The sequence below is a fragment of the Myxococcus sp. AB056 genome (genome assembly GCF_006547365.1).
GTDB classification, from domain to species: domain Bacteria; phylum Myxococcota; class Myxococcia; order Myxococcales; family Myxococcaceae; genus Myxococcus; species Myxococcus virescens.
The window spans coordinates 57,136-113,247 of sequence record NZ_VHLB01000015.1 but is presented as its reverse complement, the minus strand read 5'-3'; the positions used below and the strand labels follow the sequence as shown (position 1 = coordinate 113,247).

The 56,112-nt window shown below is 70.3% G+C and carries 49 protein-coding genes (2 of these 49 cut by a window edge); 26 read left to right on the top strand and 23 right to left on the bottom strand.

Features of this window, described 5'->3' with window-relative positions; genetic code table 11:
- The 5 genes from FMP39_RS09960 to FMP39_RS09940 form a co-directional block, all read right to left on the bottom strand.
- Positions 1–691 carry the start of a putative Ig domain-containing protein gene (locus tag FMP39_RS09960; protein ID WP_141589709.1) on the bottom strand. The gene continues 2,300 nt to the left of window position 1, outside the view, so the window shows 691 of its 2,991 coding nt (coding positions 1–691); the start codon lies at positions 689–691; the stop codon falls past the left edge of the window.
- Positions 692–854: 163 nt separating this feature from the next.
- On the bottom strand, positions 855–2,822 hold the full coding sequence (locus FMP39_RS09955) for an Ig-like domain-containing protein (protein WP_141589708.1): 1,968 nt from the start codon (positions 2,820–2,822) through the stop codon (positions 855–857).
- Between the two features lie 119 nt (positions 2,823–2,941).
- A complete protein-coding gene (locus FMP39_RS09950; RefSeq protein WP_194858327.1) occupies positions 2,942–4,360 on the bottom strand; it encodes an IgA Peptidase M64 in 1,419 nt (472 codons plus the stop codon).
- 156 nt (positions 4,361–4,516) lie between these two features.
- Positions 4,517–6,103: a PEGA domain-containing protein gene (locus FMP39_RS09945; protein WP_141589707.1), complete on the bottom strand. Its 1,587-nt coding sequence runs from the start codon at positions 6,101–6,103 to the stop codon at positions 4,517–4,519.
- Positions 6,078–7,883: an Ig-like domain-containing protein gene (locus FMP39_RS09940; protein WP_228557845.1), complete on the bottom strand. Its 1,806-nt coding sequence runs from the start codon at positions 7,881–7,883 to the stop codon at positions 6,078–6,080. The genes FMP39_RS09945 and FMP39_RS09940 overlap by 26 nt, the downstream gene beginning before the upstream one ends.
- Before the next feature lie 366 nt (positions 7,884–8,249).
- On the opposite strand from FMP39_RS09940, the gene FMP39_RS09935 reads away from it, so the two are divergent.
- From FMP39_RS09935 to FMP39_RS09900, 8 genes are all read left to right on the top strand, one after another.
- Complete coding sequence (locus tag FMP39_RS09935) at positions 8,250–9,254, top strand: SDR family oxidoreductase (RefSeq protein ID WP_141589705.1); 1,005 nt, start codon at positions 8,250–8,252, stop codon at positions 9,252–9,254.
- An 83-nt stretch (positions 9,255–9,337) separates the two neighbouring features.
- Positions 9,338–10,345 (top strand): diacylglycerol kinase family protein, encoded by a 1,008-nt coding sequence (locus FMP39_RS09930; RefSeq protein ID WP_141589704.1) that lies wholly within the window; start codon positions 9,338–9,340, stop codon positions 10,343–10,345.
- Between the two features lie 71 nt (positions 10,346–10,416).
- Positions 10,417–11,106: an NUDIX domain-containing protein gene (locus tag FMP39_RS09925; protein ID WP_011557111.1), complete on the top strand. Its 690-nt coding sequence runs from the start codon at positions 10,417–10,419 to the stop codon at positions 11,104–11,106.
- A 207-nt stretch (positions 11,107–11,313) separates the two neighbouring features.
- A complete protein-coding gene (locus FMP39_RS09920; protein ID WP_090493846.1) occupies positions 11,314–12,117 on the top strand; it encodes a protein phosphatase 2C domain-containing protein in 804 nt (267 codons plus the stop codon).
- 4 nt (positions 12,118–12,121) lie between these two features.
- On the top strand, positions 12,122–13,999 hold the full coding sequence (locus FMP39_RS09915; protein ID WP_194858326.1) for a hypothetical protein: 1,878 nt from the start codon (positions 12,122–12,124) through the stop codon (positions 13,997–13,999).
- Between the two features lie 58 nt (positions 14,000–14,057).
- On the top strand, positions 14,058–15,122 hold the full coding sequence (locus tag FMP39_RS09910; RefSeq protein WP_141589702.1) for a nicotinamidase: 1,065 nt from the start codon (positions 14,058–14,060) through the stop codon (positions 15,120–15,122).
- 107 nt (positions 15,123–15,229) lie between these two features.
- Positions 15,230–16,027 (top strand): hypothetical protein, encoded by a 798-nt coding sequence (locus FMP39_RS09905; protein WP_171410186.1) that lies wholly within the window; start codon positions 15,230–15,232, stop codon positions 16,025–16,027.
- Between the two features lie 113 nt (positions 16,028–16,140).
- Positions 16,141–17,334 (top strand): glycosyltransferase, encoded by a 1,194-nt coding sequence (locus FMP39_RS09900; RefSeq protein ID WP_141589700.1) that lies wholly within the window; start codon positions 16,141–16,143, stop codon positions 17,332–17,334.
- On the opposite strand, the gene FMP39_RS09895 is transcribed toward FMP39_RS09900, so the two are convergent.
- Positions 17,265–18,506 carry a glycosyltransferase family 4 protein gene (locus tag FMP39_RS09895; protein WP_141589699.1) on the bottom strand — a complete coding sequence of 414 codons (1,242 nt, stop codon included), beginning with the start codon at positions 18,504–18,506 and terminating at the stop codon, positions 17,265–17,267. The two genes, FMP39_RS09900 and FMP39_RS09895, sit on opposite strands and share 70 nt — an antisense overlap.
- A 114-nt stretch (positions 18,507–18,620) precedes the next feature.
- On the opposite strand from FMP39_RS09895, the gene FMP39_RS09890 reads away from it, so the two are divergent.
- From FMP39_RS09890 to FMP39_RS09875, 4 genes are read left to right on the top strand one after another with little or no spacing between them, the layout of a single operon-like run.
- Complete coding sequence (locus FMP39_RS09890) at positions 18,621–19,535, top strand: hypothetical protein (protein WP_228557844.1); 915 nt, start codon at positions 18,621–18,623, stop codon at positions 19,533–19,535.
- Positions 19,532–20,230, top strand: coding sequence for a hypothetical protein (locus tag FMP39_RS09885; RefSeq protein WP_141589697.1), 699 nt, complete (start codon positions 19,532–19,534; stop codon positions 20,228–20,230). Before FMP39_RS09890 ends, FMP39_RS09885 begins: the two co-directional genes overlap by 4 nt.
- Positions 20,227–20,586, top strand: coding sequence for a hypothetical protein (locus tag FMP39_RS09880; protein ID WP_141589696.1), 360 nt, complete (start codon positions 20,227–20,229; stop codon positions 20,584–20,586). The genes FMP39_RS09885 and FMP39_RS09880 overlap by 4 nt, the downstream gene beginning before the upstream one ends.
- Positions 20,586–21,644, top strand: a complete 1,059-nt coding sequence (locus FMP39_RS09875) for a hypothetical protein (RefSeq protein WP_141589695.1) — start codon at positions 20,586–20,588, stop codon at positions 21,642–21,644. The genes FMP39_RS09880 and FMP39_RS09875 overlap by 1 nt, the downstream gene beginning before the upstream one ends.
- Here the strand turns inward: FMP39_RS09875 and FMP39_RS09870 are convergent.
- A complete protein-coding gene (locus FMP39_RS09870) occupies positions 21,634–22,017 on the bottom strand; it encodes a serine/threonine protein kinase (RefSeq protein WP_194858325.1) in 384 nt (127 codons plus the stop codon). The genes FMP39_RS09875 and FMP39_RS09870 overlap by 11 nt on opposite strands.
- Before the next feature lie 274 nt (positions 22,018–22,291).
- Between FMP39_RS09870 and FMP39_RS09865 the strand changes: the two genes are divergently transcribed.
- Both FMP39_RS09865 and FMP39_RS09860 read left to right on the top strand, forming a co-directional pair.
- The gene (locus FMP39_RS09865; RefSeq protein ID WP_141589693.1) at positions 22,292–23,752 is read left to right on the top strand and encodes a HAMP domain-containing sensor histidine kinase; all 1,461 of its coding nucleotides are present in this window, start codon (positions 22,292–22,294) and stop codon (positions 23,750–23,752) included.
- A 121-nt stretch (positions 23,753–23,873) separates the two neighbouring features.
- Positions 23,874–24,479 carry a hypothetical protein gene (locus FMP39_RS09860; RefSeq protein ID WP_090493824.1) on the top strand — a complete coding sequence of 202 codons (606 nt, stop codon included), beginning with the start codon at positions 23,874–23,876 and terminating at the stop codon, positions 24,477–24,479.
- A 12-nt stretch (positions 24,480–24,491) separates the two neighbouring features.
- Here the strand turns inward: FMP39_RS09860 and FMP39_RS09855 are convergent, their stop codons facing one another.
- The 4 genes from FMP39_RS09855 to FMP39_RS09840 all read right to left on the bottom strand — a co-directional run bounded on the left by FMP39_RS09855 (position 24,492) and on the right by FMP39_RS09840 (position 27,554).
- Positions 24,492–24,857 carry a response regulator gene (locus FMP39_RS09855; protein ID WP_141589692.1) on the bottom strand — a complete coding sequence of 122 codons (366 nt, stop codon included), beginning with the start codon at positions 24,855–24,857 and terminating at the stop codon, positions 24,492–24,494.
- The gene (locus FMP39_RS09850; protein ID WP_141589691.1) at positions 24,854–25,516 is read right to left on the bottom strand and encodes a PEGA domain-containing protein; all 663 of its coding nucleotides are present in this window, start codon (positions 25,514–25,516) and stop codon (positions 24,854–24,856) included. Before FMP39_RS09850 ends, FMP39_RS09855 begins: the two co-directional genes overlap by 4 nt.
- 26 nt (positions 25,517–25,542) lie before the next feature.
- On the bottom strand, positions 25,543–27,078 hold the full coding sequence (locus tag FMP39_RS09845; protein WP_194858324.1) for a GspE/PulE family protein: 1,536 nt from the start codon (positions 27,076–27,078) through the stop codon (positions 25,543–25,545).
- Positions 27,079–27,200: 122 nt separating this feature from the next.
- Positions 27,201–27,554 carry a helix-turn-helix domain-containing protein gene (locus tag FMP39_RS09840; RefSeq protein ID WP_141589689.1) on the bottom strand — a complete coding sequence of 118 codons (354 nt, stop codon included), beginning with the start codon at positions 27,552–27,554 and terminating at the stop codon, positions 27,201–27,203.
- A gap of 235 nt (positions 27,555–27,789) precedes the next feature.
- On the opposite strand from FMP39_RS09840, the gene FMP39_RS09835 reads away from it, so the two are divergent.
- Both FMP39_RS09835 and FMP39_RS09830 read left to right on the top strand, forming a co-directional pair.
- A complete protein-coding gene (locus FMP39_RS09835; RefSeq protein WP_141589688.1) occupies positions 27,790–29,283 on the top strand; it encodes an SGNH/GDSL hydrolase family protein in 1,494 nt (497 codons plus the stop codon).
- Complete coding sequence (locus FMP39_RS09830) at positions 29,280–31,505, top strand: serine hydrolase (protein ID WP_141589687.1); 2,226 nt, start codon at positions 29,280–29,282, stop codon at positions 31,503–31,505. The genes FMP39_RS09835 and FMP39_RS09830 overlap by 4 nt, the downstream gene beginning before the upstream one ends.
- A gap of 38 nt (positions 31,506–31,543) precedes the next feature.
- On the opposite strand, the gene FMP39_RS09825 is transcribed toward FMP39_RS09830, so the two are convergent.
- Complete coding sequence (locus FMP39_RS09825; RefSeq protein ID WP_228557841.1) at positions 31,544–31,975, bottom strand: energy transducer TonB; 432 nt, start codon at positions 31,973–31,975, stop codon at positions 31,544–31,546.
- A gap of 99 nt (positions 31,976–32,074) precedes the next feature.
- Between FMP39_RS09825 and FMP39_RS09820 the strand changes: the two genes are divergently transcribed.
- Entirely contained in the window at positions 32,075–32,950 is an 876-nt protein-coding gene (locus FMP39_RS09820; RefSeq protein ID WP_141589685.1) for a YIP1 family protein, read from the top strand.
- 15 nt (positions 32,951–32,965) lie between these two features.
- Here FMP39_RS09820 and FMP39_RS09815 read toward each other — a convergent pair whose 3' ends face one another.
- The 3 genes from FMP39_RS09815 to FMP39_RS09805 all read right to left on the bottom strand — a co-directional run bounded on the left by FMP39_RS09815 (position 32,966) and on the right by FMP39_RS09805 (position 36,757).
- Positions 32,966–34,222: a hypothetical protein gene (locus FMP39_RS09815; protein ID WP_141589684.1), complete on the bottom strand. Its 1,257-nt coding sequence runs from the start codon at positions 34,220–34,222 to the stop codon at positions 32,966–32,968.
- A complete protein-coding gene (locus FMP39_RS37885; protein WP_228557839.1) occupies positions 34,198–35,346 on the bottom strand; it encodes a leucine-rich repeat domain-containing protein in 1,149 nt (382 codons plus the stop codon). The genes FMP39_RS09815 and FMP39_RS37885 overlap by 25 nt, the downstream gene beginning before the upstream one ends.
- A 64-nt stretch (positions 35,347–35,410) precedes the next feature.
- A complete protein-coding gene (locus FMP39_RS09805; protein ID WP_141589683.1) occupies positions 35,411–36,757 on the bottom strand; it encodes a nicotinate phosphoribosyltransferase in 1,347 nt (448 codons plus the stop codon).
- Positions 36,758–37,009: 252 nt separating this feature from the next.
- Here FMP39_RS09805 and FMP39_RS09800 point away from each other — a divergent pair, with 252 nt between their 5' ends.
- Both FMP39_RS09800 and FMP39_RS09795 read left to right on the top strand, forming a co-directional pair.
- Positions 37,010–38,026, top strand: a complete 1,017-nt coding sequence (locus FMP39_RS09800; protein WP_141589682.1) for a 2-hydroxyacid dehydrogenase — start codon at positions 37,010–37,012, stop codon at positions 38,024–38,026.
- Positions 38,027–38,061: 35 nt separating this feature from the next.
- Positions 38,062–39,354, top strand: coding sequence for a universal stress protein (locus FMP39_RS09795; RefSeq protein ID WP_194858323.1), 1,293 nt, complete (start codon positions 38,062–38,064; stop codon positions 39,352–39,354).
- Between the two features lie 25 nt (positions 39,355–39,379).
- Here the strand turns inward: FMP39_RS09795 and FMP39_RS09790 are convergent, their stop codons facing one another.
- The 3 genes from FMP39_RS09790 to FMP39_RS09780 are packed head-to-tail and all read right to left on the bottom strand — an operon-like array spanning position 39,380 to position 43,996.
- Positions 39,380–40,045, bottom strand: a complete 666-nt coding sequence (locus FMP39_RS09790) for a metallophosphoesterase (RefSeq protein ID WP_141589680.1) — start codon at positions 40,043–40,045, stop codon at positions 39,380–39,382.
- A gap of 60 nt (positions 40,046–40,105) precedes the next feature.
- Entirely contained in the window at positions 40,106–43,084 is a 2,979-nt protein-coding gene (locus FMP39_RS09785; protein WP_141589679.1) for a tetratricopeptide repeat protein, read from the bottom strand.
- A gap of 12 nt (positions 43,085–43,096) precedes the next feature.
- Positions 43,097–43,996: a sigma-70 family RNA polymerase sigma factor gene (locus FMP39_RS09780; protein ID WP_141589678.1), complete on the bottom strand. Its 900-nt coding sequence runs from the start codon at positions 43,994–43,996 to the stop codon at positions 43,097–43,099.
- A gap of 205 nt (positions 43,997–44,201) precedes the next feature.
- On the opposite strand from FMP39_RS09780, the gene alr reads away from it, so the two are divergent.
- Positions 44,202–45,431 carry an alanine racemase gene (gene alr, locus FMP39_RS09775; RefSeq protein ID WP_141589677.1) on the top strand — a complete coding sequence of 410 codons (1,230 nt, stop codon included), beginning with the start codon at positions 44,202–44,204 and terminating at the stop codon, positions 45,429–45,431.
- Here the strand turns inward: alr and FMP39_RS09770 are convergent.
- Positions 45,388–46,509: a lysophospholipid acyltransferase family protein gene (locus FMP39_RS09770; RefSeq protein WP_141589676.1), complete on the bottom strand. Its 1,122-nt coding sequence runs from the start codon at positions 46,507–46,509 to the stop codon at positions 45,388–45,390. The genes alr and FMP39_RS09770 overlap by 44 nt on opposite strands.
- 17 nt (positions 46,510–46,526) lie before the next feature.
- Between FMP39_RS09770 and FMP39_RS09765 the strand changes: the two genes are divergently transcribed.
- A complete protein-coding gene (locus FMP39_RS09765) occupies positions 46,527–49,280 on the top strand; it encodes a M1 family metallopeptidase (RefSeq protein WP_141589675.1) in 2,754 nt (917 codons plus the stop codon).
- Between the two features lie 63 nt (positions 49,281–49,343).
- Here FMP39_RS09765 and FMP39_RS09760 read toward each other — a convergent pair whose 3' ends face one another.
- On the bottom strand, positions 49,344–50,096 hold the full coding sequence (locus FMP39_RS09760; RefSeq protein ID WP_011557076.1) for an enoyl-CoA hydratase: 753 nt from the start codon (positions 50,094–50,096) through the stop codon (positions 49,344–49,346).
- A gap of 135 nt (positions 50,097–50,231) precedes the next feature.
- Positions 50,232–51,137, bottom strand: coding sequence for a ribose-phosphate pyrophosphokinase (locus FMP39_RS09755; RefSeq protein WP_141589674.1), 906 nt, complete (start codon positions 51,135–51,137; stop codon positions 50,232–50,234).
- Positions 51,138–51,272: 135 nt separating this feature from the next.
- Here FMP39_RS09755 and FMP39_RS37880 point away from each other — a divergent pair, with 135 nt between their 5' ends.
- From FMP39_RS37880 to orn, 5 genes are read left to right on the top strand one after another with little or no spacing between them, the layout of a single operon-like run.
- A complete protein-coding gene (locus FMP39_RS37880; RefSeq protein WP_011557074.1) occupies positions 51,273–51,956 on the top strand; it encodes a phosphoribosyltransferase in 684 nt (227 codons plus the stop codon).
- A 25-nt stretch (positions 51,957–51,981) separates the two neighbouring features.
- Positions 51,982–52,674 carry a dienelactone hydrolase family protein gene (locus FMP39_RS37875; protein WP_141589673.1) on the top strand — a complete coding sequence of 231 codons (693 nt, stop codon included), beginning with the start codon at positions 51,982–51,984 and terminating at the stop codon, positions 52,672–52,674.
- A gap of 35 nt (positions 52,675–52,709) precedes the next feature.
- Positions 52,710–53,162 carry an archease gene (locus tag FMP39_RS09740; RefSeq protein ID WP_228557838.1) on the top strand — a complete coding sequence of 151 codons (453 nt, stop codon included), beginning with the start codon at positions 52,710–52,712 and terminating at the stop codon, positions 53,160–53,162.
- Between the two features lie 3 nt (positions 53,163–53,165).
- A complete protein-coding gene (locus FMP39_RS09735) occupies positions 53,166–54,362 on the top strand; it encodes a bifunctional alpha/beta hydrolase/OsmC family protein (RefSeq protein WP_141589671.1) in 1,197 nt (398 codons plus the stop codon).
- 39 nt (positions 54,363–54,401) lie between these two features.
- The gene (gene orn, locus FMP39_RS09730; RefSeq protein ID WP_141589670.1) at positions 54,402–54,953 is read left to right on the top strand and encodes an oligoribonuclease; all 552 of its coding nucleotides are present in this window, start codon (positions 54,402–54,404) and stop codon (positions 54,951–54,953) included.
- Here orn and FMP39_RS09725 read toward each other — a convergent pair.
- Positions 54,950–55,318: a response regulator gene (locus FMP39_RS09725; RefSeq protein ID WP_140869452.1), complete on the bottom strand. Its 369-nt coding sequence runs from the start codon at positions 55,316–55,318 to the stop codon at positions 54,950–54,952. The two genes, orn and FMP39_RS09725, sit on opposite strands and share 4 nt — an antisense overlap.
- Positions 55,315–56,112, bottom strand: partial view of an ATPase domain-containing protein gene (locus FMP39_RS09720; protein WP_141589669.1) — the 3' portion only. The gene runs 747 nt beyond the window's last position; the window shows 798 of its 1,545 coding nt (coding positions 748–1,545); the start codon falls outside the window, past its right edge — the gene reads right to left on this strand; it ends in the stop codon at positions 55,315–55,317. The genes FMP39_RS09725 and FMP39_RS09720 overlap by 4 nt, the downstream gene beginning before the upstream one ends.

The following is a 56,112-nucleotide window of genomic DNA, read 5'->3' as shown; positions in this document are numbered from 1 at the left end:
CGCCAACGGCGTGAAGCTCCGTGGAGTAGGCCGCTCCGAGCGAGGCGGAGGGGAGCGTGCCGCTCGCGAGATAGGGCGCGGTGAAAGCGGAGAGCGAGAGGACACGTTGGCTCGAATGCCCGGTGGCGTCCTGCACGTGGACGGTGACGGAGAAGGTGCCGGAGCTGGCGGGAACGCCGGAGATGTGCCCCTGTGCGTCGAGGCGCACGCCCGACGGGAGGGTGCCCTCCGCGAGCGTCCAGGTGTACGGCTCCGTGCCGCCCGAAGCGTCGAGTTGCGCGGCGTAGTTGTCGCCGACGTATGCATCGGGGAGCGTGGATGACGCGACCTGGAGGCCGGCGTTGAGCACCTCGAGCTCGAACGTGGCGCGAACAGTCCGTCCGCGCGAATCACGGACCTCCGCGCCGAAGGAAGCGGTGCCCGCTGATTGGGGCGTCCCGGTGATTTCGCCCAGGGTGGAGAGGCTGAGTCCGGTGGGCAGTGCGCCCTGCGCGACGCGCCACGAATAGGCAGGCGTGCCACCCGAAGCGGTGAGGGAGCTGCGATAGGCCTGCGCGACGGATGCGGCGGGGAGCGCCTCCGTGGTGATGGCCAGGCCCGGTCCGGTGTCGTCAGTGTGGGGAGGCGCGGAGTCAGAACATGCGGTCAGCAGCAGCGCGAGGATGGGGAGCAGGGCGTGATGGGCGCGCATGAAGACTCCGGCCCGCGAAGGAGTCGGGCCCACGGATGAAGTGTCGGCACTGTAGAGGCAGCCGTGACGACGGCGCACAGGGTCCTACCGAACCCGGGGCAAAGAAAAGGGCCGCGGCTCACAAGGAGCCGCGGCCCGGAGGCTTCAGGTGGAAGCCGTCAGACTAGAAGTTGGGCAGGCCCCACGAAGGAGCGCCCACCGCCCAGTCTTCCTTCGTGTTGGTGTCCGTCGCGCTTAGGCGGCGGACGCTGTTGCTGGTGGGATCAGCGTTGTTCGGAATACCTGCCCAGGATGCGGACACGTCACCGGCGGAAGGCGTGGACGTGTTGGTGCAGGGGGCACCTTCGCAATCGGCCGGTAGCCACTGGCCGGCAGCCTGAATGGCCTGCAGGTGGCCCGGGAAGGCACCGGGAGGGGTCCCCGTCGTCCGGAACGGCACCGCGTCCTGAATGGTTCCAGCCGCGTCCTGCACGAGAATGATCCGGCTCGAGTAGGTGATGGCATTGGTACCAATGCCCCTGAAATCCCATGCAGTGTCGTAGTGCGTGGGATTGGCACTCCGCGGGGCTTCATCCTTCGTCAGGGTCTCGGCCCTGAAAGGATTCGCCTGGGTGTCGACCGGGTTGAGGTGCACCACGATGATGTCGCCGACCGCGACGTCCACGTCGGGGAAGCTGGCGAGTGTACCGGGGTTGGCGGTGACGCTGTCCTGGACCAAGATGAGGCCTGCCGTGGTTCCCGCAGTGAGGACCTGCAGTTCAACCAGGTCCTTGGCGCTGCCGGACCCAGTCGCGTTCGGCTGCACCTCGGTCAGCTGGAGAACGGCCGGCGTGCGGTAGCCACGGAACGTCTGCGTGCTGGCCTCCGATGCCACAGAGCCTCCCGCCACGTCCGTCACGGTGTTCGCGACGGTGACGGAGTAGGTGGTGCCCGGGGTCTGCTCGCTCGTGGTCAGGATGACCCGCTGACCCTCGACGCGGAACTCGGAGATCGTCAGTCCCTCGGTGAGCGTGAACTGCTCCGGCGCGTTGGTGATGCTCGCCGCTGAGATGCTGCGGCTGAAGCTGAGCACGAGCTCCGTCAGCGACGTCGCCGAAGCCGACTTGAACGTCGGCGCGGCGCAGCCCGACAGGGTGAGCTCGGAGGCCGTGAACGCGGACGGCTGGGCGGCGGCATCGAACCGCCAGATGGGGCCCGCGTTCAGCGTGAACGTGCAGCCCTGGATGAGGTCGAGTTCGGTGGCGAGCGTCGTGGGCACGCGGAGCCGGAAGTTGGCGGTGCCAGCGATGACACCCTCGGTGGTGATCTGGAACCCAGTGTAGCCGGCGCCAATGCCAGTGCCGGCCGCGGCAATCGTGCCCGTCAGGTAGGTGAGCTCGGACTCCACGGAGTCCAGGCCGTTCACCAGCGTGTCCGACGTGTCCGCGGAGCGGTTGACCGCGAGGCCGGCCGGGGTGGCGGTCGACTGGTTCTGAACCGGGTGGCCCTGGCTGATGACCGTGGTCCCGGTGACGGTGGCCGCGGAGCGCAGGCCGCCGGTGGTCGCCTTCGAGGACACGGAGAAGCTGACGCGGTCACCCACGGCGACCGCGGCCAGCGCCGTCGCGTCGGACACGAACAGGGCGGGGCCCTGGGCCTCGGCCTGGACGAAGAAGCCGGGGAGTTCGTTGCTGCCCGTGACGGCAGGCTTGATGAACGTGACGAACGCACCCTCGATGGGCAGCGCGGGGTCGAGCGCGCCATCCGCCGCATCCCGGACGGCCTGGATCTGCGTGCTGGTCGTCGCCACCGGCGTGGCAAAGCCCGAGTCCTCGCACGTGCTCGTCGTGGTGTTGCAGGTCTCGGTCAGACCGCAGGTCGCGTTGCTGGTGCAGCCCTCCGGGTCGGTACCCGCGTCACCTTCGCCGGCATCCGGCTCGGTGCCCGCGTCTTCCTCGGTGCCCGCATCCGGGCCCTGGGTGATGTCGCGCTGCTCGCACGTGCCAGAGTTACAGGTCCACTGCTTGCCAGCGGCCGGCGTGCCCTTGTCCGTGCGGCAGTCAAACTGGTCAACGCATTCGTCGCCACATCCCGTGCCCATCGTGACCATCACGGCCGTGACGACCGCCGGGAGCCAAAATCGTCTCTGCATGAGTTCCCCTCCATGGGAAGCAGGTTGCGTCCCCCTTACACCTGAACCGGAGGGCAATCCAATGTCCGCTCCTGGTGACATGGGCATTTCACACAAGAGGTGACCGGATTTTCAGGCGTTCAGGGATTGGCCTGAGGAGACCTGGCCGGAGGGCTGGAATACAGGTCGATGACTTCGGAGATGGCGCTCTGACACACCGCGCAGAATGGAACGCGATCCCGAGTGAACATCACGCAGTCGACCTGTGGCCGGTAGTAGCCCTTCGACTCGTACATGGCCCCCTCGAAGGCTCCGACCCGGCCTGAATACTTCTGTGAGGAAAGGAACTTTTCCTCCCAGTCCCGCTGAGCCAGGAAGAGCTTGTCCATGTCTGACTCGGGCTTTCGCTGCGCCCGAATCTGGCCGCGCTGCTTCTGCACGGCGGTGGCATGCTTTTCGTATCCCTCCTTGTTCCAGGGGGTAGGCAGGGGTGTTCCTGGTGACACCAGGTGCTTCCACTTCAGGTCTTCCGGGGAGTGGAGCGCGGTGACGTTCTTCTCCCAGGGCTCCAGGCGGTCCGCGGCGGGCGCATAGACGGATTCAGAGGTGTAGTACTCGTCCGCCAGCCCGGCGAAGTGGTGGCCGAACTCGTGCACGAAGACGTAGGGCGCCCACAGGCTGTCCGAGGCGACGGTGCCGTAGAGCCCGAAGATGCCGCCGCCGCCGTAGGTGTTGCCGTTGACCAGGATCTCCACGAACTCGTAGGGCGCGAAGGCCGCTGCCTCGCGGAAGGCCTTGTTGTCGAAGGTGAGCACATAGCGCTCACTGCCAAAGGCATCGTAGGTGGCGCCGATGGGAGAGCGCCGGTGGACGCCGGTGGAGGGGCGCGAAATGCCGGACTGGGCCGCGGCGGGGACGAGCCCCCACACGTTGAAGTCCGACTTGCGCTCCTTGAAGGGAGAGAAGGTGAAGAGGATGTCCACCATGTGCCGGGCATCCTTCTCGAACTTGGCGTGCTCGGCCTTCGTGTATCCGTCGCCCAGGATGAGCAGGTCGACCTTCTGCGCTGACGGCCCGTTCTCCAGCAGTTTCAACAGCGGCCCGGGCGCGGGAGGAGACGAGGAGTCGACGAACATGTCCTTCGGGTCGACAACCAGCGACCACACTTCGCGGAAGGCGTTCTGGGCATCCCGCTTCTTGAGGAGCACCTGCACGGGGCGCGCAGGCGCGGGGAAGCGGAGGGACTCATGGAAGGTGCGGTTGCTGCTGCGCGCCTCGTTCGTGACCTCCCACTCGCCGTAGATGGACGCAAAGCCTCGCGAGAACAGGAGCCGGTTGTTCTCCCTGTCTCGGACCTCGAAGAGGTACTTGCCGAGGTTCGTCTCGTCGATGGCCCGTTCCGGGTGGCCGGGCCAGGGCAGCGGCTCGATGACGACCTTGTCGAGGCTGAACCGTTCCTCGGTGGCGTTCCCGGTGTGGAAGTAGTCGACCCGGAGGGTTCGGGGAGAAGCCGCGGAGGCGCTCGTGGCCAGCAGCAGGACGAAGAGGGCTCGCATCATGGGCGGCACTCTATGCGCCGTGATGGCCCGGCGGTGTTTGTTGACGCGTCTCTCCTATCCAGCACTCGACGTGCCTGCTTGCCTGCGCGAGAGGTGGAATGACTCGGATGGTCCACCTCTCGCGGAATGCGTGTCCTTGGATTCGTGAATAGTGCGTCAGAATGAACCAGACAGTGAGGCTGCCGCGCCGTGGCTGTCCGCGGAGAGTCCGACTGAGACGGGCGGTGCCGAGCTCGAATCAGGAGACAGGAGGTAGAGCACCGCGCCCGTGACAACTGCCGCGCCTCCGCCGACGAGCAACCCATTGAGGACGTTGCTCTTCTGAACCAGCGAGTCGCGAAGCCCCATCGCCTCCTTGTCACTGGACAGAATCCGGCCGTTGTCGAGCCGCTTCTCCAGTGCGTTCACATCTTTCTGGGCAAGAAGCCGGACGATGCCCGCGCCACCGAATGCGGCCACACCTGTTCCCAGCGCGACATACGAGGCCGTGCGAAGTCCGGAGGTGGAGCGTGTCCCGGACGCGTCGCCCTCTGACATGAGGTTGGGGGCCGTCAGGTCCATGCCGCCTGCTGACGCGCTCCCGTTCCTGCCCACGTTCCCGGAAGATTCCCACGGGGCCTTTCCATTTGCGTTCATCACCACGAGGTTGGAGGGTGAGCGGCCGGTTGTGACGAAGTCGACCAGCGCCGCGAGTGCCTCGTCCGGCGCGTCCGCGCCCTGGGTCTTGAAGCCGCCTTCGCGGAGCTTCTGTCCTCCTTCGACATTGAGGACGGTGGCCGCGAACCACTTGGGCCCGCTGCTCGGGCGCTCGAGCCGGACGACGATGACTTCCTCCACGCCGAGCGTGCCGCCCAGCCGGACCGCATGGCTCAGCGTGCGCTCGTCGTTGCCGTCGGAGGTGGCGAGGCAGGGGAAGGGGCTCGCGGAGACAGCGCCCTCATAGGCCACGTGGACGAGCAGCGGCGTCTCCGTGCCCTGCACCTGGATGTGCCGTGGGAAGCTCGTGGTGGCGCCTTTGACGAGCGTGAGGTGATAGGTGCCCGGGACGGCATCGAGTGACAGCGGCGTCTGCCCAAGCTTGAGCCCATCCAGGTACACGTCCGCGGCGGGCAGCGTGGACTTCACGGACAGCTTCACCTTGCGCGTCTGGGCGAGTTCCTTCCGGAGCTTGTCGAAGTTCTGTCGAACGGAAGGGGCGAAGTAGTCCGGGTTGAGCTGGTACTCGGGCTGGAGCCGCAGCACGTTGCGGAACGCGGTGTCGCTCTCCTTCGGCTTGCCCATGGCGCGGTAGTTGAGGCCGTGGAGGAGCTGGGCTTCGACGTAGAGCTTCCAGCGGGCGTCTCCCACGGGGAGCCGAGTGATCTGCTGCAGGGCTTCGTCGACGGCCTGGAGCGTCCTGGCGTTGCGGCCTTCGTAGAACTGGTCCTGGGCGGCTTCGAGCTGCCGCTGGAGGTCCTCATAGCTCTTGGTGGGCTGCGGGAAGAGCCGGTCGCTGAACTGGTTGGCGGTGAGGGTGTCCTGCTCGGGGCGCGAGGCGAGGGCACCCAGGAATGCCTTGGCCTGCCCGCTCAGCTCCGCGTCCTTGCAGTCGCCGCTGGCCACCACCGTGCGGCGGGGGGCCGAGTACGCAGTCGTGGACACAAGGCATGCGACAATTGCTGTTGCGATCCTCATCTTTGACTCTCTTGGATACGTAGCGGATGGGCTGGGGCTTGATTTATTGGTTTCGCCGATACACGACAATTTCGACGTGTTGTTCTTCTCTTGGCTCGGTCCAGGTCAATGCCAGATTCCCGGAGCTGTCTGCGTCGAAGCTGTGCGCTCCTATGGAGGTTCGCGTTCCGGGAAAGGCCGCCCGGCTGTTCCATACGAGCTGCCAGTAATTGTTCTCTAGGCGATGGACATTGATCATTCCCCCCAGGGTGTCATATTCGGTCGACACTAGGAGGAGCGCATCGTTGGTGGTGAGAGTGCTCCCACGGACTGTTCGGATGCTCGTTGCGTCCGTCCGCGGCGGAGTTCCTAGCGAGACCCATTGGTTGTTGGACCAAATGCTGGAGAACAGGTCATCTTGTGTGCCTGTGCTGCTACCCGTCCAGGAGATGATGGGTTCGTCAGCTGAGTTGAAAAGAAGTGACCTGAGACCGGAGGAATAGGAGGTTGGGTTTGCGCTGCTGTTGACGGACTCTCCTAGTTGCGCCCACTCGCTTCCCGTCCAGCGCCAAACGACGATACGTCCCTGCATCTCAGTTGCGGGATGCGCAAGGGCGATCGTGGGGTTGTCAAGAGAGTCTAGCGCGAGCTGGGGCGTCCGTACTGAGTAGAGGGAGTCATACACAGGAGGACCAATTCGCTGCCACTGCTCATTGGTCCATTGATAGACTTGGATACCGCCCTCGGCGTCTTCTGGGTCCATGTTGGTTGCAACGACAGGCCGACCGTCGCTGGTGAGCGCGAGTGCGACATCCCATGCATGGGGTCGTGCAGGAACGATTCCTTCGCTGCCTCCAAGTCGTTCCCATGTTTCGCCATTCCATTGCGCGACGTGAATGTAATTGCTTGACTCTGTGCCGAGGTTCTCCGTCCAGGCGATGATTGGATTTCCATTTGGGAGGATTTGGAGATTGGGGGAGAAGATGGTGAATTCTTCTGGACTCGTTTTCAGCCCGCCGCCGAGCTGTTCCCAGGAGTCGCCATCCCATCGGCTCACGAAAAGGTTCCCGGCCTGACCATCAAATCGATGTGTCAGAACTGTAGGGTGCCCGCTTGGGCCAAGCTTGAGGTAGGCAGTAACTCCCGTATAGGGATGGCGTGGAACGATTGAGTGCGTCGGATACGGCACGAACTCAGGAACAGCCCAGCTCCACGCCTCCCCCAGATTCACGGCGGCATTCCCAGCCAGGTCCGTCACTGTCCCTGAGAAGGCCAGCGTCACGGTGCTCGGCGCGGTCATCTGTGTCACGGGCACCACTGTCACCGTCTTCCCGTCCTCCGACAGGGACACCGTGTGGGCCACGGCCACGTCGCCCACTGTCAGGTGCACGGACTCCGTCGTCACGGTGCTCTGCTTCACGGGCTCGGAGAACTCGGCGCGGATGGGGCTCTGCACCCAGACCTCCTGGGCGCTCGGTTCCGGCACGCGTGACACCACCTGTGGCGGCGTCCGGTCCACCACCACCTCGCGGTTCGCGCTCACGTACGCGACATCTCCCATCGCCGCGCGCGCCTCCAGCCGGTACGTCCCTTCCGCTTCTCCCGCCGTGTCCCAGGTGTACGTGTATGGCGGCGCCAGCTCCGCCATCACTTCGCCGTCCTTGAGCAGTTCCACGCGGTCCGGCGTATGGCCCGTTACGTCGAGTCGGACCTCGACCACACCATTCGTGTAGGCCGTTCCCGCCGGCGCGGTGATTCGCACCTCTGCCTGTGCGGGCTCGACGGCCGGCACATTGATGCACGCGGATGCGCACAGGAGGACGACGGACGCCGTCCAGGGCGGCGGAAGGAAGCGTTCGGAGATGTTCATGGCTCGCGGGCCGAGTGCAGGTTGCGTTCCGTTTCCTGCCCGACAGTCGCTCGCACATACCAAGCCCGCTCCGCTTCCTCCAACCCGCCCGTGCTCCGCGAAAAGCCGAGCCATCTCCACCCCTTACCCGCGTGCCACCCCACCTCCACGTCCCGTGCGGACGCACTGCTTCGCGCCCAGCCCCCCGTCCCGGCAGTGGACCCCCATCCCCGGCGGCGGTCTGGGACGTGGACCCTCGTGCCGCTCTGCCGCCTGCCCTCCAACCAGGTGCTCGATGACCCGGTGCGTCGCTGTGTGCAATCGCCATCTTCGCGAGGGGAACTCAGGCCATGCGCTGGGGCTCAGCCCGACAAGGAGAACGCGGACATGAAGCGAGCCTGGAAGAACCAAGTCGTCGTCGTCACCGGCGCGTCCAGTGGCATTGGCCGCGCCACCGCGCTGGCCCTGGCGAAGAAGGGGGCCCATGTCGTCCTGGCCGCTCGGCGCGAGGAGCCGCTGGAGGACCTGGCTGGCGAGTGCCGGGGGCTCGGCGTCCAGGCCCACGTCGTGCCCACGGACGTGTCCGACGTGGCCGCCGTGCAGCACCTGGCGGACGAGGCGCGCAACGTCTTCGGCCACTTCGATGCGTGGATCAACAACGCGGGCGTCTACCTCATGGGCCGTCTCGAAGAGACACCGGATGACGCCTTCCGGCAGGTGATGGAGACGAACTTCTTCGGCACTGTCAGCGGCGCTCGCGCCGCCGTGGCCCAGTTCCGCCGGCAGGGCTACGGCACACTGGTCAACGTCTCCTCGACCTTTGGGGCGGTCGCCGCGCCCTATGTCAGCGCGTATGTGGCCTCGAAGCACGCCGTGCGCGGCTTCTCGGCGTCTGTCCGCCAGGAGCTGCTCGGCACCGGCATCGATGTATGTACCGTGCTCCCCGCGGCCATCGACACGCCGCTATGGCAACACACCGCCAATTACACCGGCTGGCGCATCCGTCCCGTGGAGCCCGTCTACACGCCGGAGCGCGTCGCGCGCGCCATCCTCCGGGTCCTCCGCAGCCCCAGACACGAGGTCTTCGTCGGCCCCGCAGCTCGGAGCTTCGCCGCCATGCACGGCCTGCTGCCCCGCACCTTCGAGCGCACCATGAACGGCGTCACCGAGGCCCATCACTTCGAGAAGGAGCGCCAGGGCCACACCTCTGGGACGCTCTTCCGTCCGATGGCGGAGGGAACGGGGACCTCGGGGGGCCACCACGCGGCGGGCAAGCAATGGCTGCGCCGGCTGCTGGTCGCCGGGGGCGTGGCCGCGGCGGCGTTCTCCCTCGGAAAGAAGCGGGAGGCACGGGGGCTGAAGGCCCGTTTCGCCCATGCACTGGGAGTATGAGGGACCTTTTTGCGTCACGACGCGTCACCGGTTGCTGCTCCGTGACCGGGCCATGACAAAGCGTGGAGAGAGTCCCGCTCGCCATGAATGACATCGCCGTCCTCGTCAACCTGCGTGCACGCCGGGGCTCCGAAGGTATGGGAGGGCTGGTCCAGCGCTTCCTGCCCCGGGCACGCGTGGCGCTCACCCGTTCGCTCGACGAGGCCCGTGCCTGGATTTCGGACACGCTCCGGCCCAATCCGCCCTCCCTCCTCCTGGCGGGCGGTGGTGACGGGACGATTACGGGGCTGCTCAACGAGCTGCGCACCGCGGGGGTGGCCCTGCCGGCCATTGGCGTGCTCCCGATGGGCACCGGCAACGCCTGGGCCCGCGTCACCGGCGCGCCCCGGCCCGCGGAGGCCTTGAAGCAGATCGCCGCCGTGGGCGAGCGCCTGCCGCCCCTGCGCCCCTTCGCCCTGGTCCGGGTGGAGGGCAAGGTGGCCCCCTTCGCCGGCACCGGCTGGGACGCGGAGATGATTCAGGACTTCAAGAACCAGCTCGCCGCCTCCGGTCCGCTGCGCAGCACCCAGGCCGGCCTGCGCGGCTACCTGGGCGCCATGTTCACCCGGACGGTGCCTCGCCACCTCTTCGGTGAGGGCAACCCGACGGTGTCCGTCTACAACCTGGGCGACCCCGCCCTCACGGTGGACGCGCGGGGCTCCGTGCAGCCCGTGCCGCATGGGGACAAGGGCGCGCTCCTGTACCGGGGGCCCGCGGGCGTCGCCGGCGCGGCCACCACGCCCGAGTGGGGCTTCGGCTTCAAGGCCTTCCCCTTCGCGCAGTCGGTGCCCCACCGGCTGTCCGTTCGCGTCTATGGCGCCGGGGTGGTCGAGGCCACCCGGAACATGTTCCGCCTCTGGCGCGGCGAGCACCCGATGCCCCACATGCATGACTGGTTCGTCCAGCGCCTGCGCATGGACTTCGACCGGGAAGTGCCCTTCCAGATGGGGGGCGACGTCATCGGCATGCGGCGCTCGCTGGAGTTCGACCTGGCCGAGGAGAGCGTTCAGCTCGTCGACTGGCGCCAGCTGTCGCGCATGGTCCGGACCTAGGCCGCGCGGGCCCGGCGGCCACTCCGTCCGCGACTTGACCCGGGTGTGTTCCGGACACTATGCCGGGACCCGTGAGCTACACCTATGAGTACCCCAGGCCGGCGCTGACGGTGGACTGTGTCGTCTTCGGTCTGGATGACGAGGACCTGAAGGTGCTGCTCATTCGCCGAGGCGTGGAGCCCTTCGCCGGGCGGTGGGCGCTGCCGGGGGGCTTCGTGCGGATGGAGGAGTCGCTCGACGACGCCGCGCGCCGGGAGCTGGATGAGGAGGCGGGCATCCGGCCGAACCACCTGGAGCAGCTCTACACGTTCGGCGCCCCGGGGAGAGATCCACGCGGGCGCGTCGTCACGGTGGCGTACTTCGCGCTGGTGAAGCTCAGTGACCATGTGCCGCATGCGGCGACGGACGCGCGGGACGCGGCGTGGTTCTCCGTCTGGGATACGCCGAAGCTGGCCTTCGACCACGTGGACGTGCTCGGCACGGCGCTGCAGCGGCTCAAGGGCAAGGTCCGCTATCAACCCATCGGCTTCGAGCTGCTGCCTCCCAAGTTCACGCTGACGCAGCTCCAGCGGCTGTACGAGGTCATCCTGGAGCGGGAGCTCGACAAGCGGAACTTCCGCAAGAAGATCCTCGCCATGGACCTGCTCGAGGAGCTGGACGAGGTGGAGCAGGACGTCTCCCACCGGGCAGCGCGCCTCTACCGGTTCGACCACAAGAAGTACAAGCAGCTGGAGAAGGCGGGCTTCAACTTCGAGCTCTGACCCGCTGCGGGCTCGAGGGAGGCCCCGGCAGCTCGTGACATTGACATCGTGTCATTTGGACACTATGTTGGTGTCGTTGAGACACGAACATGGGTGCACCCCAGGTTCGTGAGAGGCCGCTGCCCGTGGGGTGTCCACTGGCTGAAGCGTGCCGCCGTATCGCCGCCTGTCTCGCCGCACGTGCCCTTTCAGGGCCACGGGAGAGCCATGTCCGCGCTGCCCTTCGACGTCGCCGCTGCCTCGGTGCTGGGCCGGGAGCACGCCCGAGCGGGTCGCAACAACCAGGATGCGCTGTGCATCCGCGCCAGCGAGCATGGCCTGGTGGCCGTGGTGACGGATGGTTGTGGCAGCCAGCCCTGCAGTGAGCTGGGTGCGCAGCTGGGCGCGCGCAGGTTGGCGCGGGCCGCGCTGGTGCGGCTCGCGGACGGTGAGCGCGTGGATGAGCCCACCTTCCTCCCAGGCCTTCGTGAGGATGTGTTGTGTCTGCTCAGTGAGCTCCGGGCGGACCTGGGGCGGGAGGTGATGGGGGACTTCCTCTTCACCGTGGTGGGCGCGGTGGTGACGCCCTCGCTGACGCTCGTCTTCTCCGCGGGAGACGGCGTGTGGGCGCTCAATGGCGAGGTGCATCCGCTCGGGCCGTTTCCGGGGAACGCGCCGCCCTATCTCGCCTATGCGTTGATGCACGGAGAGGACGTCGCGCTGACCACGCGGGCCCTGGTGCCCACGGAGGATGTCCACGCGCTGCTGCTGGGCACCGATGGTGTGGCGGACCTGGAGCGGCTGGCCACCACGCGCATGCCTGCGGGGGACGAACTCGTCGGGCCGTTGTCGCGGCTGTGGACGGAGGACCGGTACTTCGCCAACCCGGATGCCCTGCGCCGCCGGTTGGCCTTGCTCAACCGAGAAGCCGTGCGCGCGGACTTCGCCTCCCAGCAACTGTCGCGAACTCCGGGCCTGCTGCCGGATGACACCACGCTGGTGGTGCTGCGCCGCCGCATGGGGAGGGCGTGAGGTCATGGACGTCTGGCTCGAAGGCAAGAAGGTGCGGTTGAACCCCGCGCGAGCGCTGGGCAAGGGCGGCGAGGCGGACGTGTTCGACCTGGGGGATGGCCGCGCCCTCAAGGTGTTCAAGCCACCCGAGCACCCCGACTACACGGGCCTGCCCGCGGAGCAGGCCGCGGCGCGCGTCCGGTTGGACGAGCACCAACGCAAGCTGCGCGTCTTCCCGGCAGGACTGCCCGGCCGGGTGGTGGCACCCCAGGCCTTGGCGACGGACAAGAAGGCGCGCGAGGTCCTGGGCTACGCCATGCGCAAGCTGGACGGCGTGGAGCCCTTGCGGCGCTTCGGAGAGCCGTCGTTCCGCAGGGCAGGCGCGGCGTCCGGGCGGGTAGTGGACCTGCTGCGCGAGCTGCATCGGACGCTCGACGCGGTGCATGCGTCGGGCGTGGTGGTGGGCGACTTCAACGACCTCAACGTGCTCGTGGCGGGGACGTCGGAGGCGTACCTCATCGACGCGGACAGCTTTCAGTTCGGCGGGTTCCTCTGTCCGGTGTTCACGGAGCGCTTCCTCGACCCGCTGCGGCTCGGGAGCACGGGCACGCAAGGGTTGGTACCCAGCCGCCCCGCTTCCATCGAGAGTGATTGGTATGCCTATGCCGTCGCGGTGATGCAGTCGCTGCTGTGCGTGGGGCCGCACGGAGGCGTCTACAAGCCCAGGAGCGCGGCTGCTCGGACGACGTCCGCGGGCCGGGTACTCCAACGCATCACCGTGTTCCATCCGGAAGTGCAGTATCCCAAGCCCGCGCTGCCGCTGGCGACCTTGCCGGACGACGTGCTGCACCACCTGCACCGCGTCTTCGTGGAGGACCTTCGCGGCGTCTTTCCATCTCCGCTGCTGGAGGGGCTGCGCTTCACCCCCTGCGCATCGTGCGGCGTGGAGCATGCGCGAGCGGCCTGCCCGACGTGTCAGCCCCACGCCACCGCGGCCGCCACGCCGGTGACGTCGGTCCGAGGCCAGGTGACGGCGACGCGGTTGTTCTCCACGCGAGGCGTGCTGGTGCACGCGAGCAACGAGGCGGGCATCCTTCGCTGGCTCTACCACGCGGAAGGCGCGTACCGGCGCGAGGACGGACGCGTGGTGCTGCGCGGGGCGCTGGACCCGTCGCTGCGCTGGGCCTTGCAGGGGGACGTGACGCTGGTGGGCCGGGGCGGTGAGGTGGCGGTGCTGGCGCCCGGCCGGCCCCCGGACCGCATGGGCGTGGATGCGCCGGAGGGCCAGTCCGCTTTCGCCACCAACGCGCGGCACCGGTACTGGGCCGTGGGCGGCGGGCTGTGGCGGGACGGCGCATATGGGCCGGAGCGCGTGGGCGCGGTGCTCGAAGGACAGACGCGGCTCTTCGTGGGGCCCCGCTTCGGGTTGGGCTTCCATCGCGCGGGTGGCCTGCGCGGCGCCTTCGTCTTCGATGCGGAGCGCCTGGGCTTGAAGGATGGACTGTCGCTCCCCTGGCCCACGGGAAAGCTCGTGGACGTGGACTGTGTCTTCGATGGGCCCTCCGCCTGGCTGTTCCTGGTGGAGGAAGCCGGTGGGCGCACGCTGCATCACTGCGTGGTGGTGGGCCACGACGGGGCCGTGCGCGCGAGCGCGGTGGCGGAGGCCGGTGACGGCTCGTGGCTGGGGAGCGCGCCACGTGGACGGTGCGCGGCGGGCGACGCGCTGTTCTGCGCCACCGATACGGGGCTCACCCGTGTGGAGCTTCGGCAGGGCCGCCTGGAGGCGGTGCGCGAGTTCCCGGATGCCGAGCCCTTCGTCGACGCGGGTTGCTCGCTCTTCCTCGTGCGGCAGGGGCTGGCGGTGGTGGGGCGGCAGGACATCACCGTGCTGCGAATGAACTGAAGGGACGTTGCTCAACCGCGTGGAGCGGGTGCCTCCACGCCTCACAGGAGGTAGGACGATGAAGACGCAAGTGAAGGCGCTTCCGCTTCCGAGGTTCTACGACGCGGCCCATGCCGGGCAGTTCGGATACAGCCCTGACGCGGGAAAGCTCCAGGTGGAGGCCCAGCGCTGGCGCGCGGCGAACGACGTCTCCATGTCGGCGACGGACGCGTTCAACCTGCACCTGTTGCTCATCGACGTACAGAAGGACTTCTGCTTCCCGGAGGGCTCGCTCTACGTGGCGGGACGCAGCGGGCGCGGCGCCGTGGATGACAGCCGTCGCATCGCGGAGTTCATCTACAGCAACCTCGGCGCGCTGACGAACGTGACGGCGACGCTCGACACCCACTTCGCGTACCAGATTTTCTTCCCGTCCTTCTGGGTGGACCAGGACGACCAGCCGCTGACGCCGTACCGCGAGGTGACGCGCGAGCAGATTGAGCGTGGGCAGGCGCGGCCCAACCCCGCCATGGCGAAGTGGCTGTGCGGTGGCAACTACCCCTGGCTGCTCAAGCAGGTGAAGTACTACTGCGAGGAATTGGAGCGGGCGGGCAAGTACACGCTGTACCTGTGGCCGCCGCACTGCGTGCTGGGCAGCGACGGGCACGCGCTGGCGGGGGTGGTGCAGGAGGCGCGGCTGTTCCACTCCTTCGCGCGTGGCATGCAGTCGTGGGCGGAGGTGAAGGGGGGCAATCCGCTGACGGAGAACTACTCGGTGCTGCGCCCGGAGGTGCTGGGGCGGCATGACGGCCAGCCGCTGGCGCAGCGCAATACCCAGTTCCTCAAGACGCTGATGACCGCGGACGCGGTGGTGATTGCAGGGCAGGCGGCGAGCCACTGCGTGAAGAGCTCCATCGACGACCTGCTCGGGGAGATTGTCGCGCAGGACGCGGCGCTGGCTCGCAAGGTGTATCTGCTGACGGACTGCATGTCGTCGGTGACGGTGCCGGACGGCAAGGGGGGCTTCGCGGCGGACTTCACCCCGCAGGCGGAGGCATCGCTGAAGCGCTTCGCGGACGCGGGGATGCACCTGGTGAAGTCCACGGACCCGCTGGAGAGCTGGCCGGACCTGCGCATCGCCTGAGCCTCGCGGCGCGAGGCGCAACGACACACCGCAATCGCTTCGCCTGCGCTCGCGCGAGCGGGACAGGCGGAGCCCTGCCCTCGGGAGAGGGAGAAGGAGCACGGGACATGAGCAGCAAGGCGAATGGCAGTGGCATCCGGAAGCTCTTCGATGACGCACACGCGGAGGGCGTGCTGAGCCCGGCGGGATTGCAGGCGCTGACGGTGGTGGACCTGGGCGCGCAGATTCAGGCGGGGCTCGGCGTCTGCGTGGAGGACGTGCAGTCCAGCGAGGTGGTGCTGGTGACGGTGATGCCGGATGACTCGGGGAGCATCGACTACTCCGGGCATTCGAAGACGGTGTGTGACGGGCACAACCTGGTGCTGGACGCGCTGCTGGCGAGCAAGCAGAAGGACGGCGTCCTCTTCCACACGCGCTACCTCAACGGGTTCGTGCTGAACCCGTACCGGCCGGTGGAGGACGTGGTGCGGATGCATGCCAGGAACTACCGGGCGGACCATGGCACGCCGCTGTACGACCAGTCGGTGGTGCTGCTGGGCACGGTGCTGGCGAAGGCGCAGGAGTTCAGCGCCAACGGCGTGCCGGTGCGGACAGTGACACTGTTGATTACGGACGGCTCGGACCAGCACTCGACGTCGGCGAAGGCAAAGGACGTGGCGGCGCTGGTGAATGACCTGAAGCGCGCGGAGAATCACATCGTCGCGGCGATGGGCATCAACGACGGGAGCACGGACTTCCGGCGCGTGTTCCGCGAGATGGGCATCGACGACAAGTGGATTCTCACGCCAGGGCAGAGCGCGCAGGAGATTCGCGCGGCGTTCCAGGTGTTCAGCCAGTCCGCCGCGCGGGTGAGTCAGGGGGCCGCGAGCTTCAGCCGGACGGCGCTGGGGGGCTTCGGGCAGTGAGGGGGCACACCCAGGGGAGGTGGCCGTGCTCCTGGGCGTCTCACGCAAGACACCGGCTCCAGGCCCAGGTTGCGGGTGGCGATGGCGCGTGATGGAGGTAGCGTTGCGCGGCCATGTCCGACAGCCCGCGCGTCCTCCTCATCGCTGAACGCTTTCCTCCCGACATCGGCGGCCTGGCCCGCAGTGGCGCGCGCACCGCGGGCTCGCTGGTGAAGCTGGGCGCCCGGGTGGACGTGCTGGCCTGGACGCGCACGGCGGCGCCAGGCGCGCTCCAGACGGTGGAGGACGCCGGGGACGTCTCACCCTTCGCGCGGGGTGTGACGCTCCACCGGCTGGGGTTGTTCGGCAGCACGGACCTGTCCATGCAGCACACGCTCGACGTGCTCGGCTACCTGCACGCGAAGCAACGCTATGACCTGGTGTGGGGGCACTACCTGTCTCCGCCCGGGTTCCTCGCCGTCGCCTTCGCCGAGTCCGTGGGCATTGCCTCCACCGTCAGCGCCCGGGGCAATGACGTGGACCAGCTCATGTTCCCCCCGGGCGACTTCGCGCGCCTGCTGTGGACGCTGCAACGTGCCCGCGTCCTCACCGCGGCCTCCGCGGACCTGGGCCGGAAGATGTGCATGCTCCTGGGACGGGACGAAACCGTGGAGGTCATCCCCAACGCCGTCGACACCGGCATCTTCTCCCCCGGCCCCGCGGACCCGGCGCTCCGGGAGCGGTTGGGCATCGCCCCAGACGAAGCCGTGCTCGGCTTCTCCGGTGAGCTCCGGCACAAGAAGGGGCTGCCCTTCCTGCTCTCCGCCCTCACCGAGGTGCGCCGCGTCCGACCCGCGTGCCTGCTCGTCATCGGCGAGGTGCGGCCGCGCGACGCCGAGCACCTGGTCGCCTTCCGCGCCGAGCACCCCGAGGACGCCGCGCGCATCCTCATCTCCGGGCCGCTGGATACACCGGAGGTCATCGCCGCGCACCTGCGCCTGTGTGATGTCTACCTCCAGCCGTCGCTGTGGGAGGGCATGCCCAACGCCTTGCTGGAGGCCATGGCCTGTGCCCGGCCCGTCATCGCCAGCGACGCTGGCGGCATCCCCGAGGCCGTGGACGCCGGACGCAACGGCTTCATCGTCTCCAAGGCCCTGCTCAATCACCTGGGGCAGGCGTGCCTGGATGTCCTCTCCCTGCCGCTCGAACAGCGCGCCGCGATGGGCGCCGCCGCCCGTCAGCGCATCGAGGAGCGCTTTCAGGCGCACGCGGAGGCAGAGGTGCTCCGTCGCGTGCTGGCCCGCGCCATCCCGAGCCGCTCCTCGTAGGCGCTCACCAGGGCTTCGCCCGCGCGGCTCCATGGGAAGTCGCGCTCCACTCGCGCCCGTGCCTTCGCGCTCATCGCGGGGCCGAGGGTGGGGTCCGCCCGCAGGGCCTTCACCGCTTCCACAATCGCCTTCGCGGAGCCCGGCCGTATCAGCATCACCTCGTCCGGCGCGGCCAGGGTGCTCACCACGGGGAGGTTGCTGGCCACCACGGGCGTCCCGGTGGCCATGGCTTCCAGCAGCTTCAGCGGACAGCAGCCCTGCACGCAGTTGCGGTCGTTGAAGGGCAGGGGCACCAGCACCACGTCGCAGGCATGGTGCAGCGCCGCCAGCTCCGCTTGGGGCAGGGGCTCCAGCAACTCCACTGTGCCCTCCAGCAGCAGGTCACCGCACCGGTCCATCAGCGCCCGTCGTGTGTGCCGGCGCAGCGGGCCCACCAGCGTCAGCACCGTGGGCATGTCCCGCCGCAGCAACCGGCAGGCCTCGATGGCATGGTGCACGCCCTGCCAGGACGTCATCGTCCCGCTGTACAGCATCCGCACGGGGCGCCCGGGCTCCAGAGGGCGCGGCGGCGCGTACCGGAACACCTCCAGGTCGGCGCCGTTCGGAATCACCCGCACCCGCGAGGCGTCCACGCCCCGGGTCGTCACGAGGTACTCCGCCGTCACCGTGCTCGGGGTTACCACCAGGTCCGCGCGCGAGAGACAGACGTCCTCCTGCGCCACCAGCTTGCGCAAGAGCTCCGCGTCATCCGCCACGTCCGGGTAGTGATACTTCAGCTCGATGGAGGGCAGGCCGTTCACCTCGAAGACGAGCGCGTCCGTCAGCGCCTCCTTCCGGCAGGCGACGGGGTAGCCCTCGAAGATGGAGCGCACGTGTACGACGGAGGCTCGCGGTCTTTCGCGCCACCATGCCGCCAGGTGCGAGCGGAACGACAGGGCCTGGGCCATCAGGTCCTTCCCGCGTGATTCCAGCGGGTGGTACGTCACGCCCTCCATCAGCGCGAGCGGCCCGGTGGGCGCGGTGGGGCTGTCCCGGAGCGCGACCAGGTCGACGCGGCCAAAGGCCGCGCCCAGTGACTCCACGAAGGCCCGGATGTGCACCGCGGCGCCCTTGGGAGAAGGGAAGCGGTCGAACGACGCGTAGACGATTCCGGTGCCGGGATGGGGAGACACACTCGCGTTGCTATCGCGGCTCGGCCGGGCCGGCAAACAGGAGGGTTTGACCCCTACGGCAGGGGCCCTTACGCTTCCCCTTTCTTTCGTTCCGCCGAGGGGGCGCGACTCACCGTGGCATTCAACATCGACCGCTTCCGCGAGGAACGCGTCTACAGATGCAGCGGCCCCATCAGGGAGTTGCAGGAAGACCTCGAGCGGCTGCGCCTCCTGGACATGGATGTGGAGCGGTCGCGGCGGAAGTGGCGGCAGTCGGCCTGGGTGTGTCTGGCCGCCACCGTCGCCATCTTCATCTACCGGATGACGCTGGATGAGGGGCTCGAGGACGCGCTCGCGTGGCGGCTCACCCTGTGGCCGGGCCTCGTGCTGCTCGCGGGGACCGTGGGGTGCTTCGTCGTGTACCTTCGCTTCCGGCGCCTGGACCTGGAGAACCGGCGGTACACGCTGGCCTCTCAGGTCATCCATCGGCTGCGCCGTGACATCGGCCCTGACGCGTCGGTGAGGCTGGAGCTCGACTTCACGCCCGCGGACAGCTCGGAGAAGCTGCTCGGCAAGCACACCACGCCCAGCGGCTGGAAAGCGGAGAACTTCAGCGACCCGTGGTTCTCCCTCCAGACGCGGCTGCTGGACGGCACGCACCTGCGCATCGCCATGGTGCAGCGGCTCATGAAGCGGTCGCGCACCCGGCGCAGCGCCAGCGGCAAGTACAAGACGAAGCACCGGCAGGACAGCTGGGCGTTGCTCCAGGTCCAATTGCGTGTGAAGGCGGCGCGTCACCAGGACCTGGCGCTGCTCGAGCCGGAGGCCCGTCGGGCGATGCGCCTGCCGGAGGACGTCGCCGTGGACAAGCTCCAGTTGGGCGAGGACCGGATGGTCCTGCGCACCCTCGTGGAGCAGGACTGGGATGCCGGGCCCAACGTGCAGGGGGACGCGGTGGATGCGCCGAAGACGGTGGTGATGATGCTGCTGAGCCTCTACCAGGTCCTCAACTACTCCAGACAACTGCGTCAGCAGGCGAAGGCTTCGTGATGATGGGCATGGGCCGGTTCCTTCTCTGTTGTTCCCTGGTCGCGCTCACGGGCGCCGCCGGGTGCTCCAAGCCCGGTGACGCCGAGGCGCCGCGAGCCGTTCGCGCTCAGGAGGCCGCTGGCGCGCCCGTCGCCGCCTCGGACGTGAAGGGCCTCGAGGGAAAGCTCAAGTTCAAGGACGACGCCGACCGCGAGCGCTTCTCCCTCAAGCCGAAGGATGACGGTGCCAAGCTGGTGGATGGCGAGGAGCGCGAGCTGGCGCGCTACAAGTGGAAGGGCGCGGCGCTGAAGGTCTCCGGCCCGGATGACGTGGCGCTGGGGTATGTCGTCGGCTCCGCGGGCGGGGCGCTCACCGTGCGCAATGGCGAGCAGACACAGGTGCTGTTCACGCTCGCGCGGCAGGGCCCGGGGTGGCGCCTCAATGACGTGAAGGGCGCGCTCCTGTACTCGGTGTGGCCGGAGGACGACGGCGCCCGCATCCAGGACGGCGCTGGCGCGGACGTGGCCCGCGTGAAGGTGCGCGAGGGAAAGGTCTCCCTGCGTGATGCGCAGGGGCGCACGCTGCTCGCCACCAAGTCGCTGCTGGCGGCGGAGGCCGCCGCGTGTCTCGCTTTCGAGGCGCTGGAGCTGCCGCTGCGCATGGCGCTGCTCTTCCACCTCCAGGCGCCGCCGTCCCAGGAGCTGGCCCAGCCATGAGTGGATTGGTCTGCCAGGAGAACGTGGGCTTCCTGTTCTCCCATGGCTGCGGGAGCCCCGCCGCCATGACGTGCATGCAGTGCGCGATGCCGCTGTGTGAGCAGCACGTGACGTCCGTGGGCGCGGAGATGCTCTGCGCGACGTGCGCGCGGCAACACGAGGACTACTCGGGCGACCGGAGCGGCGTGGACGAGGACCACCCGAGCTACTACTACGACAACTACGGGTACTACGGCGCCTCCGCCTCGTCGGGGAGCGGCAGGGCCCACGACGCCAACGATTTCACCGAGGCTGACGGCGAGAGCCTCCGCCACGAGGACGACGCCTCCTTCGAGGAGGACATGGGCGGGAGCTGATGGCTGGCCGCTGGCTCGTCTATGCGCTCGGAGGCGGCATGGGGCACCTGACCCGCGCCTCCGCGTTGGCTCGTGCGGCCTCACGCCGAGGGCACGCCGTCGTCCTGCTCACGAACAGCCCGTTCGCGAGCGGGCTCCCACTGGAGGACGTGCTGGGCACCGGTGTCGAGGTGTTCCGGCTCAACCCCGCGCTGGGGCGCGAGGCCGTGGGCGAAGTGGTGGAGCAGTGCCTGGCGGACGTGCGCCCGGACCTGTTCGTCGTGGACACCTTCCCCCGGGGGCTCGGAGGCGAGCTGGCGCCGATGCTGCCTTCCGTGCGCGCGCGCAAGGTGCTGATTCACCGCGACGTGAATCCCACCTACGTGAAGCAGTACGGCCTGGCGCGGGCGGTGGACGCGTACGACCTGCTGCTCGTCCCAGGTGAGGCCGCGCCCTTCGCGAACCATCCTCGCGCCGTGAGGACCGCGCCCTGGCTGCTCCTGCGTGCCAGCGAGCTGCTGCCCCGTGACAAGGCCCGCGCGCGGCTGGGCGTGCCCGCGGAGGATCCGCGCGCCCTGGTGGCGGTGATGGGCTGTGGCACCCCCGAGGAAGTGGGGGAGGCGGGGCACATCGCCGCCCGGCTGGACGCGATGCTGGGGCCAGAGGCCGCGGTCCGGTGGCTGGTGCCGCCCGGAGCGGCGATGGATGTGCCCGCGCCGCGCGCGAAGCAGGGCAGCCGGGCTGGGGCTTCCCTGGAGGAGGGCCTGGCCCTGCGCATGGCCACGTGGCCCGCGCTGGCGGTGCTCCCTGGCGTGGACGTGCTCGTCGGCGCGGGAGGGTACAACACCGTGCAGGAGGCCCGCGTCACCGGGACGCCCTTCGTGGCGCTCGCGCGGCCCCGGCTCTATGACAGGCAGGCCTTGCGGCTGCGCCCCGAGGAGCGGGCGGGCTCCGTGGAGGCGCTGGTGACGCGCGCCGCCGGGCTCGCTCGTGCCCGACCGGCTCGGAGCACGAGGCCCTACGTCAACGGGACGGACGACGCGGTGACGCTCATCGAGCGCACCGTCCTCAGTGCTTGAGGTCCTTGTGCCCCGGCGCCGGGTCGATGCCGTGCGCCATGATGAAGTGGTAGAGCGCCTGCGGGTCTTCCTTGGGCCCGCCCATGAGCTCCACCAGGAAGTGGCCCTGGGCGCCCGTGTCCGGGTCGGGGGCGATGTTCACCTCCATCACCTCGCGGCCGGGGATGACCAGCTCGCCCACCAGCACCTTTCCCTTGAGGACCTGCACGATGTGCTGGCGCTCCTCTTCCAGGAGGGCCCAGTGGAAGTCGTCGTGGTCATACAGCATGGCGTCCACGGAGCCGCACCGCAGGATGCAGTGCGTGTGCTCCTGGAGCCAGCGCCAGAAGCCATCGAATTTCAAGGTGCGTACCGGCTGGGAGATGATGTCCATGGAGACCTCTCGCTCGTCGGCCAGGGCGCTTGCCGGCCACGTATCGCCCCTCCCTAGCACGGCTGGCGCCATCCGGTGATGTCCCCTTTCAGGGAACGGGTCAGGCGTGCCCGCTTGCTGCCTGGTCCGCGAATCCCGTGGGCATTGGCGGTGTTGCTCCTCTCAGCAATGGGGGTGGCCCTCGTGTCTGGGAACCCCGTGAGGAGCGTGCGTGAAGGTCCCTTCGGGTCTGCCCCGTGTTTCAGATGGCCCTCGTTCCGCCCGGGGCGGCTCCATGAGCCTGCGCTCCTGGCTCGCCGCCACCATGGGGGTGCTGACGTTGGTGACACTGGCGGCCGCCACCCTGCTCATCGTCCTGACGAGCGTGCTCGACCGTTCGGCCGCGACCCTGGGGGTCGCCTTCGGGGGCATCCGGGTGTCCGAGGAGCTGGAGGTGGGTCTGCTGGCGCATGACCGGATGGTCCGGGAAGGCCCCGCCAAGGTGCCCCGTGGCCCGGACGGGCTGTCGCGGTTCGAGCTGGAGGCCTCGCTGTACCGGCAGATGGGTGAGCTGCGGCGCATCGCCTCGACGGCGGCGGAGCGTCAGCGGCTCGACGCTGTCCGCGAGGACGTGGACGTCTACTTCTCCGCCCAGTGGGACCCGGTGCGCGCGGAGCAGGAGGCGGGCCCGGCGCTGGACGCCGCGTTGAGTGGCCTGGAGGAGGTCAGCTCCATCAACGTGGAGCGCGCGCGCGTGGCCCGCTCGGAAGCGGAGCGGTGGAACAACATGGCGGACTCCGTGGGCGTGGTGCTCTGCGGCTTGCTGCTGCTGGGCGTGCTCGTCGTGAGCGTGCTGCTGCGGCGCGTGGCGCTCCAGCCGCTGCGGGACATCAGCCAGTCCATGCGCCGCTTCGGCGCGGGCTGCAGGCGCGCCCGGGCCCCGGAGGCCGGACCCACCGAGCTGCGGGACATGGCTCGCACGTTCAACGAGATGGCCAACAGCCTGGCCCACCAGCAGGAGCAGCAGCTCGCGTTCCTCGCGGGCGTGGCGCACGAGCTGCGCAATCCGCTGTCCGCCCTCAAGTTGTCCACAGCCCTGTCGGACCGCAGCCGCGCCCAGCTCACGCCCGAGCGCATGGACCGAACCCTGGCCCTGGTAGGGCGGCAGGTGGAGCGGCTGGACCGCATGGTGGGCGACCTGCTCGATGCCACCCGCATCGAAGCCGGCAGGTTGGAGCTGCGCCCGGAGGTGCGGGACGCACGTGAGCTGGCCCGCGAGGTGGTGGAGCTCTACCGCTCCGGCGACACCGGCCATGGCCTCCGTCTCAGCCTGCCGGACGTGTCCGTGCCGGTTCGCGCGGACCCGGCCCGGCTGGAGCAGGTGCTCCACAACCTCATCAGCAACGCGCTGAAGTACTCGCCAGCGGGCAGCACCGTGGAGGTGTCCGTGCGACGCGAACAGGACACGGCCGTCCTTTGCGTGACGGACCAGGGCATCGGCATTTCCGAGGAGGAGATGCGCCTGCTCTTCGCGCCCTTCCAGCGCACCGGCAACGCCCGTCAGCGCGCCCCGGGCGTGGGCCTGGGCTTGTCGGTGGCCCGGCGCATTGTCGAGGGGCATGGGGGCAGCATCGACGTGACGAGCCAGCCCGGCCATGGCTCCGTCTTCTGCGTGCGGCTGGCCGTGGCCACCGAGGCCGTTCGGCATGCCGAAGAAGACGCGGGGCTGACGTCCCCCGAGGACACCCTGCACTGAGGGGCTGCCCCCAGGTTGGCGCGAAGCGTCGCATGGCGCGCGTCCGCGTGTAGACGGCGGATGCGTTCCCGCAAGGCCCGACGTACCTTCGGGGTCCAACCTTCAGGAGTCGCCTGCCCTTATGAAGACCCCGCGCCGCGCCGCGCCGCTCGCCGCCCTCCTGGCCCTGGGAGGGCTGGGGGCGTGTGCCTCCCGCCAGCAGGCACCGACCGCCGCCGCGAAGCCCGAAGCCCCGCGGGCCGCCGAGCCTGTCGTCCGGTCCACGGAAGGGGGCTTCTCCGTCGCGATTCCCGGGCCGGTGAGCGAGGAGCGCCGTTCGCAGGAGACGGATGTCGGCGCGGTGACACTCCACACCTTCATCGCCGTGCGGCCGGAGGTGGATACCGCCTACTACGTCTCCTACACGGACTTCCCCGCGGCCGCGGTGTCCCAGGCGGACCCGCGTGACGTGGTGGCCCGGGCCAGCCACGGGGCGCTGGAGGCGCTGGGCGCCACCGGGCTGTCCGCGCGGCCGCTGGTGCTGAGTGGCTTCCCGGGCTGGGAGGTGGAGGGCGTGTCCGGCCCGCGCCACCTGCGCGGACGCTTCTTCCTGGTGGGGCCCCGGCTCTACCAGCAGTTGCTGCTGCACCCGGAGGGCAAGCCGCCCCAGGACGCGGACCGCTTCTTCGAGTCCTTCCAGTTGGACCCGCAGGTGGCCGCGATGTTGATGGGAGAGCGGCGCTCCTGAAGGGGACGTCCGTCAGTGGCGGTGTTCGCCCACCGTGCTCAGCAGCACGTCCATGTCGAAGGGCTTCTTGAGGACGGCGCGGACACCGGGCAGGTGGGCACGGCCGCTCGCCGTGACGAGGATGATGGGCAGCTCCGCCAGGCGCTGCTCCTGCTGAATCCGGCCGACGAACTCCTCGCCGTCCATGACGGGCATCATCAGGTCCAACAGGATGAGGCACGGCCGCACCGCGTGGGGGCCGGTCAGCAGTTCCAGGGCCTCCTGGCCGTTGGCGGCCTGGGCCACGGCGTAGCCTTCGAAGGACAGGATGTCCTGGACGGCCTCTCGGATGTCGGCGTCGTCGTCCACGACGAGCACGGTAGGGGACGCGGCGCTCACGGCTTCGCGCTGCTCTTCCCCTTGCGCAGCCTTCCGAAGAGCTGGGTCATGGTGTCGTGACGGCATGGGAGCGTGTGTTCCAGGGAGCTGAAGCCTCGGCGCGTGAGCTTCACCGTAACCGGCGCGTCTGTCACGCACTCCAGCGTCACTGACAGCGGCGTGGTGCCTTCGGTTCGACCGTTCACAGAAACGGTCGCGCCCGACGGAGCGGAGTCGACCATGAGCAGGCTGGCGCCCTCCATGAACGCGCGCTGCTCACGGACCTCTCCCTCGCGGACCCCCGAAGGTGGGTCGAAGCTCGGGGCCAGCGTCGTCTCGGGGCGGGCGGCGGCCACCTCCTCCGGGGTGACGGGGGGCTCTCCGGACTGCCGGAGCGCGGGGAGCACGAGGAGGCTCGCGGCCAGCAGGCCCGCGGCCGCGCCGCAGAGCTTGAGGACGGCGGCCAGCGGGCTGGGTGGCGGCGGCGGTGGCGGCGCCTGGAAGGTCCGCCTCCGGGGTTGGGCCTGGGGCGCGGGCGGCTCGGCGGGCTCGGCCTCCTGGGGCGTCTGCGCCTGGAGGTGGGCCAGCTCCTCGGTGCGCCCCATCAGTGACTGGGACCAGGCATCGGAGTCGGATGACGCATCCGTGACGGGGCCGCGGGGAAAGGGAGGGGTGTTCACGTGAGGTCGCTTCCTGGAGAGAGGGCTCAGCCGCCAACGACGCGGAACACTTCGCGCAGCGACGTGTCGCCCGTGCGAGCGCGTTCGACGCCCGCGGCCAGCAGGGGCACCATGCCCTCCTGGACCGCGAGCTCCTGGATGCGGGAGCTGGGCACCTTGGCGTTGATGGCGTCGCGGATGCCCTGGGAGACCACGAGCATTTCGTAGAGGGCGGTGCGGCCCAGGTAGCCGCTGCCCTCGCAGCGTTCACACCCCACGGGGCCGAAGAAGTTCCCGCGCCGGATTCCGGCGGCATCCAGCCGCACCGCTTCCTCGGGCGTCAGGGGCAGGGGCGCGCGGCAGTGGGGGCAGAGGCTGCGCACCAGTCGCTGCGAGAGGGTGGCCACCGTCGCGGAGGCGAGCAGGAAGGGCTCCACGCCCATGTCGATGAAGCGGTTGAACGCGCCCGCGGCGGAGTTGGCGTGGATGGTGCTGAGCAGCAGGTGGCCGCTGAGGCCCGCCTGGATGGCCGTGCGCGCCGTCTCCGAGTCGCGAATCTCACCCACCATGATGACGTTGGGGTCCTGCCGCAGCACCGCGCGCAGGCCCTGCGCGAAGGTGAAGCCCTGCGCGGCGTTGACCTGCGTCTGCGCGAAGAGGGGGACGTCGAACTCGATGGGGTCTTCGATGGTGGCGATTCGCGTGAGCTCGCCGCGCGACTGCTGGATGTGGCCCAGCGAGGCATACAGCGACGTCGTCTTGCCGCTGCCGGTGGCGCCCGCCACCAGGACGAGGCCCTGCGGCAGCGCGAGCAGCTCCTGGTACTTCGCGAGCAACGCGTCGGGGAAGCCGAGCGCCGGCAGTTGGGGCAGCCGCACGCCGGTGCGGGCGATGCGCAGCGCCACCGCGGGGCCGTGGTTGGTGGGGAGGATGGACACGCGGATGTCCGCGGGGCCGTCGTCCGTGGTCCACGGGAAGTGCCCGTCCTGCGGCTTGTCCAGGTCGTACAGCGCCAGCTTCGCGAGGACCTTGACGCGGTTGATGAGCCGCGAGTGGTGCTCGCGCGGGAAGGAGAGCACTTCCTCCAGCACGCCGTGGAGGCGGAACGCGATGCGCGTGCCTGCTTCCAGCGGATGGATGTGGATGTCGCTGGCGCCTAGGCGGATGGCGCCGTCCATCAACTGGCCCATGAAGGCGATGATGTCCGGGTCCGGCTTCGCGGCGATGCGGCCCAGCCGCTGGCCCAGGTCCTTGAGCAGGGTCCTGACGGCGGTGGCCGTGTCATGGGTGAGCACCTCGAGCGGGGAGATGCTGGGGCCCTTGGGCAGTGGCTTGGGCCGAGGGGCGTGGTGCCGTGCGCGGCGAGCCACCACGCCGGAGGCGTAGCTCAGACCGAACGCCAGGGCCACGCTGCCCGCGAGCAGCGGCGACAGCACGGCCTGGAGGTAGCGCCCGCCCTCCTGGAGGAACGTGGCGGCGCCCAGCGACGAATGCCGGTAGGCCCACATACCGACGCCGCCCACCACCACGAGGACCGTCAGGGTCCACAGCAGGCTCGCGACTCGATTCATCAGCGGGGTCATGAGGCGCCGCACGCTACCATCGCGGTTGGCGTGCTCTCAAAAGTCCCCGGGGTCTGGGTTGCGGACCCCGGAGGGTCAGGACGGATGGGCGTGTCCTGACCCCCTGGGAACCCCTGTGCGGTTCAGCGCTCCTCGAACATGGCCTGGATGACGCGCCAGGCGAGCTCGACCTCGCGGCCCGAGCGCAGGGACAGGAAGTCGCAGATCTCCGCCACGGCGTTGGAGCGCTCGCGCTCGAAGCCCTGGAAGAGCGTCTTCAAGGAGACGTCGAGCCCCTTGGAGAGCTTGCCCAGGGTGTCCAGGGACGGAGAAAAGGAACCGCGCTCAATCCGGCGGATGGCGTCCACGGACAGGTCGCTGCGTTCCGCGAGCGCTTCCTGCGTAAGCTCCCGGGCCGCCCGAAGCTTGCGCACGTGGTCGCCAAACCGGCGGTGCAACCGCGTCCAGTTCGCGACCCTGTTGTTCCGTTTCTCCATAAGAGGGAGCGGATAATTTGGGGTATCTCGGTCGCAAGTGAAGGGAGGATGTTCGGGGCTTGACCTTGCATTTGCGCCGGGCTGTTTCTCCCGCGACTTCCGTTGACTCACAGGCATCCACTCCACCGCTGCCAGGGCCGCGGAGGGTGGGCGCTGGGGCTGCTCCTCCAGCAGGCGGGGAGACGCTGGCCGGGAACATGCGCACGCAGGGGCTTTCGTCTACGCTGCCGACTACATGACGCATTCGGAAGTCGGGCGGAGCGGCCGGCGGACCTGGTTCCCGGTCCTGCTCGGTGGCCTGTTGACCGCCTGTGACATCGGGTCCTCGCCTCGCGCCGCCACACCCCCTGCTTCCGCGCCAGAGGCACCGGTCGTGCGCCCCGCTGAACCGCCGCGACCGCGCCCCGCGCCAGAGGTTCGCCGGCGGATGCCTGTGCGTCCCGAACGGACCGCCGAGGTCCAGGCCCTGGCCGAGAAGCTGGGCGCGCCCGGTGCGAAGGTGGAAGACCCCTGCGTGGCACCCCTGGGGAACGGCTGCGCGCGCACGGCGCTGGCGCCCTTCTTCGCGTCGCTGGATGCGTTGGCCGCGGGCACCGCCACCCGTCCCGTCGTCATCGAAGCCTTCGGCAACTCGCTGATTGCCGGGGACCGCATCGTGGACGTCCTGCGCGACGACCTGGCCACGGCGTTCGGAAGCGCGGGCCGGGGCGTGTTGCTCGTGGACCGCATGGCGCCCTACGGCGGGCGAGGCCGCACCAGCGCCAGCAGCAGTGGGTGGCAGCCGCGCACCCTGGGCGAGCTGCGCGCGCCTCCGCACGCCTTCGGTATCACCGGCGTGTATCACGTGGCCACGAACGCCAAGGCCCGCAGCCGCTTCAAGCTGGATGGCGAGCCGCGCGGAACGCTGTGGTGGCTGGATGTGCCAGGCGCGGGCGCGGTCAGCCTCTCCAGTGGCGGCAAGGTGCTGGCGCGGACCGAGCCCACGGGAAGCGGCTTGTCGCGCGCCACCCACTTCGAGCTGCCCGAGGACGCAGAGGCGCTGGACGTGGTGGCCGAGGGCCAGGGCGCGGTGGTGCAGGGCGTGGTGTTGCAGCACGCGCGGCCCGGCATCGTCCTGGACACGCTGGGCGTGCCCTCGTCGGATGCGAGCCTCTATGCGCGCATCGACGGCGCCACGCTCACGTCCCAGCTCGCGGAGCGTTCGCCCCAACTGCTCGTCTTCTTCCTGGGGGGCAACGAGTCCAAGCGCATCGAATGGAAGCGCCTGGACATGGAGAAGCTGCGCACGGACCTGCGGGCGCTGCTCCGTCGCGCGCGGGAGGCGGCGCCCGGAAGCGCGTGCCTGCTGGTGGGGCCCATGGACGCGGTGAAGGGGCCCGGCGCGAAGGCTCAGGCGCTGACGCAGCGTCCCTCGCTGGAGGCGGTCAACGCCGCCGAGCGGGAGGTCGCGCTCGCCGAAGGGTGTGCCTTCTTCGACTTCTACGCCGCCATGGGCGGAAAGGGGGCGCTCGCGCGCTTCCATGCGTCCGGCTACATGCATGACGACCTGGTGCATCCGCGCGGCGCGGGCCTGGACGTGCTGGGGCACCTGGTCACCGACGCGCTGCTGCGCGCCTATGTGGAGACGCCGCCGCCCGCGCGGGGTGTCGCGGCGGTGATGCCCACGCCCTCGGGGGCGGGAGCCGCGCCCTCCGGGGTGTCTGAGCCCAGCGCGGAGGCCACGCCATGAGACTCGCGTTCGTGCGGTATGGGGCCGTGGTGCTCCTGGGGCTCGCGGGGCCCGTGTCCCTGGCGGCGCCTCGGGCCTCGCTGGGGATGGTGTGTGAGCTCGCCAGCCTCGACGCCGAGCAGTCCCCTCGGGCCTTCTCCGAGAAAGTGCGCGGCGCCCTGGACGCGGTCGTCCGCGCCGAGCTGTCACAGGGGCCCGTCGCGGGTCTGTCCGTGGGCGTGACACGCGGCGCGGAGCGCTGGGTGTGTGCCTATGGCCTTCGCGACGTGGGCCGCAAGCTGCCCGCGACGCCGCGCACCACGTACCGCATGGCGTCCGTCACCAAGTCCTTCACGGCGGTGGCGGTGCTGCAGTTGGTGGAGCAGGGGAAGCTGAGCCTGGACGCGGACATCTCCACCCTGGTGCCGGCCTATCCGGCCAAGCAGTGGCCCGTCACGGTGAGGGACTTGCTGGGCCACGTGAGCGGCGTGCCCACCTATGACGGGGTGGCGTCCACCCGCAACGTGAAGGCGGTGAGCACGGAGGCGGCCATCGCCGCCTTCGCGGGCAAGCCGCTCGCCTTCGAGCCGCGCACCCGCTACCTGTACACGACGTGGGGCTACAACCTGCTGGGCGCGGCGGTGGAGACGGCCTCCGGCCAGTCCTACCGCGACTACCTTCGCGAGCACATCTTCAAGCCCGCGGGCATGCCGAACGCGGACCTGGACATCACCGCCACGCGCGATGAGCACCAGGCCAAGGGCTACCGCATCCAGGGGGCGGCGCTGAAGCCGTCGCGCTTCCTCGACGTGTCCAGCCGCTTCGCCGGTGGTGGCACCCGCGCCACGGTGGGGGACATGCTGGGCTTCGGCCGCGCCGTGCTGTCGCACACCCTGGTGTCGCGCGAGACGATGGGCCGCATGCAGACGTCCATGTCCACCGCCGACGGGCGTCTCACCGACTACGGCATGGGCTTCGCGACGTATCCGCTGCGCGGCCACTACGTGGTGGCCCACGCGGGCGGCCAGCCCGAGACGACCACGCTGCTGATGATGCTCCCCGCCGAGGACACGGTGATTGCCCTGGCCTCCAACGTGGAGGGCGAGGCGCGGCGCATGCGCCGGCTGTCCATCCGATTGATGGAGCAGGTGCTGGAGGAGGGCAACACCCGCCGCGATGCCTACGTGGCGGACCCGGTGGACGCGGTGGTGCACGAAGGGCTCAGCCGCGTCGCCAGCTATGGGCTGTCCTATTTCCAGTGGGCCACGCGAGGCCCGGGCGTGCTGCCGGAGGAGACGGACCTGCCCGGCGCCTTCGCCCAGGTGTCCGCGATGCTGAACCGGAAGGAGATTGGCCGGGACCCCCGGGCGGCGCTGGAGCGCGTCCGAAGCGGGCATGACCCGCGTCTGCGCGCCCTCTTCATCCGCGTGGGCGCGCACATGGCCCGCACGTTGGAGAAGGTCCACGGCGCGGCTCGGCTGAAGGACTACACCGTCGAAGGACCGCTGGCGTTCTTCGAGGATTACCTGGCCGCTTGTGACGCGAAGCAGGTTCCAGAGGCGGAGCGCATCGGCGAGCCGCTGCGCGCGGACGTGCTCCGTCTGGCCGCGAGCTGGAAGCGCGCGCAGTTGCCCGACCTCCAGCGCCTGCGCCTGGACGAGGAGAAGAACCCGGAGGCGCGCTGGGCCGCGCTGCGCAAGTCCGTCGCCGCGTCGCCGGGGTTCCATCCGGATTACTCAGACGAGTTGCTGCGCATCGCGGAGGGCTTCGCCTGGCGCAAGCAGCCCGCGGCGCGTCGGCGCTGGTTGGAGCGGGCAGTGGAGCTGCAGCCCCGGGGCCTGGATGCGCGCTGGGCCCTGGCCGAGGCGTTGCTCGCGGCGAACCCGGAGGAGGCCGTGCTGCCGCATCTGCGCGAGGCCGTGGCCACGCCGCAGGGCACATTGGCGCTCGCGCCTCGGAACTTCCTGAAGCGCCTCATCACCGCGGAGTCCACCGCGGTGGCGGCGGGCCTGCTGCGCGCGGGCGTGGCGCTGCATCCGGATGCGCCCGAATTGTGGGATGCGTTGGCGAAGCGGGAGCAGTCCCTGGGCCGGAAGGCGGCGGCCACCGCGGCCCTGCGTGAGGCGAAGCGGGCGCGTGAGGCGCCCAGGCCGGAAGCCGCGCCGGCGCCCTCCGTCCCCGAGGTGCCGGGCGCCAGCGGCCCCGTGCCGGATGACCATGGGCTGGTGCCCGCGGGGAAGTGAGCGTCACCGCCGGAGCCCATGACTCCGGCGGAGGCGGCTCAGTTCTCCGGCCGTGGCTTCAGCTTGCCGGACACGGTGCAGGTCGTCGCGATGGGCTTGTCCTTGTAGGTGGCCGGCTTGAAGCGCCACTGCTTGATGGCTTCGCGGTTCTTCGCGTCCAGGCCCACTCCGGGCTTGAGCATCCGGCAGTCGGTGGCCGTCCCGTCGAGATGGAAGGTGCACCTGAGCTGATAGGTGGTCTCCTTGACGCGGGTGAGCCGCGAAGGGGCGAACTGGAGGTCCTCTCCCTTGATTCGCTCGGGGCGCATCGGCGGGCGGCCGCAGGGGATGGGCTGGCTGCGGTCCACGGTCTCCTCGAAGGCCTCCAGGTTGCGCTGGAGTTCGGCTTCGAATGCCGCGTTGTCCTGCGTCGCGGGCTCGGCGGCCAGGACGGGCGCGGACAGCAGGAGGAGGGAGACAAGCCCGGGCATGTGCATGGTCCCTCCTTTAAGCGTGAGTGGGGTGGGGCGAAAGCGTGATGCCGACACCCTGACGTCCCGGCGGGCACCCATGCGAGGATGAGGGCACGTATGCGCATCCCGTGTCCCAGTTGTCAGGCCTTCGCCGTCCCAGGCGCGCAGAGCTGCGCGTGGTGCGGCGCGTCTCTTCTGAAGGAGGCCACGCCAGGCTCCGCGGACCCCGTGTGTGCCGTCCACCCGGAGCTGCTCAGCCTGCATGCGTGTGGCCGGTGCGGCAGCTTCGCGTGCGCGCAGTGCCTGCGGAAGGGGCCCTGGGACGAGCCCCTGTGCGCCGCGTGTCATGACCGCGTGCCCGCGGATGCCCTGCCGTGGGACCGGCGCGATGAGCTGGGGACCCTGCGGGCGTACTGGCAGACCTGTGTGGCGGTGATGCTGCGTCCCTCGGCCACCTTCGAGCGCGCGCGGCCGGAGGGTTCGGTGGGCAGCTCCCTGGGCTTCGTGGCGCTGTCCAACCTGGCCGCATCCTTCACCACGGCGCTCTTCTACCTGGCCCTCCTCTTCGCCATCCCACGTGAGATGATGGATGGCGACAACGTCTCCCAGAGCCGGTTCCGGCTGGCCGGAGTCGGGGTGTTCGGGGTGACGATGGTGCTGGTGCCCGCCGTGGGCATGCTCGTCGCGCTCATCAACTCCGCGCTGGACCACCTCGTGTTCCGGATGGATGGCACCGGTCGGCCCTTCGCGGTCACCCTGCGCGCCAATGCCTTGTCGATGTCGCCCTACATGATGGGGCTGATTCCCTTCTGTGGCATGTATGGCGCGCCCTTCTGGGCCCTGGGGCTGCGCATCTACGCGTACCGGAGCCTGCACCGCACGGGCTGGAGCACCGCGGCGGTGGCGGCCCTGGCGGTGCCGCTGCTCTCCTGTGGTCTGTTCTTCGCTGCCTACGCGGTGATTGCGGTCGTGGGCGCCAGCATCGGCGGGTAGTTCGCCGCGCGGGTGCTACGGCTCCGTCACCGTGCTGGCGGGCGCCGCCGCGGTGACGGTCCGCTGCTGGGGCCAGAAGCGCGTGCCGTGGACGTTCTCCAACGCGGCGATGCGCTTCTTCGTCTTCGCGTCGTAGACGCGGGCGGCCTGCTCGGCGGAGACCAGCAGCAGGCGTCCGCGCATCCGCAGCGCCACGGTCGACGTGGGCGCGAGCGCCAACTGCTCAGGCTCCACCAGCCGGTCGTTCACCTCCCAGCGCAGCGGGAGCATGAGCGTGGGCAGCTCGCCCGTGGCTTCCCAGGAGTAGAGCGGGCCCTGGTGGGTCTCCATGGAGACCCACATGCCGTAGGCCGTGTGGCCCCGGTCCTTCACCACCGCGTCCAGCCGGGCCGCGTCTTCGTTGCCTTCCTCCAGCTCCGACTCGGAGAGCCGGTCCGCGTCCTGGCTGAAGGTGGAGGACGTCAGCCGGCTGGCCGTGGCCAGGGCTTCCGTGCCCAGGGCACCGTCCACCTCATACAGCGTGGCCACCGTCTCCAGGTGCTTCCACTGGCCGGCCTCGTGGCGGTACGCGTGCGCCAGACCCGGGCTGCCGTCCGCCTCCGGGAGGAGGAAGCGCTTGCCGTCGAAGAGGAAGTACTCACTGCCGCTCTCCATCTTCCGCGGCAGGTCCTCCAACTGCGACACCAGCGCGACGACGTGGCCCGCTTCGTCGAAGCCCAGCGTGTCGGTGTGGCCGAGCTCGGGCAGCAGCAGCCGGGTGCTCTGGCCGGATTCGAAGTCCACCTGCCAGGCGCGCGGAGGCAGCTCTCCGTTGCCCCGGTCCATCACCAGGCCCTGCCGACCACGCGGCCCCCAGGCCAGCTTGAGCCGCTCGCACACCGCGTCCACGGTGGCGAGCGGCTTGCGTGTGCCCGACGACTCGTGGCGAATCCAAGTACATCCCGAGGGCGACGCGGCTTCAAGGAAGGACAGGGTGTAGCCAGGCGCGGGCTCGGTGGGCGCCGGAGGCGGAGTGGCGGAGGGCTCGGGGGCGGGGTCCTCGGACTTCTTGCAGGCGCTGCCCAGAAGCAGCGTCGAGCCAAGGATGACGGCGGGGCCGAGATGGCGACTCATGTTGCGCTCCAGCGGAAAACGGCCCTTCACCATGGCAGATGGTTGGGCCTCAGAGGAAGCCACCCCAGGAGTACCCGAAAGGCGCACCGGGGTCATCTGGACCTCGTCGCTTGCCTCCCTGGTGGGTTCGCGCTTCACGTCCGGAAGCCCACGTTGCATTCGGGGAGCGCCTTGCGCAGGGCCTCGACTTCTTCGGGGGGAAGGGAGGTCTGGTAGAGGTCCAGGTTCTTGAGGCTGCTCATCCGGGACAGCCATGGCGGCAGGGTCGTCATGGGCGTGGCCTTGAGGCCCAGGGACCTCAAGCGCGTGAGCTGGCCCACTGCCTCCGGGAGTGTGCGGACGCCGGTGTTGTCCAGGCTGAGGGATTCCAGCCCCTCCAACTGCCCGAGCTCGGGAGGAAGCGTCTCCAGCTTCGGGTTCCAGGCGAGGTCGAGTTGTTTCAGCTTCGTGAGCCGGCTCAGCGCGCCGGACACCTTCGTCAGTTGTGCGTGCTTCAGTGTCAGGCGCTCCAGCTCGGAGAACTCGCCGATCAGCTCCGGGACGACGCCGAGCTTCCGCCCCAGGAGGAAGATGTCCTTCGTGTCTCGGGGGAAGGTGTCCAGGATGGCCGCGGCCCCCTGGTCGCGGGCCTTCGCGGCGGCTTCACCGAGAGACTCCTGCATCAGGCCCAGCGGGTCTCCCAGCGAAGGGACTTTCTTGCCGCTCGGTTTCGTGGAGGCGCCCTTGCTCAGCGCCGCGAGCTTCTTGGTGAGCCATGCCGAGAAGGGCCCCAGTTCGAGCGTGGGCAGGCTGTCTTCCACGGACCAGACGACCAGCGCGTCGTCGTGCGCGCTCTTGCCGAAGCAGTAGCCGTTGACGTCATTGAGGTCCTCGGACGCGAACATCACGAAGCGGTAGGTGTGCCGGCCCGCCTCGCGCTCCTCCCGGACGGTCGTCCACTGCCGTCCAGGTTCGCCCATGCCTTCCGAGGCCTGGATGCGCCAGCGCGGGGGCAGGAAGCTCAGGCCCTTCTTGCCGGTGGTCACCCAGCGATAGCCCAAGGCCTCGACGAAGCGCTGATAGTCCTCCGGAAGGAGCGAGCTCAGGTCGGGCGCATGCTCGAAGGTCATGTGCATGGGTTCCAGGTCCGCCGGGTGCTGGCCCGCGGCGTTCTGTCCCAAGGTGTTCCGCAGCGTCGCTTCCAGGTCCTGCCACGCGGTCTCGATGGGGACAGGCGGCGCCTTGCCTGGCTTCTTCGCCTTCGCCGCGGAGGCTCGTGAGGGAGCGGTCTTCTTGGTCGCCATGGCGTTGCCTACCGCCTTGGCGAAATGCCGGCAAGTGACTCCGTGCCGTGCGCATCACCGAGGCTCACGTCGCCGCGGACCACAGCTCCACTTCGTGCTCGCGAGCCCGCAGCAGCGCTTGTCCCAGCTCCACGGGATAGGGCGGCCGGGCGGGGGACAAGGCGCGAATCTCGGGCGGAAGCCGTGAGCGTTCGCTTCGCGCGAATTCGCGGATGGCCTCCAGTGTCGGTGACGCTTCGGGCAACCGCTGTCCCCCGCGCATCACCGGTTGGAGCAAGGGCCTTCCGGGCGCGGTGTCCTGCCTGCACGTGAGCACGTCGCCGCGCGCCACGCCGTCCACCTCCCGCCGGTAGATTTGCTTCGCGCCCGGGAGCAGCAGCTTCCCCGATGACAGCTTCACTCGAGGCCGCCCTGCGTACGCCACCAGCTTGTAGGCCATGTCCACCGCGGGCGCGTCCGACGAAACGCCCATGGCCGTGCCCACGCCGAAGCTGTCGATGGGCGCCCCGCGCGTCACCAGCCTCTCCACCGCGTCTTCGTCCAGTCCGCCGCTCGCGTACACGCGCACCTGCTCCAGGCCGGCTTCATCGAGCATCTCCCGCGCCGCCTTCGACAACGCGAGCAGATCGCCCGAGTCCAGGCGGATGGAGCGCACCTGGAAGTCCTCGCCCAGCTCCCGCGCCAGTCGGATGACGTGCTGCACGCCGCGCAGCGTGTCGTAGGTGTCCACCAGCAGCGTGGCGTTTGGATGGACGCGCACGAAGGCGCGGAACGCCTCCAGTTCGTCGTCGTGCGACTGCACGTAGCTGTGCGCCATGGTGCCGGCGAGCGGAATCCCATACGCCTTCCCCGCCAGCACGTTGGAGGTGGAGTCCACGCCCGCCACGTACGCCGCGCGCGCCACCTTCATCCCGGCGTCCGTGCCGTGGTAGCGCCGCAAGCCGAAGTCCATGACGTGGCGTCCGGCGGCGGCCGTCACCACGCGCGCGGCCTTCGAGGCCACGGTCGTCTGGAAGTGCACCTGGTTGAGGAGGTACGTCTCCACCAGCTGCGCCTCTGGCAGGGGCGCGCGGACCTCCAACAGCGGCTCCTGGGCGAACACCGGTGTGCCCTCCGCGACGGCGTCCACGTCACCGCTGAAGCGGAAGCGTTCGAGCCACCCGAGCAGCCGGTCCGAGAAGCGGCCTCGAGATGCCAGCCAGTCCAGCGCCTCCGCGCCGAAGCGCAGGTGCTCCAGGTACCTCAGCGCATCGTCGAGCCCCGCAGCCAGCAGGTAGTTCCGCCGGGGCGGGAGCTTGCGCGCGAAGAGGCTGAACACGGCCTCGTCCCACATTCCCTCCTCGAGATAGGCCTCCGTCATCGTCAGTTGGTAGAGGTCCGTCAGCAGCGCGGTGTCTTCCGGCCAGGTCATGTCGGGGGCTCCGCTCGAAGGGGCACTGGCGCCTGAAACTCAAGCTAGGCCCTGGGCTCGACGCGCGCTCCCACAAGTCCGCTGCCCGGCGAGCAGGCGCCCGCCGCTCGTGCAGCTTTTGCCGCACGCCCCCTGCCTGCGCATCTTTTGCGCGACTGTCGAGGTCCGACGGGCTGGGGGCTGCATGGAGCAGGCCTTGCATTGACGCTGGTGGCACGCGGCGAGAATGACTCGCCGGGCAGGGGAGCGGGCATGCGGGTGGCTGTCTTCGACACACACCGATACGACCGGGACGCGCTGGAGGCCGCCAACGCACGTTTCGGACATGCGCTCACCTATTTCGAGCCGCGCCTGACGCTCCAGACGGCGCCACTGGCGGAGGGCTTCCCCGCCGTGTGTTCCTTCGTCAACGACAAGGTGGACGCGGCCACGCTGGAGGTGCTGCACGCGGGTGGGGTGCGGCTCGTGGCGGCGCGCTCCGCGGGCTACAACCACGTGGACCTCGAAGCGGCGCGGCGGCTGGACATGCGTGTCACGCGCGTGCCGGAGTACTCACCCCACGCGGTGGCCGAGCACGCGGTGGCGTTGGTGATGTCCCTCAACCGTCACATCCCGCGTGCCTTCTCACGCGTGCGTGATTGGAACTTCTCGCTCGACGGGCTGGTGGGGTTCGACCTCGCCGGCAAGACGGTGGGCGTGGTGGGCACGGGCCGCATCGGCCGCGTGGCGGCGCGCATCTTCAAGGGCTTCGGTTGCAACGTGCTCTGCTACGACGTGGCGCCGGACGCGGCCTTCGAGCGCGAGCTGGGCGTGCGCTACGCCCCGCTCGACACGCTCTTCTCCGAGTCAGACGTCCTCTCGTTGCATGTCCCGCTGACGCCGGGCACGCGCCACCTGGTGGACGCGGCGGCGCTGGCGCGGATGAAGCGGGGCGTGGTGCTCGTCAACACCGGCCGCGGCGCGCTCATCGACAGCAAGGCGCTGGTCGCCGCGCTCAAGTCCGGCCACATCGGTGGCGCCGGACTGGATGTGTATGAAGAAGAGGAGGGCGTCTTCTTTCAGGACCTCTCCGGGCAGGTGCTCCAGGATGACGTGCTGGCGCGGCTGCTCACCTTTCCGAACGTGCTCGTCACGTCGCATCAGGCCTTCCTCACCCATGAGGCGCTCGCCAACATCGCCGAGACGACCCTGGCGAGCCTCCAGGCCTTTGAGCGTGGCGAGCCCCTGGTGAACGAGGTGCGCGCCGAGCAGGTGCTCCGCGCGCGTTGATTTCCACTCCACGCCCTTTCGAACCTGGAGCTGCCATGTCCATTGTCTGTGCCACCAACTTCTCCGACTCCGCGCGGCGGGCCTCCACGCTGGCCGCGGAGCTGGCTCGCAAGGCCGGTACGTCCTTGTGGCTGGTTCATGTCCTCAACCCCGACTCCGTGCGCGCCTTCGGCAAGGCCCTGTTGGGGTCCGCCGAGGCGGTGCTGAGCGACGAGACGAAGCGCCTGGAGCAGTTGGGGGTGAAGGTGGAGCCCGTGCTCCTCACCGGCGAGCCGGCGGTGATGCTGGAGGGGTTCTGCCGGGAGCAGGGTGCCTCGCTGGTGGTGGCATCGCGACCCGCGGACGAATCGCCCTTCGGGGGCGAGGGTGGCACGGTGGACCGGATGGCGCAGTCGCTGACGGTGCCCCTGCTCGTCATGCGCGACCCTGCACCGCTGGAGGCGTGGGTCCGGGGCGAGCGGTCCCTGAAGGTGTTCCTCGGCGTGGACCGCTCCCTGCCCTTCGAGGCGGCGCGCGACTGGGTGCTGACGTTGAGCAAGGGGGACCGGGTGGATGTCGTGGGCGGACGCGTCTACTGGCCCGAGGAGGAGGCGCGCCGCCTGGGGCTGCGGCAGGCCTTGGCCTACGGTGAGGCCCTGCCCGAGTTGCAGCAGGTGCTGGAGCGGGAGAGCGCGGAGTTGCTGGCCCCGCTGGCCCAGGGCGGAACGCCCGTGCGCTCTCGCGTGGAGGTGGGCGTGGGGCGCATCGCCGACCACCTGGTGGACCTGGCCGAGCAGGAGCACGCGGACCTGCTGGTGGTGGGCACGCACCACCGCCGCGCGCTGGGGCGGCTGTGGAGCGTGTCGCGTCATGCGCTGCGGCTGGCGCGGATGTCCGTGGTGTGCGTGCCCGCGCAGGCGATGGCGGTGGGCACGGACACGCCGCTGCCGGAGTACCGCGAGGTGATGGTGGCCACGGACTTCTCGGAGACGGGCAACCGCGCGGTGGCCCATGCCTTCGCGTTGACGGCTCCGGGCGGCACGGTGCACCTGGTGCACGCCACGGAATCGAAGCCGTCACTCGAGGAGGAGGCCCAGATGCGCGAGCAGCTCTCGGCGCTCGTCCCCAAGAGCGCGAACGACCGGAACGTGCGGCTGAGCATCATCCCCGGCAGCAAGGACGTGGTGGCCACGCTGGCGCAGACGGCCGAGCGACTGGGCGCGAGCGCCATCGTCATGGGCACGCATGGGCGGTCGGGCTGGAAGCGCGCCGTGCTGGGCTCGGTGACGCAGTCCCTGCTGCTGCGCACGGACCGGCCCGTGCTGGTGGTGCGGCCCCCGGCGACGTGATGACGCGCGTGGACGCTTCCTTCAATCAGGAGGCGTCCACATCCACGTAGGCGCGCTTCGCCAGGACGGACACGATGCGGCCCTCCGGCATCACGTAGGCGGAGAGCTTGCCGCCGTACACGCAGCCGGAGTCTAGCCCCACCGCATACGGGTGCCGTTGGATGCCCCGCATGGCGTCATGGCCGAAGATGACCAGCTCCGGCCCCTGCCACAGACTGGCCCAGGGCGCGCCCGCGTCCACGCGCTTCGACGGCGTCCCATCCGGCAGGATGCTGCGCAGGTTGAGCAGCTCGTCTTCCTTCTGCGCCTCCAGCGGCACGCCCGGCACCAGCCCGCCGTGCACGGCGACCACGTTCAGCTCAGGGAAGAAGCGGTACAGCGGCTGGGACTCCAGCCACGCCCAGTCCTCGGGCGTCAGGGTGTCCAGCACCTGCTGATGCTCGGGCTTCAGCTTCTTGCCGCGCGGCCCCCGGCCGGCGTGCCAGCGCAGCACGTGGGCGTCATGGTTGCCTCGCACCGCGAGGAAGCCCTTCTCACGCGCACGGCGCACCACACCGGCGGAGTCCGGGCCCTTCGCCACCAGGTCTCCCACCAGCACCACGCGGTCGTCCGGCTGCCAGGCGCACTGCGTCAGCAGCGCGTCCAGTTCCTCCGCGCACCCGTGCACGTCTCCAATGAAGAGCGTTCGCATCCGCTCTCCCTTTAATGCGCTTTGCATCTATCCGGAAACCCTCTGTCGGGTGTCAGGCATTCAGGGGGCTCGCGCGGCGGGAATGTGTGTGGGCCTGGGCAGGCGTGCCCGCCAGGCATCCACTTCCGCCAGTGCCTCCTGTCCTGACGTCCCCAGCGTCACCAATGACTCACGGGCTTCCTCCGCCAACTGAAGCGCGCGAGGCCGGTCCCGCTTCGCGTCCCAGAGCGCTTGCGCCAGGAAGAAACGCGCGCGTGCCTGCTCGCTGGGCGCCTGCGGCGACCGGGCCCCGCTGGCCACCACCCGCTCCAGGAGTTCGGCGGCCTGAAGCGGCCGGTGCAGCGCCAGCAGCGTGCGGCCCAGGTCCATCAGCGTCCCCGTCCGGTAGCCGTAGGCGTCGTCCTCGCGCGCATCGAAGATGGCGCGGGCGCGCTCGAGGTAGGGCAGGGCTTCGGTGTAGCGCTGGTCCATCATCAAGAGTCTGCCCGTGGCCCGCAGCGTCTGGGCCACGTAGGGATGCTGGGCGCCCAGCCGCTGCTCCAGCGGCGCGAGCATGGTGTGGAAGCGGGTCAGGGCCTCTTCGGAGCGGCCAGCGCGCGCCATCAGCGTGGCCAGGTTGCCCGAAGTGATGAGCGCCCCCGCGCCGTCCGCGCCTTCGACCTTGAGCGCGATGTCCAGCGCGCGCTCCTGGAGCCGCAGCGCCTCATCGGAGCGGTTCATCCGCTGGAGGGCCGCGGCCAGGGGATTGATGGCGGAGGCGACGTCCGGGTGCTCGGGGCCGAGCGCGCGCTCGAAGACCTCCAGCGCGCCGCGGGCCAGGGCTTCCACCTGTTCGACGTCAGACCTGCGCCAGTGCGCATAGGCCAGCTCCAACTGGGCACGTGCCACGTCCGGATGGCTGGGCCCCAGGGCCGCGCGGCGCGTGCTCAGCGCCTGTTCGAAGAGTCGCATCGCCTCGTCGGCGCGCAGTTGCGCCATGCGCGTGGCACCCAGCTCGAGCCGGACGTCGGTGACCTCCAGGCTGTCAGGCCCATAGGTGGCTTCCAAGCGCGAGAGGGCGGACTCCTGCTGCTCGGCCGCCTCCGTGTAGCGCCCCTGCGCGAAGAGGAGCGCGCCGACCCGGGCCTGGAGCTGCGCGCGCAGCACGCCGTCACCGCCCAGCCGTTCAATGGCGGCCTCCGCGCGCTCACGCCACCGGTGTCCCAGGGCGTGCTGGTCCAGCACATAGCCGGAGGCATGCACCAGCCGCGTCCAGGCGCGCGCGGCCGCCACGTCGTTGCGCCCGGCCTCCGCGTTCCACACGGCGTCGAAGTAGGTGGTCTCCGCGTCGCGCGGCTGGCCTGTCTCCTCCCGCAGCTGTCCCATCAGCAGCAGGGCGTCCGCGCCGCCGTGGCGGTCCTCCGCGTCCTTCGCCGCCTTCACCACGGGCTCCAGCAGCGCCACCGCCTCCGTGTACTTGCCCGCGGCCTTCAGGGCTCGCACCCGCACCAGCGTCCGTGCCCGTTCAAGGGAGGCGCCGTCCGCGGGCTGGGGCTCACGCGCCGCCAGTGCCGCCAGGTCCGAGCACTTGCCCAGCGGCGGCAGGGCCTCCGCGGCGCGCGCGGCCAGCTCCACGGTGCCCGCGTCCGCTCGGGTGAAGAGCTGCGTGAGGGCGGCCACTTCCGCCAGCCGCCCATCCAGGCAGTGCATGCGCCGCGCGAGGACCTGCTCGGATTGCTCACCCCGCACGCGCGTGGCCTCGCAAGCGGAGGTCCGCATCGTCGCCCACTCCGCGGTGTACGCATCCAGCGAGCGCCGCACGCGGAGCCATGCGGCGGGCGCGAAGGGCTTGCCCGTCGCGAGGAAGGCGGACTCGATGGTCTGCTGCGCTTCCGGCCCCCACACCGAGGCCATGGCCTCGTCGGCGCGCTGGCATGCCCGTGCCCGGCTGGCGTGCACTGCGTGGGTGAGGCCCACCGCCATCAGCAGCAGCGCCGCGCCGCCCACCGCGGGCAACCAGCGCTTCCAGCGCGAGGCCGGGTCGTGCTGAAGCGCGGCCAGCAGGGCATTCAGGTCCGTGTACCGGTCCATGGCGCTGGCGGACAGCCCCCGCAGCAGCACGCGCCGCAGCCAGGGTGGGACGTGTGTGCCCCGGGGCGCGGGCCGCACCTTGCCGGCGCGCACCTCGGTCAGCAGTTCGTGCGGGGTGGTGGCGGCGAAGGGGCGCTCGCCGTAGAGGGCTTCGAATAGCGTGACGCAGAAGGCGAACTGGTCGCTTCGGGCGTCCGCGGGCGCGTGGGCCTCCATCTGTTCGGGGGCCATGTACGCGGGCGTGCCTCCCGCGAGGGGGGACACGTCGTCCAATGGATTGGCGTTGCGCGCGAGCCCGAAGTCGGTGACGCGCACGCGGCCGTCCTGGCCCACCAGCAGGTTCTCCGGCTTGAAGTCCCCGTGGACCACGCCCGCCGCGTGCGCCGCCGCGAGTCCCCGGCCCGCGTCCAGGAACAGCGCCAGCACCTGTCGCCACGTCCGAGGCGCGTCCTTCAGCCAGGGGCGCAGCGTCCGCGCGTCCACCAGCTCCATGGTGAGGAACACCTGCGGCCCGAAGGTGCCCACGTCGTAGACGGGCACCACGTGCGGATGGGAGACGCGTGCCATGGCCTGCGCTTCGTGCAGCAGGTGCGCGCGGCCCTGCTCCGCCTCCAGGCCCAGGGCCGCGACGCGCAGCAGCTTGAGCGCCACGCGCCGGTCCAGCTCCGGGTCGTAGGCGCTGTAGACGACGCCCATGCCTCCGGAGGCCAGCCGCTCCAACACCAGGTAGCGGCCCACCGCGGTGCCTCGCTCCAGCGAGGGGCCTTTTCCCGAGGGCGGACGGGAGTTCGTCAGCGCGGTGGTGGCCTCGGGCGGTTCGTCGTCGGGGGCCTGGGCCCGCAGGGCCTCGGCCACCATGCGGCGGCAGGCGGAGCAGGTGTCCAGGTGCGCATCCACCTCCGTCGCGCGTGCGGGAGGCAGGCCCCCCATCAGCAGCGCCACGAAGGTGTTTTCATCCAGGCAGGCCATGGGACGCGCGCGTCAGTCGTTCATCCGAGAGCGCAGCAGGCGGCTGAGGCTCACGTCGAGCTGACTGGAGATGAGGCGCAGCACGCTGTCGAGCTGGGAGGACGTGAGGCGCAGGCGCTCGGTGAGCCGTTGCCGCGTCTGCTGGAGCAGGGTTTCCTGGGCGCCCAGCACCCAGCGCGCCGTGGTGGAGCGGTGCACGCCGTACAGCGCGGCGAGCTGGTCGATGCTCAGGCCGTCCAGGTACTTGAGGCGCAGCACGTTGCGCTGGCGCGGCTCCAGCGCGAGGAGCGCGGTGGAGAAGCAGTCGCTGAACTCGGCGCGGTACGTACGCTTGAGGTAGGCCAGCTCGGGGTCGTCCTCGGGGGACACCAGCATCGACAGGTCGCCGTCGTCCGTGGATTCCGCCGGTCCGCCGCGCTGCCGCTGCCAGTCCAGGGCGAGCCACAGCGCCGCCGCGCGCACCCAGCCACTCAGCGGGCCCGTGCCCGGATAGGCGGCCAGCCGGGCCGGTGTCTCCGCGCTGCCCACGAGCATGCGCTGACGCAAGAGCTGGCGTACCTCGTCCAGGCCCGAGGGTGGCAGCTTCAGCCGGACCACCGCGAGATTCACCTCCGGGAGGTAGCGCGCCTCGAACGCGGAGAGCGCCGTGGGCAGCCCGTCCGCCGCCGCGCGAGCGAGGTAGACGTCCGGCAGGCTCAGGGTCTCCACTGCCACCGCCGTGCTGTCACCGGGGAGCAGCCGGGCGAGGTGACTGACGAAGCGGCGGCCTTCCAGGTCCACCCCGGGCCAGGGCGCGCGCGCCATGTCCAGGGCCTGGGCCAGCCGTGCTTGGAGTGGGGCCAGCGACTCCGGCGAAGACGCCTCCGCGCCACCGCGCGCCGCGACGAAGGCCTGGGCCAGGGATAAGTCCATGGGGGACACGCGCGAGTCGATGGCACCGCCTCCGGAAAACCGCTCCGGGCGGTTCAACCGTCGGAGGCGACAATGCTTCCCCAGCGGCCCTTCCAGCAAGGAGGCGACATGGACCCGGGGCGTTGCCACCGCCGTCCGCCTGCTCCGCGCGCGGGCGGGTGTGGCGCATGGGCCGCGCCTGGCGCATGGCCCGTGCATTGCTGGTATGGCTGCGAACGTGGTGGAGGTGAACGTGGAGTCAATCGGCAGTGGCCCAGGAGACGCGGTCCATTCCTCGTGGCTGGAGTTGAGTGCGTCCGCCCTGCGGCACAACGTGGCCGTGTTCCGGGCCCTGGAGGGGCAGGGGGCGCCGCGCGCCCTGGGGGTGGTGCTCAAGGGCAACGCGTATGGGCACGGGCTCGCGCAGGTGCTGCCCGTGGTCCACGGCGAGGTGGACCTCCTCTATGTCATTGCCCCGCAGGACGCGCTGAAGGTGCGGGAGTACGAGCGGGCACTGGGACTGGCGCCGCGGCAGGTGCTCGTCCTGGGCGCGGTGGCGCCGGATGAGGCGGTGGTGCTGGCGCGCGAGGGCGTGGACGCGGTGGTGGCGGACCGTGGCTGGGCGGACGCGGCGGCGGTGTTGCGCGCGGCGAAGCTGGAGCGGCCCCTGCGGGTCCACGTCCACCTCGACACCGGCCTGGGGCGTGAGGGCTTCACGCTGGAGGGGCTGCCCACGGAGTCTCGTTTCCTCTCGGAGTCCCGCGACGTGCTGGAGGTGGTGGGCGTGCTCAGCCACTTCGCCAACACGGAGGACGTGACGGAGCAGGGCTACGCGTTGGCGCAGGTGGACGCCTTCGAGAAGGGGCTGGCGTTCCTCTCCGAGCAACTGGCGCCGGCCCGGCCGCTGCAAAGGCACATCGCCGCCAGCGCCGCGACGTTGGTGCTGCCTCGCGCTCGCTATGAGGCGCTGCGCGTGGGGATTTCGCTCTACGGGCTGTGGCCGTCGCCGGAGACGCGGCTGTCCGCGCGGCTGGTGCTGGGCGAGGTTCCGGTGCTCAAGCCGGTGCTGTCGTGGCGGTGCCGCAGCCAGGTGGTGAAGTGGCTGCCCGCGGGCAGCTACGTGGGCTACGGCTGCACGTACCGGTGTCCGGAGCCCACGCGCATCGCGGTGCTGCCGGTGGGGTACTACGACGGCTACCCGCGCCTCGTGTCGGGCAAGGCGCACGTGTTGGTGAATGGCCGCCGGTGTCCGGTGCTGGGACGGGTGATGATGAATCACCTCATCGTGGACGTGACACGCGCCACGTCCGACGAGCGCCCCGTGACGGCCACCCTGATGGGCCGCGACGGCGAGGAGTCCGTGCCCGCCGAGTCACTGGCCGGCTGGGCCCAGACGATTCACTACGAGCTCGTCACCCGGCTGGGGGCGCACCTGAAGCGGACGGTGGTGGCGTAGTCCCGGCGGACAGGGCGGCCTCCGGTGGTGGCTGCACCTTCCAGCGGCGGTGCAGCCACATCCACTGGTCCGGGTACTTGCGGATGCAGCGCTCCAGCGCGGCCGTCACGCGCGCGGTGTGCTCCGTAATCGGGTCGGCGCACTCACCCGGCGCGGGCGGGAGGATGGGGCCTTCCACTTCCATGCGGAAGCGGGCGCCGCCTCGGCCGTTGCGTACGCCCATCACCACGAACACCGGGGCGTCCGTGCGCGCCGCCGCCACCGCCATGGCCGGCGTGGTGGAGGCCAGCTTGCCGAAGAAGGGCACGAAGGCCGCCCCCTTCGCCGGCAGCGCCTGGTCCAGCAGCATGAAGGGGGACTCGCCGCGATTCACCGCGTCGATGATTTCCTGGATGGCGCCTCGCGGATAGATGAGGCCGGCGCCCACGCGCACGCGGTTCTCCGCGATGCGCGTATTGAGCGCGCCCTTCAGCGGGCGCACCAGCGCGTCCAGCGGGATGCCCTGGCGGATGAGCATGTCCCCCAGCAACTCCCAGTTGCCGAAGTGCGCCGTCACCAGCAGCGCGCCCTTGCCCGTGGCCACGCGCGCCTTCAGCGCCTGCCAGGCCGCATCGCCTTCCACGCCCTGCTCGGCCCAGTCCCGCGGCAGCCGGTCGCCGGAGGGCAGGGACTCCAGCACCACGCGCGACATGTTGATGTAGGCGCCGCGCGCAATCTCCCGGCGCTCCGCGTCACTCTTCTCCGGCATCGCCATGGTCAGGTTTTCCAGCGCCACGCGACGACGGATACCCAGCCTGTACGCGAGGTTGCCCACGAAGCGAGCGAGCGCGTCACGCGACTCCGGAGACAGCCACGTCAAGAACGCCCAGACAAAGCGCGTGAGGAATCCCACCACCCGTCCGGGTGGCGTGCCGACGATGCGGCGCAGGTGCTCTGACGGGAGCTTCTGCGTCACGGCGGGTGAGTCAGGGGGCGGGGATGCAGGCGCAATCTGGGACACGTGACGCACTCCACCTCGAAGTGGAGATGACGGCAAGGCCACACCTGCCTGTTGCGCGCTACCTTGCTCGCCCGGCATGGGACACACTGCGCGCCATGCCCAACCTGCTCCGTCCAGCGGCACTGGCCGCTGTCGCCCTCCTCAGTGCGTGCGGTGCCCGGCAGAACCCTCCCGCCACCGCTGAACCCCCCTCGGCCCAGGCCTCACAACAGGCCGTCTCCGCCACGCCGCCGTCTCCGAAGCTGCGCCTGCCCACGGAGGTGCGCCCCACCGGCTACAAGGTGGAGCTCACGCTGGACCCGAAGGTGTCCTCGTTCCAGGGCGTGATGGACATTTCGCTCGACGTGACGACGCCCACGTCCGTGGTGTGGCTGCACGCCAAGAGCCTCAACGTGACGGGGGCCGTGTTCATCCAGAACGGTTCGGCTTTCTTCGGGACGCCCGTGAAGGGCGAGGAGGACTTCCTCGGCTTCTCTGTGGCGAAGCCGCTGGCCACCGGGCAGGCGAGGCTGCGCATCAACTATGAAGGCGTCGCGTCGGAGAAGGAGACGGACGGCGCCTTCCGCGTCAAGGAAGGCGGGGACTGGTACATCTACACCCAGTTCGAGCCGGTGGACGCGCGCCGCGTGTTCCCCTCCTTCGACGAGCCCGGCTTCAAGGTGCCGTGGCAGCTCACCTTCCACGTGCCCGCGGGCGTCGTGGCCGTCACCAACACACCGCAGGAGTCGGAGGAGGTGCGCCCGGACGGTGGCCGCACCTACCGCTTCGCGCGCACGCAGCCGCTGCCCAGCTACCTCATCGCCTTCGGCGTGGGGCCCTTCGACTTCCTCCCCGCCGCGGACGCGGGTCAGAAGAAGGTGAAGACGCGCATCATCACCCCGCGCGGCCGCACGGCGGAGGGCGCCTACGCCGCGCAGGTGACGCCGGAAATCCTCGCCGCGCTGGAGGACTACTTCGGCATCCCGTACCCGTACGAGAAGCTGGACGTGCTGGCGGTGCCGCTGCTGGGTGGCGCCATGGAGCACCCGGGCCTGGTGACGTTCAACTCGCGCCTCATCCTCGCGAAGCCGGAGGAAGACTCGCTGGGCCGCCAGCGTGCCTTCTCCGACACGCAGGTGCACGAGCTGGCGCACCAGTGGTTCGGCAACCTGGTCACCATGCAGTGGTGGGATGACCTGTGGCTCAACGAGGCCTTCGCCTCGTGGATGACCCCGCGCATCGTCGAAACGTGGCGCCCCGCCTGGGACGCGCCCGTCGAGCGCGTGCACGACCGCGCCCGGGCCCTGGACGTGGACAGCCTCCTGTCGGCGCGCCGCATCCGCCAGCCCATTGAGAGCGCCAACGACATCCACAACGCCTTTGACGGCATCACCTACGGCAAGGGCTCCGCGGTGCTCAGCATGACGGAGGAGTGGCTGGGCCGGGATGTCTTCCAGCGCGGCATCCAGCGCTACTTCCGCAAGCACGCGGGCGGAAACGCCACCGCGAAGGACTTCCTGGACGCCGTGTCCGCTGAGTCCGGCAAGGACGTGACGGGCATGCTGGGGACCTTCCTGGACCAGAGCGGGGCGCCGCTCGTCACCGCGTCGCTGGCGTGCGGCGCGGACGGCGCGAAGGTGGTGCTCACGCAGCAGCGCTACCTGCGGCTGGGGGCCGCGTCGCCGGGCCCGCAGACGTGGAAGGTGCCGGTGTGCGTGGAGTACGCGGTGGGCGGCAAGGAGGCTCGGACCTGCACGCTGCTGGAGGGCGAGCGCGCGGAGGTGGCCCTGAGCGAGGCGAAGACGTGCCCGGACTGGGTGTTCCCCAACGCGGAGGGCGCGGGCTACTTCCGGGTCCAGCTCGATGGGGACGCGGCGGCGAAGCTGGCGAAGTCCGGAATGAAGCGGCTGTCGCGCACCGAGCAGGTGACGTTCCTGACGGACGTGCGCGCGCTGGCCCTGGCCGGGACGATTCCCGCTGCCGAGGCCCTGGCCCTGACGAGCCGCCTGGCGAATGAGCCGGACCGTGTCGTCACCCTGGCCTCGCTGGACCTGCTGGAGCTGGTCAGCTCGCGGCTGCTGCCGGATGAGAAGCTGAAGGACCGGGCCCGCTTCCTGCGTGAGACGTATGGCCCCCGGGCGCGGCAGCTCGGCTTCGCCCCGCGCAAGGGCGAGAGCGAGGACACGCGCCTGCTCCGGCCCCGGCTGGTGCGGCTGGCGGGACGGGAAGGCAGAGACCCGAAGCTGCTCGCGGAGGCGCGTGTCCTCGCGAACAAGTGGCTGAAGGACAAGCACGCGGTGGCGCCGGAGATGGTGGACGTGGTGCTCGCCCTCGCCGCCACCGAGAACGACGCGGCCTTCCGGGAGCAGCTCGTCGTGGCGGTGCGCTCGGAGACGGAGCGGCGCACGCGCCAGCACCTCATCGGCGCGCTGAGCAGCTTCACGGACCCGGAGCTGGTGAAGCAGAACCTGGCCCTGGTGTTCGAGAAGGGCTTGGACCCGCGCGAGACGATGTGGATGGCGTTCGCGGCCTCGCAGGGCCTGCGCACCCAGGACGTGGCCTTCGACTTCGTGAAGGAGAACTACGACCGCCTGGTGGGGGACTCGCCCGAGGCGCTGCTGCCCCTCGATGCCGCCGGGCGCATGGCCTACATCGGCAGCAACTTCTGCGATGCGGGCAAGCGTCAGCAGGTGGAGGACTTCTTCTCCGAGCGCACCGCGAAGGCGCCGGGTGGCCCCCGGGTGCTGGCGCAGGTGCTGGAGCTCGTGGACCAGTGCATCGCGCTGAAGAAGACGCAGGCGGCCAGCGTCGAGTCCTTCCTCGCGAAGGGCACCCCGCCGCGTCCGCCGCAGGCACCCACGTCGCGGTAGTCACGCGGACGGCCGGGCCCGGCATCCCTCATGGGGTATCCGGGCCCGGAGGTTCCGCCGGCCCTACTTCCGGCCGCGGGACATGAAGGACATGAAGGCTTCCTGCGCCTCGGTGGACTGGAGGCGCTGGATGAACTCGCCGCCCTCGCGGGCCAGCGTCTCGCGAATCTGGGCGCGCAGGGGCTCGCGAATCAGCCGCTTCGTCACGCGCACCGCCTCCGCCGGGCGGGAGGCCAGCGTGGCGGCGCGCTCGGTGGCCACCTGCTGGAGGCTGGCGTCCGGCACCACCTTGTTGATGAGGCCCGCGCGCAGCGCCGTGGCCGCGTCGAAGGGCTCGCCGAAGAGGAGCAACTCGCTGGCCAGCGCGAAGCCCGCCGTCCTGGGGATGAGCAGGCTGCTGGCGCCCTCCGCGCACAGCCCCAACTGGACGAAGGGCATGTGGAAGCGCGCGCGCTCGCTGGCCACCACGTAGTCACAGTGCAGCAGCATCGTCGTGCCGATGCCCACCGCCGGGCCGTCCACCGCCGCCAGAATCGGCTTGTCCGCGTCCACCAGCGCGCGCAGGAAGCGGAACACGGCGCTGTCCTCGCCCGCGGGCGGGTGCTCCATGAAGTCGCCAATGTCGTTGCCGGCGGTGAAGACGTTGCCCGCGCCGGTGAGCAGCACCGCGCGCACGTCGACGTTGCCCTCCGCGTCCTTCAGCGCGCGGGTGGCCGCCTCGTACATGGCATGCGTGAAGGCGTTCTTCTTCTCGGGCCGGTTGAAGGTGAGGGTGAGGACCCCCGAGTCGAGCTTCGTCAGCAGCGTGTCGGACATGGTGCCGGGGAGCCTAACCGACTCCGTGTGTTGGGGCGGGAGAATGGCACCCCACGCCCTGGCTGGCGGTGCTGCCGAGGAGCGCAGGCCCCCTCGGGCGGGCAGGGCCTAGGCGCGGAAAGTGTCCGCTGGCCGTCAGGGCCGCAGGGCCCGGGCCACCAGGGGCGCGAGCGTCACCACCTGGTGCTGGAACGGCAGCCCCAGGACAGGCTCCACGCTGTCGGTGCTCACCAGCCGGGTGAGCGGCAAGGTGCGCAGGCGCTCCACGGCGGGGCCCACCAGCAGGGCGTGGGTCGTCGCCACCGTGAAGTCCTCCACGCAGCCCGCGTCGCGCAGGGTGCCCGCGGCGGCGGCCAGGGTGCCACCGGTGGACACCATGTCATCCACCAGAATCGGGCGGCGTCCGCGCACCTCGCCCATCAGCCCGCTGGCGTGGACCTCGTCCCCGCTCAGCCGCACCTTGTGAATCACCGCCCACGGCCGGTCCAGCAGCCGCGCCAGGGCCTCCGCGCGCTTCACCGCGCCCAGGTCCGGCGCCACCACCACGGAGGTGTCGGTGACGTGCTCGCGCAGCGCTTCCGCCAGCAGCGGCAGCGAGGTGAGGTGCTCCAGCGGCGCGCCGAAGCAGCCTTCCAGCGCGGGGCTGTGCAGGTCCACCACCAGCACGCGCGCGAAGCGGCCCTGTGACAGCAGGTCTGCCACCAGCCGGCCGCCCAGGGGCTCTCCTGGCCTGGCGCGCCGGTCCTGCCGCGCATAGCCCAGGTAGGGCACCACTGCTTCCAGGCGGGCGGCCCCCATGCGCCAGCATGCGTCCGCCATCAGCAGCAACTCCAGCAGGTGCTCGCCCGCGGGGGGCGTCGTGGACTGCACCAGGATGACGGTGCGGCCTCGCACCAGCTCGGGCACTTCGACGTGCATTTCCCCGTCGGGGAAACGCTCGAAGTGGCAGTCAGCGGGCGCTACGCCCAGGGCTTGCCCGAGCGCGCGTCCCAGGTGGGGGCTCGCCGTGCCAACAAGGAGGACAGGGTCCATGGGCCGCACCCTAGCGCGCCTGCCGGTCGGACGGCGCGTCCCCGGCGGTCCCCCCGCGAGCATCCCTCCGGGACGGCCCTCGCATGGCCCTCCGCCGCCAGTCGCGCGCCCCGTGACTTCCTTGTGGGAAGGAGGAAGGACGCAATGCGCTTTCGGGACCGAGCAGATGCGGGCCGCCGGCTGGCGGCGCGGCTGTTGCCCTACCGGGGTGGCGAGGTGCGTGTGCTGGGCCTGGCGCGAGGTGGGCTCCGCGTGGCGTACGAGGTGGCCCACGCGTTGGAGGCGCCACTGGACGTCTGGGTCTCCCGCCGGATTGACGTGCCGGGCCGGATGACGGTGCTGGGCGCGGTGTCGGAAGGGGGCGGCATCTACCTGGACCAGGACGCGCTGCGGGGCCTGGGCCTGCCGGAGGTGGAGGCCCGGAGCCTGGCGCGGGCGGAGGCTTCGGAAGTGGACAATCAGGTCCAGCGGCTGCGGGGCACCTCGGAGCCCGCGATGGGGGGCTTCACGGTGCTGCTGGTGGATGACGGGTTGGTGTCGGGCGCCACGGCCATGGCCGCGCTCCAGGTGCTGCGGCGGCAACACCCGGCCCGGCTGGTGCTGGGCGTCCCCGTGGGGACCCCGCATGGGCTGGCCCGGGTGCGCCCGGAAGCGGACGCGGTGCATTGCGTGGAGGTGTTGCCCGCGATGCGCGACGTGTCGGAGGCCTACGACGACTACCGGCCGCTGCCGGACGTGGAGCTGCGGCAGTTGCTCGTGCGCGCCCGGGAGCCGGTGCAGCCGCGCGAGGTCCTCGAGTCCACGGACCTGGGCGGCTTCTGGATGTGATGGGAGACAAGGAGGAACGGAAGACATGTGGCAGGAAGGAAATACGGACCCGGACGTCCGGGAGGTGCAGGTCCAGGTAGGTGACGTGGCGCTGGGGGGCAGTCTGGGCATCCCGGACGGCGCGCGAGGCCTGGTCATCTTCGCCCATGGCAGCGGCAGCAGCCGCTTCAGTCCCCGCAACCGCGCGGTGGCGCGTGCGCTGCGCGCGCAGGGGCTGGCCACGCTGCTGTTCGACCTGCTGAGCGAAGCAGAGGAGGTGGAGGACGCGCGCACCGGGGAGCTGCGCTTCGACATCCCGTTCCTCGCCCGGCGGTTGGCGGCGGTGACGGAATGGGCGCAGCGGCAGCCGGCGCTGGCTGTGCTGCGCATGGGCTACTTCGGCTCCAGCACCGGCGCCGCGGCGGCGCTCGTCGCGGCGGCCCTGCATCCGGACCTCATCCACGCCGTGGTGTCGCGCGGCGGGCGGCCCGACCTGGCCGGACCGGTGTTGCCCCGCGTGCAGGCGCCCACGCTGCTGCTCGTCGGCGGGCAGGACGTGGGCGTGCTGGAGCTGAACGAGGCGTCACTCGCGCGGATGGAGGGACTGAAGGGCATCCAAATCATCCCGGGGGCCACGCACCTCTTCGAGGAGCCCGGCGCGCTGGAGCAGGTGGCCCGCCAGGCCGCCGCGTGGTTCCTCCGCTTCCTTGGCGGAGTCGGCACGGAGGCGCGCGCGTGAATCTGGCGACGGGACACACCCACGAAGGAGGCGTCATGGAGACAGGGCAGGCGTCGGCGGCGCGCGAGGCGATGCCTCGGTGGGAGCACCTCACCCGCGGCTCGGAGCGCGTGGTGCGCGGACGGGGGCGCTCGCTGGAAGAGGCCTTCGAGCAGGCAGCGGTGGCGTTGTGCGCGCTGGTGGTGGACCCCGCCTCGGTGGAGGTGCGCGAGGAGGTGGAGCTGGTGTGCGAGGCGACGGCGACGGAGCGGCTGCTGGCGGACTGGCTGCGCGCCATCGTCCACAAGATGGCGGCACGCCACCTGTGTTTCCGGTGCTTCGCGGTGCGCATGGACGGCACGCGCCTCTTCGGCCACGCCTTCGGTGAGCCGTTGGACCGGGAGCGCCACCCCTTCGCGCGAGACGTGCGGGGCGTGTCGCTGGTGGACACGCGTGTGTCCCAGGGCGCGGATGGCTTGTGGACGGCTGAGTGCGAAGTGGAGCTGTGACGCATGGGCGCGCGGGACGTGGCGCTGCGAGGCGCGGAGGGCTCGGTGGTGACGGCGCGGCTGGACCTGCCACCCGGCAGGCCCGTGGCCAGCGCGGTGCGGGTGGGGTGCTTCGCGTGCCTGGGGCCATCACCGGCACCTTCCCGGCTGGCCCATGCGCTGGTGGCCCGCGGCTTCGCGGTGCTGTCGCTGGACTTCACCGCGCCCGTGGCTGCCGGGCCGCGGCCGGACACGGTGCCCTCGGTGGAGGCGGTGGAGGCCGCGGCGGCGTGGCTTCGGGAGCGCTACCCGCCAGTGCGCCTGCTGGTGGGGCACAGCCTGGGCGGCACGGCGGCGGCCGCGGCGCTGCCCCGGCTTTCGGAGGTGGCCGCGCTGGCGCTGGTGAATGCGCCGGTGGGGGGTGGGCCGTTGCTCGAACGGCTGTCTCCCACCGCGCGGGAGGCGGGTGAGGGCGAGCTCGACTTCGGGCCGGGCCGTCTGCGCCTCACGCGCCGCTTCCTCCAGGACATCGACGAGGCGCACCTGCGGCGGGCGCTGAACGCCTTTCCGGGCGAGCTGCTGGTGCTGCATGCGCCGGCGGACCGGTACGTGCCGCTCGAGCACGCCCGGCGGTGGATGGCCATGGCCCGCCGTCCGGCCAGCCTGATGCTGCTGGAGGGCGCGGACCACTTCCTGTCCCACGACGCGGACGCGGGCCATGCCGCCGACGTGCTGGGGGTGTGGGCCGCGCGGCAGGTGACTCCGGTGCGGGAGCGTGAGGCGCCCCTGCCTCCGGGCGTGGTGGAGGTCCACGAGGCGGGGGAGGGCCGCTTCGCCCAGGACATCCGCGTGGGAGCGCACCGGCTGCGCTCGGATGAGCCGCTGTCGGTGGGCGGCGAGGACACCGGCCCCACGCCCTACGGACTGCTGACGGCCGCGCTGGGGGCGTGCACCGCGATGACGCTGCGACTCTATGCGGCGCGCAAGGGCTGGCCGCTGGAGCATGTCCACGTGCGGCTGAGCCACGAGAAGGTGCACGCGAAGGCGTGCGAGGAGTGCGAGACGAAGGACGGGAAGATGGACCGGCTGCAACGAACGGTGAAGCTGGAGGGCCCGCTGACGGACGCGCAGCGCGCGGCGCTGGTGGCCATCGCGGACCGCTGCCCGGTGCACCGGACGCTGGCTTCGGATGTGGATGTCCACACGGACGTGGAGCAATGAGCACCCCGGGCACACGCGCGGGCTGGTAGGGTCCGCCGCATGATTTCGAGTGAGCAGCGCTTCGTGTGGCTGGACCTGGAGATGACCGGGCTGGACCCGGAGACGTGTTCCATCATCGAGGTGGGCGTCATCATCACCGGTCCGGATTTGCGGCCCATCGCGGAGATTGAGCGCGTCATCTGGCAGTCGGAGGAGGTGCTCCTGCGCATGGAGCCTGTCGTCCGGGAGATGCACACCCGCAACGGGCTCCTGGAGAAGGTGCGTGCCTCCAACACCTCGCTGCGCGTGGCGGAGCGGGATGTGATGGCGCTCGTCACCGAGCACTGCGCCCTGGGCGAGGGCATCCTCGCCGGCAACTCCATCCACACCGACCGGCGCTTCCTCATCCGCTACATGCCGCTGCTGGAGCGCTACCTGCACTACCGCATGGTGGACGTGACGAGCCTCAAGGTGTTGACGCGCGCCTGGTATCCGAACCTGGTGGAGCCGCGCAAGGCGCCCAGCGGGCACACCGCCCTGGCGGACGTGCGCGCCAGCATCTCGGAGCTCCAGTACTACCGCGACACCCTCTTCCGCGGGACGCCGGCCTAGGCGTTGGGCTGAGGCTCGACGAGCAGCTCGGCGATGGTGTCGAGCAGCACGTCCAGCTCGAAGGGCTTGGCGAGGAAGCGCGCGCTGGAGCGGCGCTCCTCGTCGGAGATGCGGCCGGCGCTCATCACCACCACGGGGATGCCTCGCAGGCCGTCGTCCTCGCGCATGCGGCGCAGCATCTCCCGGCCGTCCATGACGGGCATCATCAAGTCCAGCAGCACCAGGTCCGGCTTCGCATCCGCCATGCGGTGCAGGCCTTCAGCGCCGTTGAAGGCGGTGTCGACGTCGTAGCCCTCCACGGACAGGATGTCCTGGAGCGCCTCGACGATGGCCAGCTCGTCGTCCACGATGAGAAGCCGCTTCATACGCCACGCCCCCCACGCCGGGACGGCTTGCCGCGCCGGACCGGTTTGCTCCCTGTCTTGCGTTTCGGCTTCCGCGGGGGCGCCGCGTGGGACGGGGCCTGCCCGCTGAAGAGGGCCTCCGCGCTCTCGCTGTCCGCCGCGACTTCGATGCCCCGAGGCGTCATGGAGAACAGGCGCTGGGCCGTGTCGTGGTCGCTCTCCCGCGCCTTCAGCACGGAGAGCACGCGGTAGTGTCGCGAGCGCAGCGCCACCATCCGCAGCACCAGGACGTTGTCGACGAGCGCCTCCACGTCCAGCCGCGCGTCCGCCTCCGGTTCGGCGAGCGAGCGCGTCTGCTGGAGGACCAGCGGGGTGACGCCCAGGTTGAGCAGTTCGTGCATGAGGGCGGCGAGGAAGCGGGGCGTGCGCTCGGAGTCCGTGAGTTCCTGACAGAAGGACTCCAGTCCGTCCAGCACCAGCCGCTGGATGCCGTATCGTTTCACCCACCCGAACAGCTCTTCGGCCAGCGCGTCCGGTTGCGTCTCCGCCGCCACGCGCGACTCCAGGTGGACCCGGCCCGCTTCCACGTGTGCGGCCAATCCCATCCCCAGCCGCTCCGCCCTGTTGACCAGCCGGGCCGGCGGCTCCATGAAGCCGAGGTACAGCCCGGGCTCTTGCCGGCGTGCGCCCTCCGCCAGGAAGTGCAGCCCCAGCTGCGTCTTGCCGCAGCCGGGCGGGCCCGCCACCAGCGTGGACGAATCCCGCACCAGGCCGCCGGAGAGCATCTCGTCCAGCGCGGGGATGCCGAAGGTGAG

Bases quoted from the DNA above. Each gene is read 5' to 3' on its own strand.
- FMP39_RS09955 (WP_141589708.1), bottom strand. From the start codon at position 2,822: ATGCAGAGACGATTTTGGCTCCCGGCGGTCGTCACGGCCGTGATGGTC.
- FMP39_RS09950 (WP_194858327.1), bottom strand. From the start codon at position 4,360: ATGATGCGAGCCCTCTTCGTCCTGCTGCTGGCCACGAGCGCCTCCGCG.
- FMP39_RS09940 (WP_228557845.1), bottom strand. From the start codon at position 7,883: ATGAACATCTCCGAACGCTTCCTTCCGCCGCCCTGGACGGCGTCCGTC.
- FMP39_RS09935 (WP_141589705.1), top strand. From the start codon at position 8,250: ATGAAGCGAGCCTGGAAGAACCAAGTCGTCGTCGTCACCGGCGCGTCC.
- FMP39_RS09930 (WP_141589704.1), top strand. From the start codon at position 9,338: ATGAATGACATCGCCGTCCTCGTCAACCTGCGTGCACGCCGGGGCTCC.
- FMP39_RS09920 (WP_090493846.1), top strand. From the start codon at position 11,314: ATGTCCGCGCTGCCCTTCGACGTCGCCGCTGCCTCGGTGCTGGGCCGG.
- FMP39_RS09915 (WP_194858326.1), top strand. From the start codon at position 12,122: ATGGACGTCTGGCTCGAAGGCAAGAAGGTGCGGTTGAACCCCGCGCGA.
- FMP39_RS09910 (WP_141589702.1), top strand. From the start codon at position 14,058: ATGAAGACGCAAGTGAAGGCGCTTCCGCTTCCGAGGTTCTACGACGCG.
- FMP39_RS09905 (WP_171410186.1), top strand. From the start codon at position 15,230: ATGAGCAGCAAGGCGAATGGCAGTGGCATCCGGAAGCTCTTCGATGAC.
- FMP39_RS09900 (WP_141589700.1), top strand. From the start codon at position 16,141: ATGTCCGACAGCCCGCGCGTCCTCCTCATCGCTGAACGCTTTCCTCCC.
- FMP39_RS09880 (WP_141589696.1), top strand. From the start codon at position 20,227: ATGAGTGGATTGGTCTGCCAGGAGAACGTGGGCTTCCTGTTCTCCCAT.
- FMP39_RS09875 (WP_141589695.1), top strand. From the start codon at position 20,586: ATGGCTGGCCGCTGGCTCGTCTATGCGCTCGGAGGCGGCATGGGGCAC.
- FMP39_RS09870 (WP_194858325.1), bottom strand. From the start codon at position 22,017: ATGGACATCATCTCCCAGCCGGTACGCACCTTGAAATTCGATGGCTTC.
- FMP39_RS09865 (WP_141589693.1), top strand. From the start codon at position 22,292: ATGAGCCTGCGCTCCTGGCTCGCCGCCACCATGGGGGTGCTGACGTTG.
- FMP39_RS09860 (WP_090493824.1), top strand. From the start codon at position 23,874: ATGAAGACCCCGCGCCGCGCCGCGCCGCTCGCCGCCCTCCTGGCCCTG.
- FMP39_RS09845 (WP_194858324.1), bottom strand. From the start codon at position 27,078: ATGACCCCGCTGATGAATCGAGTCGCGAGCCTGCTGTGGACCCTGACG.
- FMP39_RS09840 (WP_141589689.1), bottom strand. From the start codon at position 27,554: ATGGAGAAACGGAACAACAGGGTCGCGAACTGGACGCGGTTGCACCGC.
- FMP39_RS09835 (WP_141589688.1), top strand. From the start codon at position 27,790: ATGACGCATTCGGAAGTCGGGCGGAGCGGCCGGCGGACCTGGTTCCCG.
- FMP39_RS09830 (WP_141589687.1), top strand. From the start codon at position 29,280: ATGAGACTCGCGTTCGTGCGGTATGGGGCCGTGGTGCTCCTGGGGCTC.
- FMP39_RS09825 (WP_228557841.1), bottom strand. From the start codon at position 31,975: ATGCCCGGGCTTGTCTCCCTCCTCCTGCTGTCCGCGCCCGTCCTGGCC.
- FMP39_RS09820 (WP_141589685.1), top strand. From the start codon at position 32,075: ATGCGCATCCCGTGTCCCAGTTGTCAGGCCTTCGCCGTCCCAGGCGCG.
- FMP39_RS09815 (WP_141589684.1), bottom strand. From the start codon at position 34,222: ATGCAACGTGGGCTTCCGGACGTGAAGCGCGAACCCACCAGGGAGGCA.
- FMP39_RS37885 (WP_228557839.1), bottom strand. From the start codon at position 35,346: ATGGCGACCAAGAAGACCGCTCCCTCACGAGCCTCCGCGGCGAAGGCG.
- FMP39_RS09805 (WP_141589683.1), bottom strand. From the start codon at position 36,757: ATGACCTGGCCGGAAGACACCGCGCTGCTGACGGACCTCTACCAACTG.
- FMP39_RS09800 (WP_141589682.1), top strand. From the start codon at position 37,010: ATGCGGGTGGCTGTCTTCGACACACACCGATACGACCGGGACGCGCTG.
- FMP39_RS09795 (WP_194858323.1), top strand. From the start codon at position 38,062: ATGTCCATTGTCTGTGCCACCAACTTCTCCGACTCCGCGCGGCGGGCC.
- FMP39_RS09790 (WP_141589680.1), bottom strand. From the start codon at position 40,045: ATGCGAACGCTCTTCATTGGAGACGTGCACGGGTGCGCGGAGGAACTG.
- FMP39_RS09785 (WP_141589679.1), bottom strand. From the start codon at position 43,084: ATGGCCTGCCTGGATGAAAACACCTTCGTGGCGCTGCTGATGGGGGGC.
- FMP39_RS09780 (WP_141589678.1), bottom strand. From the start codon at position 43,996: ATGGACTTATCCCTGGCCCAGGCCTTCGTCGCGGCGCGCGGTGGCGCG.
- alr (WP_141589677.1), top strand. From the start codon at position 44,202: ATGGCTGCGAACGTGGTGGAGGTGAACGTGGAGTCAATCGGCAGTGGC.
- FMP39_RS09770 (WP_141589676.1), bottom strand. From the start codon at position 46,509: ATGCCGGGCGAGCAAGGTAGCGCGCAACAGGCAGGTGTGGCCTTGCCG.
- FMP39_RS09765 (WP_141589675.1), top strand. From the start codon at position 46,527: ATGCCCAACCTGCTCCGTCCAGCGGCACTGGCCGCTGTCGCCCTCCTC.
- FMP39_RS09760 (WP_011557076.1), bottom strand. From the start codon at position 50,096: ATGTCCGACACGCTGCTGACGAAGCTCGACTCGGGGGTCCTCACCCTC.
- FMP39_RS37880 (WP_011557074.1), top strand. From the start codon at position 51,273: ATGCGCTTTCGGGACCGAGCAGATGCGGGCCGCCGGCTGGCGGCGCGG.
- FMP39_RS37875 (WP_141589673.1), top strand. From the start codon at position 51,982: ATGTGGCAGGAAGGAAATACGGACCCGGACGTCCGGGAGGTGCAGGTC.
- FMP39_RS09740 (WP_228557838.1), top strand. From the start codon at position 52,710: ATGGAGACAGGGCAGGCGTCGGCGGCGCGCGAGGCGATGCCTCGGTGG.
- FMP39_RS09735 (WP_141589671.1), top strand. From the start codon at position 53,166: ATGGGCGCGCGGGACGTGGCGCTGCGAGGCGCGGAGGGCTCGGTGGTG.
- orn (WP_141589670.1), top strand. From the start codon at position 54,402: ATGATTTCGAGTGAGCAGCGCTTCGTGTGGCTGGACCTGGAGATGACC.
- FMP39_RS09725 (WP_140869452.1), bottom strand. From the start codon at position 55,318: ATGAAGCGGCTTCTCATCGTGGACGACGAGCTGGCCATCGTCGAGGCG.